This is a genomic window from Actinomycetospora rhizophila (assembly GCF_042657905.1).
Taxonomy (GTDB): Bacteria; Actinomycetota; Actinomycetes; order Mycobacteriales; family Pseudonocardiaceae; genus Actinomycetospora; species Actinomycetospora rhizophila.
This window is the reverse complement of record NZ_JBHSKG010000022.1, coordinates 57,672-111,703: the sequence shown is the minus strand read 5'-3', so window position 1 is coordinate 111,703 and position 54,032 is coordinate 57,672. Positions and strand designations below refer to the sequence as shown.

Annotated in this window: 53 protein-coding genes (1 of these 53 only partly in view); 34 read left to right on the top strand and 19 right to left on the bottom strand. The window is 75.0% G+C overall.

Going from position 1 to position 54,032, the window contains the following annotated elements:
* Window positions 1-122: 122 nt before the first annotated feature.
* The 3 genes from ACFPK1_RS29115 to ACFPK1_RS29105 all read right to left on the bottom strand — a co-directional run bounded on the left by ACFPK1_RS29115 (window position 123) and on the right by ACFPK1_RS29105 (window position 3,397).
* Window positions 123-1,259: an Mrp/NBP35 family ATP-binding protein gene (locus ACFPK1_RS29115; RefSeq protein ID WP_378024437.1), complete on the bottom strand. Its 1,137-nt coding sequence runs from the start codon at window positions 1,257-1,259 to the stop codon at window positions 123-125.
* 208 nt (window positions 1,260-1,467) lie between these two features.
* Complete coding sequence (locus ACFPK1_RS29110) at window positions 1,468-2,109, bottom strand: DUF1003 domain-containing protein (protein WP_378024436.1); 642 nt, start codon at window positions 2,107-2,109, stop codon at window positions 1,468-1,470.
* A complete protein-coding gene (locus ACFPK1_RS29105) occupies window positions 2,102-3,397 on the bottom strand; it encodes a magnesium transporter MgtE N-terminal domain-containing protein (RefSeq protein WP_378024445.1) in 1,296 nt (431 codons plus the stop codon). The genes ACFPK1_RS29110 and ACFPK1_RS29105 overlap by 8 nt, the downstream gene beginning before the upstream one ends.
* A gap of 147 nt (window positions 3,398-3,544) precedes the next feature.
* On the opposite strand from ACFPK1_RS29105, the gene ACFPK1_RS29100 reads away from it, so the two are divergent.
* The 3 genes from ACFPK1_RS29100 (at window position 3,545) to ACFPK1_RS29090 (ending at window position 6,384) form a co-directional block, all read left to right on the top strand.
* Entirely contained in the window at window positions 3,545-4,504 is a 960-nt protein-coding gene (locus tag ACFPK1_RS29100) for an HpcH/HpaI aldolase/citrate lyase family protein (protein ID WP_274279873.1), read from the top strand.
* A 43-nt stretch (window positions 4,505-4,547) separates the two neighbouring features.
* The gene (locus ACFPK1_RS29095; protein WP_378024435.1) at window positions 4,548-5,741 is read left to right on the top strand and encodes an acyl-CoA dehydrogenase family protein; all 1,194 of its coding nucleotides are present in this window, start codon (window positions 4,548-4,550) and stop codon (window positions 5,739-5,741) included.
* A 112-nt stretch (window positions 5,742-5,853) separates the two neighbouring features.
* Window positions 5,854-6,384 carry a YflT domain-containing protein gene (locus tag ACFPK1_RS29090; RefSeq protein ID WP_378024444.1) on the top strand — a complete coding sequence of 177 codons (531 nt, stop codon included), beginning with the start codon at window positions 5,854-5,856 and terminating at the stop codon, window positions 6,382-6,384.
* A 90-nt stretch (window positions 6,385-6,474) separates the two neighbouring features.
* Here the strand turns inward: ACFPK1_RS29090 and corA are convergent, their stop codons facing one another.
* Window positions 6,475-7,569, bottom strand: a complete 1,095-nt coding sequence (gene corA / locus ACFPK1_RS29085) for a magnesium/cobalt transporter CorA (protein WP_378024434.1) — start codon at window positions 7,567-7,569, stop codon at window positions 6,475-6,477.
* Between the two features lie 298 nt (window positions 7,570-7,867).
* On the opposite strand from corA, the gene ACFPK1_RS29080 reads away from it, so the two are divergent.
* Window positions 7,868-8,383, top strand: coding sequence for a MaoC family dehydratase (locus tag ACFPK1_RS29080; protein WP_378024433.1), 516 nt, complete (start codon window positions 7,868-7,870; stop codon window positions 8,381-8,383).
* On the opposite strand, the gene ACFPK1_RS29075 is transcribed toward ACFPK1_RS29080, so the two are convergent.
* On the bottom strand, window positions 8,371-8,847 hold the full coding sequence (locus ACFPK1_RS29075) for an NUDIX domain-containing protein (protein WP_378024432.1): 477 nt from the start codon (window positions 8,845-8,847) through the stop codon (window positions 8,371-8,373). The genes ACFPK1_RS29080 and ACFPK1_RS29075 overlap by 13 nt on opposite strands.
* Window positions 8,848-8,954: 107 nt before the next feature.
* Between ACFPK1_RS29075 and ACFPK1_RS29070 the strand changes: the two genes are divergently transcribed.
* From ACFPK1_RS29070 to ACFPK1_RS29050, 5 genes are read left to right on the top strand one after another with little or no spacing between them, the layout of a single operon-like run.
* Window positions 8,955-9,113 (top strand): hypothetical protein, encoded by a 159-nt coding sequence (locus tag ACFPK1_RS29070; protein ID WP_378024431.1) that lies wholly within the window; start codon window positions 8,955-8,957, stop codon window positions 9,111-9,113.
* A 15-nt stretch (window positions 9,114-9,128) separates the two neighbouring features.
* Window positions 9,129-9,680 carry a PH domain-containing protein gene (locus tag ACFPK1_RS29065; protein ID WP_378024430.1) on the top strand — a complete coding sequence of 184 codons (552 nt, stop codon included), beginning with the start codon at window positions 9,129-9,131 and terminating at the stop codon, window positions 9,678-9,680.
* A 10-nt stretch (window positions 9,681-9,690) separates the two neighbouring features.
* The gene (locus ACFPK1_RS29060; RefSeq protein ID WP_378024429.1) at window positions 9,691-10,551 is read left to right on the top strand and encodes a PHP domain-containing protein; all 861 of its coding nucleotides are present in this window, start codon (window positions 9,691-9,693) and stop codon (window positions 10,549-10,551) included.
* Window positions 10,552-10,579: 28 nt separating this feature from the next.
* Window positions 10,580-11,434, top strand: a complete 855-nt coding sequence (locus tag ACFPK1_RS29055) for a RecB family exonuclease (protein WP_378024428.1) — start codon at window positions 10,580-10,582, stop codon at window positions 11,432-11,434.
* The gene (locus ACFPK1_RS29050; protein ID WP_378024427.1) at window positions 11,431-11,967 is read left to right on the top strand and encodes a hypothetical protein; all 537 of its coding nucleotides are present in this window, start codon (window positions 11,431-11,433) and stop codon (window positions 11,965-11,967) included. The genes ACFPK1_RS29055 and ACFPK1_RS29050 overlap by 4 nt, the downstream gene beginning before the upstream one ends.
* Before the next feature lie 70 nt (window positions 11,968-12,037).
* Here ACFPK1_RS29050 and ACFPK1_RS29045 read toward each other — a convergent pair whose 3' ends face one another.
* From ACFPK1_RS29045 to ACFPK1_RS29030, 4 genes are read right to left on the bottom strand one after another with little or no spacing between them, the layout of a single operon-like run.
* A complete protein-coding gene (locus tag ACFPK1_RS29045) occupies window positions 12,038-12,868 on the bottom strand; it encodes an oxygenase MpaB family protein (protein WP_378024426.1) in 831 nt (276 codons plus the stop codon).
* Window positions 12,869-13,876, bottom strand: a complete 1,008-nt coding sequence (locus ACFPK1_RS29040) for an alpha/beta fold hydrolase (protein WP_378024425.1) — start codon at window positions 13,874-13,876, stop codon at window positions 12,869-12,871.
* A 25-nt stretch (window positions 13,877-13,901) separates the two neighbouring features.
* Entirely contained in the window at window positions 13,902-15,239 is a 1,338-nt protein-coding gene (locus ACFPK1_RS29035) for an Rv3212 family protein (RefSeq protein ID WP_378024424.1), read from the bottom strand.
* Window positions 15,240-15,250: 11 nt separating this feature from the next.
* On the bottom strand, window positions 15,251-16,957 hold the full coding sequence (locus ACFPK1_RS29030) for a DEAD/DEAH box helicase (protein ID WP_378024443.1): 1,707 nt from the start codon (window positions 16,955-16,957) through the stop codon (window positions 15,251-15,253).
* Between the two features lie 287 nt (window positions 16,958-17,244).
* Here ACFPK1_RS29030 and ACFPK1_RS29025 point away from each other — a divergent pair, with 287 nt between their 5' ends.
* Together ACFPK1_RS29025 and ACFPK1_RS29020 are read left to right on the top strand one after the other, a co-directional pair.
* Entirely contained in the window at window positions 17,245-17,961 is a 717-nt protein-coding gene (locus ACFPK1_RS29025; RefSeq protein ID WP_378024423.1) for a ferritin-like fold-containing protein, read from the top strand.
* A gap of 69 nt (window positions 17,962-18,030) precedes the next feature.
* On the top strand, window positions 18,031-18,261 hold the full coding sequence (locus ACFPK1_RS29020; protein ID WP_378024422.1) for a DUF3107 domain-containing protein: 231 nt from the start codon (window positions 18,031-18,033) through the stop codon (window positions 18,259-18,261).
* Between the two features lie 57 nt (window positions 18,262-18,318).
* Here the strand turns inward: ACFPK1_RS29020 and ACFPK1_RS29015 are convergent, their stop codons facing one another.
* Window positions 18,319-18,903, bottom strand: a complete 585-nt coding sequence (locus ACFPK1_RS29015) for a TetR/AcrR family transcriptional regulator (RefSeq protein ID WP_378024421.1) — start codon at window positions 18,901-18,903, stop codon at window positions 18,319-18,321.
* A gap of 248 nt (window positions 18,904-19,151) precedes the next feature.
* On the opposite strand from ACFPK1_RS29015, the gene ACFPK1_RS29010 reads away from it, so the two are divergent.
* The 3 genes from ACFPK1_RS29010 (at window position 19,152) to moeZ (ending at window position 22,665) form a co-directional block, all read left to right on the top strand.
* A complete protein-coding gene (locus tag ACFPK1_RS29010; RefSeq protein ID WP_378024420.1) occupies window positions 19,152-20,315 on the top strand; it encodes an alpha/beta fold hydrolase in 1,164 nt (387 codons plus the stop codon).
* Window positions 20,312-21,394 carry a DUF3152 domain-containing protein gene (locus tag ACFPK1_RS29005; protein WP_378024419.1) on the top strand — a complete coding sequence of 361 codons (1,083 nt, stop codon included), beginning with the start codon at window positions 20,312-20,314 and terminating at the stop codon, window positions 21,392-21,394. The genes ACFPK1_RS29010 and ACFPK1_RS29005 overlap by 4 nt, the downstream gene beginning before the upstream one ends.
* A 95-nt stretch (window positions 21,395-21,489) precedes the next feature.
* Window positions 21,490-22,665, top strand: a complete 1,176-nt coding sequence (moeZ, locus tag ACFPK1_RS29000) for an adenylyltransferase/sulfurtransferase MoeZ (protein WP_378024418.1) — start codon at window positions 21,490-21,492, stop codon at window positions 22,663-22,665.
* 151 nt (window positions 22,666-22,816) lie between these two features.
* Here the strand turns inward: moeZ and ACFPK1_RS28995 are convergent, their stop codons facing one another.
* Complete coding sequence (locus ACFPK1_RS28995; RefSeq protein WP_378024417.1) at window positions 22,817-24,253, bottom strand: cation:dicarboxylate symporter family transporter; 1,437 nt, start codon at window positions 24,251-24,253, stop codon at window positions 22,817-22,819.
* A 124-nt stretch (window positions 24,254-24,377) separates the two neighbouring features.
* Between ACFPK1_RS28995 and ACFPK1_RS28990 the strand changes: the two genes are divergently transcribed.
* Window positions 24,378-25,076: a response regulator transcription factor gene (locus ACFPK1_RS28990; protein ID WP_378024416.1), complete on the top strand. Its 699-nt coding sequence runs from the start codon at window positions 24,378-24,380 to the stop codon at window positions 25,074-25,076.
* On the opposite strand, the gene ACFPK1_RS28985 is transcribed toward ACFPK1_RS28990, so the two are convergent.
* Entirely contained in the window at window positions 25,049-26,779 is a 1,731-nt protein-coding gene (locus ACFPK1_RS28985) for a sensor histidine kinase (protein ID WP_378024415.1), read from the bottom strand. The two genes, ACFPK1_RS28990 and ACFPK1_RS28985, sit on opposite strands and share 28 nt — an antisense overlap.
* A gap of 495 nt (window positions 26,780-27,274) precedes the next feature.
* On the opposite strand from ACFPK1_RS28985, the gene ACFPK1_RS28980 reads away from it, so the two are divergent.
* On the top strand, window positions 27,275-31,078 hold the full coding sequence (locus ACFPK1_RS28980) for a glycosyltransferase (RefSeq protein WP_378024414.1): 3,804 nt from the start codon (window positions 27,275-27,277) through the stop codon (window positions 31,076-31,078).
* Between the two features lie 3 nt (window positions 31,079-31,081).
* Here ACFPK1_RS28980 and ACFPK1_RS28975 read toward each other — a convergent pair whose 3' ends face one another.
* From ACFPK1_RS28975 to ACFPK1_RS28965, 3 genes are read right to left on the bottom strand one after another with little or no spacing between them, the layout of a single operon-like run.
* Window positions 31,082-31,435 (bottom strand): iron chaperone, encoded by a 354-nt coding sequence (locus ACFPK1_RS28975; RefSeq protein WP_378024413.1) that lies wholly within the window; start codon window positions 31,433-31,435, stop codon window positions 31,082-31,084.
* Window positions 31,436-31,453: 18 nt separating this feature from the next.
* Window positions 31,454-31,654, bottom strand: coding sequence for a hypothetical protein (locus ACFPK1_RS28970; protein WP_378024412.1), 201 nt, complete (start codon window positions 31,652-31,654; stop codon window positions 31,454-31,456).
* Window positions 31,655-31,678: 24 nt separating this feature from the next.
* Complete coding sequence (locus ACFPK1_RS28965) at window positions 31,679-32,590, bottom strand: 1,4-dihydroxy-2-naphthoyl-CoA synthase (protein ID WP_378024411.1); 912 nt, start codon at window positions 32,588-32,590, stop codon at window positions 31,679-31,681.
* A 277-nt stretch (window positions 32,591-32,867) separates the two neighbouring features.
* On the opposite strand from ACFPK1_RS28965, the gene ACFPK1_RS28960 reads away from it, so the two are divergent.
* Window positions 32,868-33,197 (top strand): TfoX/Sxy family protein, encoded by a 330-nt coding sequence (locus tag ACFPK1_RS28960; RefSeq protein WP_378024410.1) that lies wholly within the window; start codon window positions 32,868-32,870, stop codon window positions 33,195-33,197.
* 16 nt (window positions 33,198-33,213) lie between these two features.
* Here ACFPK1_RS28960 and ACFPK1_RS28955 read toward each other — a convergent pair whose 3' ends face one another.
* Window positions 33,214-34,371 (bottom strand): FAD-dependent monooxygenase, encoded by a 1,158-nt coding sequence (locus ACFPK1_RS28955; RefSeq protein WP_378024409.1) that lies wholly within the window; start codon window positions 34,369-34,371, stop codon window positions 33,214-33,216.
* 80 nt (window positions 34,372-34,451) lie between these two features.
* Window positions 34,452-35,552, bottom strand: a complete 1,101-nt coding sequence (gene menE, locus ACFPK1_RS28950) for an o-succinylbenzoate--CoA ligase (protein WP_378024442.1) — start codon at window positions 35,550-35,552, stop codon at window positions 34,452-34,454.
* A gap of 28 nt (window positions 35,553-35,580) precedes the next feature.
* On the opposite strand from menE, the gene ACFPK1_RS28945 reads away from it, so the two are divergent.
* The 10 genes from ACFPK1_RS28945 to ACFPK1_RS28900 all read left to right on the top strand — a co-directional run bounded on the left by ACFPK1_RS28945 (window position 35,581) and on the right by ACFPK1_RS28900 (window position 44,497).
* Window positions 35,581-36,522: an o-succinylbenzoate synthase gene (locus tag ACFPK1_RS28945; protein ID WP_378024408.1), complete on the top strand. Its 942-nt coding sequence runs from the start codon at window positions 35,581-35,583 to the stop codon at window positions 36,520-36,522.
* The gene (gene cynS / locus ACFPK1_RS28940) at window positions 36,519-36,971 is read left to right on the top strand and encodes a cyanase (protein ID WP_274279902.1); all 453 of its coding nucleotides are present in this window, start codon (window positions 36,519-36,521) and stop codon (window positions 36,969-36,971) included. Before ACFPK1_RS28945 ends, cynS begins: the two co-directional genes overlap by 4 nt.
* Before the next feature lie 160 nt (window positions 36,972-37,131).
* Window positions 37,132-37,953 (top strand): TIGR02569 family protein, encoded by an 822-nt coding sequence (locus ACFPK1_RS28935; RefSeq protein ID WP_378024441.1) that lies wholly within the window; start codon window positions 37,132-37,134, stop codon window positions 37,951-37,953.
* Between the two features lie 88 nt (window positions 37,954-38,041).
* Window positions 38,042-39,394, top strand: coding sequence for a nitrate/nitrite transporter (locus tag ACFPK1_RS28930; RefSeq protein ID WP_378024407.1), 1,353 nt, complete (start codon window positions 38,042-38,044; stop codon window positions 39,392-39,394).
* 3 nt (window positions 39,395-39,397) lie between these two features.
* Window positions 39,398-41,980 carry a nitrite reductase large subunit NirB gene (gene nirB / locus ACFPK1_RS28925; protein WP_378024406.1) on the top strand — a complete coding sequence of 861 codons (2,583 nt, stop codon included), beginning with the start codon at window positions 39,398-39,400 and terminating at the stop codon, window positions 41,978-41,980.
* Window positions 41,977-42,318 carry a nitrite reductase small subunit NirD gene (nirD, locus tag ACFPK1_RS28920; protein ID WP_378024405.1) on the top strand — a complete coding sequence of 114 codons (342 nt, stop codon included), beginning with the start codon at window positions 41,977-41,979 and terminating at the stop codon, window positions 42,316-42,318. The genes nirB and nirD overlap by 4 nt, the downstream gene beginning before the upstream one ends.
* Window positions 42,315-43,142, top strand: coding sequence for a uroporphyrinogen-III synthase (locus ACFPK1_RS28915; protein WP_378024404.1), 828 nt, complete (start codon window positions 42,315-42,317; stop codon window positions 43,140-43,142). The genes nirD and ACFPK1_RS28915 overlap by 4 nt, the downstream gene beginning before the upstream one ends.
* A complete protein-coding gene (locus tag ACFPK1_RS28910; RefSeq protein WP_378024403.1) occupies window positions 43,139-43,813 on the top strand; it encodes a sirohydrochlorin chelatase in 675 nt (224 codons plus the stop codon). The genes ACFPK1_RS28915 and ACFPK1_RS28910 overlap by 4 nt, the downstream gene beginning before the upstream one ends.
* The gene (locus ACFPK1_RS28905) at window positions 43,810-44,184 is read left to right on the top strand and encodes a hypothetical protein (protein ID WP_378024402.1); all 375 of its coding nucleotides are present in this window, start codon (window positions 43,810-43,812) and stop codon (window positions 44,182-44,184) included. Before ACFPK1_RS28910 ends, ACFPK1_RS28905 begins: the two co-directional genes overlap by 4 nt.
* 49 nt (window positions 44,185-44,233) lie before the next feature.
* Window positions 44,234-44,497 (top strand): hypothetical protein, encoded by a 264-nt coding sequence (locus ACFPK1_RS28900; protein ID WP_378024401.1) that lies wholly within the window; start codon window positions 44,234-44,236, stop codon window positions 44,495-44,497.
* Window positions 44,498-44,573: 76 nt separating this feature from the next.
* Here ACFPK1_RS28900 and ACFPK1_RS28895 read toward each other — a convergent pair whose 3' ends face one another.
* Window positions 44,574-45,545, bottom strand: a complete 972-nt coding sequence (locus ACFPK1_RS28895) for a hypothetical protein (protein WP_378024400.1) — start codon at window positions 45,543-45,545, stop codon at window positions 44,574-44,576.
* Window positions 45,546-45,891: 346 nt separating this feature from the next.
* Here ACFPK1_RS28895 and ACFPK1_RS28890 point away from each other — a divergent pair, with 346 nt between their 5' ends.
* From ACFPK1_RS28890 to ACFPK1_RS28865, 6 genes are all read left to right on the top strand, one after another.
* Window positions 45,892-46,410, top strand: coding sequence for an MSMEG_0572/Sll0783 family nitrogen starvation response protein (locus tag ACFPK1_RS28890; RefSeq protein ID WP_133827362.1), 519 nt, complete (start codon window positions 45,892-45,894; stop codon window positions 46,408-46,410).
* A gap of 73 nt (window positions 46,411-46,483) precedes the next feature.
* On the top strand, window positions 46,484-47,581 hold the full coding sequence (locus ACFPK1_RS28885; protein WP_378024399.1) for an MSMEG_0568 family radical SAM protein: 1,098 nt from the start codon (window positions 46,484-46,486) through the stop codon (window positions 47,579-47,581).
* Window positions 47,551-49,065 (top strand): MSMEG_0567/sll0787 family protein, encoded by a 1,515-nt coding sequence (locus ACFPK1_RS28880; RefSeq protein WP_378024398.1) that lies wholly within the window; start codon window positions 47,551-47,553, stop codon window positions 49,063-49,065. The genes ACFPK1_RS28885 and ACFPK1_RS28880 overlap by 31 nt, the downstream gene beginning before the upstream one ends.
* Complete coding sequence (locus ACFPK1_RS28875) at window positions 49,062-49,946, top strand: carbon-nitrogen hydrolase family protein (RefSeq protein WP_378024397.1); 885 nt, start codon at window positions 49,062-49,064, stop codon at window positions 49,944-49,946. The genes ACFPK1_RS28880 and ACFPK1_RS28875 overlap by 4 nt, the downstream gene beginning before the upstream one ends.
* Before the next feature lie 9 nt (window positions 49,947-49,955).
* On the top strand, window positions 49,956-50,834 hold the full coding sequence (locus ACFPK1_RS28870) for a carbon-nitrogen hydrolase family protein (RefSeq protein WP_378024396.1): 879 nt from the start codon (window positions 49,956-49,958) through the stop codon (window positions 50,832-50,834).
* Window position 50,835: 1 nt separating this feature from the next.
* Complete coding sequence (locus ACFPK1_RS28865; RefSeq protein WP_378024395.1) at window positions 50,836-51,951, top strand: MSMEG_0565 family glycosyltransferase; 1,116 nt, start codon at window positions 50,836-50,838, stop codon at window positions 51,949-51,951.
* A 31-nt stretch (window positions 51,952-51,982) separates the two neighbouring features.
* On the opposite strand, the gene ACFPK1_RS28860 is transcribed toward ACFPK1_RS28865, so the two are convergent.
* A complete protein-coding gene (locus ACFPK1_RS28860) occupies window positions 51,983-52,282 on the bottom strand; it encodes an MGMT family protein (RefSeq protein ID WP_378024394.1) in 300 nt (99 codons plus the stop codon).
* Between the two features lie 184 nt (window positions 52,283-52,466).
* Here ACFPK1_RS28860 and ACFPK1_RS28855 point away from each other — a divergent pair, with 184 nt between their 5' ends.
* On the top strand, window positions 52,467-54,032 hold the 5' end (the start) of the coding sequence (locus ACFPK1_RS28855) for an ATP-dependent helicase (protein WP_378024393.1). It continues 1,689 nt past the right edge of the window; 1,566 of the gene's 3,255 nt are visible here — the first part of the coding sequence; the start codon lies at window positions 52,467-52,469; its stop codon lies off the right edge, out of view.

Sequence of the window (54,032 nt, the reverse complement as noted above, 5' to 3'; positions counted from 1 at the left end):
GCCGCCGCGCCCAGGACTCCAACTGCTCCCGTTCGTCCTCGGAGAGCACGATCGCCACCGGCGCAGGTCCACGAGCCATACCTCGAACCTAACAACCGCTGCCGAACTTCCGACTCAGGACACTAGCGCCCGGCCGGCGAGATGTTCAGCGACATGCCCGCGAGGCCGCGGGAGCGCACCGAGAGCTTCTCGGCGACCGCGCGCAGGGCCGCGCCCGCCGAGGACTCGGGCTCGCTGAGCACCAGCGGCATCCCGGCGTCGCCGCCCTCGCGCAGGCGGGTGTCGATCGGGATCTGCCCCAGCAGCGGGACGTTGCCGCCGACGGACTTGGCCAGCGAGTCGGCGACGATCTGCCCGCCCCCGGAGCCGAAGAGGTCCATGCGGGAGCCGTCGGGCATGTCCATCCAGGACATGTTCTCGATGACCCCGGCCAGGCGCTGGCGGGTCTGCAGGGAGATCGCGCCGGCGCGCTCGGCGACCTCGGAGGCGGCCTGCTGGGGGGTGGTGACCACGAGCAGCTCGGCGTTCGGGATCAGCTGCGCCACCGAGATGGCGATGTCGCCGGTGCCCGGGGGCAGGTCGAGCAGCAGGATGTCGAGGTCGCCCCAGAACACGTCGGCGAGGAACTGCTGGAGGGCGCGGTGCAGCATCGGGCCGCGCCAGACCACGGGGGTGTTGCCCGGGGTGAACATGCCGATCGAGATCAGCTTCACGCCGTGGCTCTGCGGCGGCATGATCATGTCGTCGACCTTGGTCGGCTTCTCGTCGGTGCCGAGCATCCGCGGCACCGAGTGGCCGTAGATGTCGGCGTCGACCACGCCGACCGACAGGCCCTTGTCGGCCATCGCGGCGGCGAGGTTGACCGTCACCGACGACTTGCCGACCCCGCCCTTGCCGGACGCGACCGCGTAGACGCGGGTCATCGAGCCGGGCTGGGCGAACGGGATGACGGGCTCGTCGGAGTCGCCGCGGACCGTCTTGCGCAGCTCGCGGCGCTGCTCGTCGTTCATGACGTCGAGCTCGACCGACACGGCCGTGACGCCGGAGACCGCGGACACCGCGGTGGTCACCCGCTGGGTGATGGTGTCCTTCATCGGGCAGCCGGCGACGGTGAGGTAGACGGCCACCTCGACCTTGCCGTGGTCGAGGACGTTGATGTCCTTGACCATCCCCAGCTCGGTGATGGGCTTGTGGATCTCGGGATCCTCGACGCCGGCCAGGGCGGACCGGATCGCGTCGACGGATGGTGCTGCGGCCATCGGACCCTTCTCGGACTCGGCGTAGGTCGGTCCCGGGGAGTGTGGTGCCCCCGCGCCGGGACCGGGGACGGGTGCCTCCCACGGATCGTGGGTCCCGTCGACTGACACCCATGCTACGTGCCGCCTCCGGCGCTGCGCCGGGCACGCGGAGCGTCCCCCGTCACCCCCTGGTCACACGCCCTTCACGCGGCGTGCGCGGCCCGCCGGCTCAGTGCCCGTTGCGGTGCCGGTCGCCGTCGGTCGCGGCGTTGTGTCCCGCCTGGTCGAGCGCCCGGGCCAGGGCCTGCTCGAGGTTGCGGGCCACGGCCCGGTCGACGGCCCGGTCGACGGCCCGCGCGACGGCCTTCTCCAGGGCCTTGTCGGTGCGGCCCTCGGCGTCCCGGGTGCCGTCGCGCACCCCGCGGACCTGGTCGAGCTCGCCGCGCAGGTAGTCGCGGGTGACGACCTCGCCGAGCTGCAGGCGCATCGACGCCAGCTCCCGGGCGAGGTACTCGGTCTCGGCGGAGAGCCGGCCCGCGCGGGAGCGGTCCTCCTCGAGGGACACGCGGTCGCGGTCGTCCTGGCGGTTCTGCGCGAGCAGGATCAGCGGCGCCGCGTAGGCGGCCTGGGTGGAGAAGGCCAGGTTGAGCAGGATGAACGGGTACGGGTCCCACTGCAGGCTGAGCGCGAAGACGTTGAGCGTGATCCAGGTGACGACGATCACCGACTGCCACAGCAGGAACGTGCCCGTGCCGAGGAAGCGCGCGAGGCTCTCGGCGACGCGCGCGAACCACTCGGTGTCGACCGTCAGACGCAGGCGGCGGGTGCCGGCGGGCTGGTCGAGGCGCCGCCGCGCGCTGGCCTCAGGCACGGCCCGCCCCCGGGAGGGACGCGGGCGGGGCGGGCCGTTCGGGCCGGGGCGCGGGTTCGGGGTCCGGCTGCGAGCGCCAGTCCTCGGGCAGCAGGTGGTCGAGGACGTCGTCGACGGTGACCGCCCCGACCAGGTGCCCGCCGTCGTCGATCACCGGGCCGCAGACGAGGTTGTAGGTCGCGAAGTAGCGCGTGACCTCGGCGAGCGTCGCGTCCGGCCCCATGCGGGTGAGCTCGGAGTCCAGGACGCCCGCGACGAGGTCCGAGGGAGCCTCGCGCAGCAGCCGCTGGGAGTGCACGCAGCCCAGGTAGCGCCCGGTCGGGGTGGCCGTCGGCGGCCGGCACACGAACACCATCGAGGCCAGGGCCGGGGTGATGTCGGGGTTGCGGACGTGGGCGAGCGCCTCGGCGATCGTCGCGCCGGGCTGGAGCACGATCGGCTCGGGCGTCATGAGCCCGCCCGCGGTGTTCGACGAGTACGACAGCAGGCGCCGGACCGGCTCGGACTCCTCGGGCTCCATGAGGCCGAGGAGCTCCTCGGACTCGGCCCCGGGGAGGTCGGCGAGCAGGTCGGCGGCGTCGTCGGGGTCCATCTCCTCGAGCACGTCGGCGGCGCGCTCGGTGGTGAGGTGGCGCAGAAGGTCCTGCTGCTCCGAGGACGGGAGCTCCTCGAGCACGTCGGCCAGGCGGTCGTCGCCCAGCCCGTCGGCGACGTCGTGGCGGCGGCGCTGGGGAAGGTCCATCAGCGCGTGCGCGATGTCGGCGGGGCGCATGTCCTCGAAGGTGGACAGCAGCTGCTCGGTGCCCTGCCCGGTCTCGTCGAGCGAGAGCCCGGAGATCGCCGCCCACGGCAGCACCTGGATCGGGCCCCGCCGGCCGAGGCGCCCGACGAGCTCGCGCACCGCCAGGCGCGTCACCAGCCAGTCGCGGCTGCGCTGGTGCTCCATGAGCACGTCGACCACCTGGGCATCGGTGTCGTGGTCGACGACGCGGACCCGTGCGTCGAGCATCTCGCCGACGACGAGCACCTCGTTGGGGCGCTGGGCGAACGCCCGCAGGTTGACCTGCCCGGTCGCGAGCGTCACCGCGGCGGCGTCGATCGCCGTGACCCGCAGCATCGGCACGAAGATGCGCCGCCGCGAGCCCACGGTCACGACCAGGCCGAGGACGCGGGGCGGCCGCGGGCCGACCGACACCGCGCACACCGCGTCGCGCACGCGCCCGATCCGCTCGCCGTCCGGCCCGAGGACGGGCAGCCCGACCATGCGGGCCACGAACACCCTGGCCATGGCGGTAGTCACGCCAGCAGGCTAGCTCCCGTCGCCGGTCGAGCTGGATCGAGTCACCTCTGAGAGGGTCGCCACCTCGGCCGATGAGGCGCGGAGACCCGTGCCAGCATCGGCCGCCGGTCACGTGCAAATGGAGGTCAGCTACTCGTGAGTGTGGAGAACCGCCCCCGCCGGTCGTGTCTGGCGGTGCCCGGGTCGAGCCAGAAGTTCATCGACAAGGCCCGGACCCTGCCCGCCGACCAGATCTTCCTGGACCTCGAGGACGCCTGCGCACCGCTGGTGAAGCCCGAGGCCCGCAAGACGATCGTGGCGGCCCTCAACGAGGGCGGCTGGGAGGGCAAGACGCGCGTCGTGCGCGTCAACGACTGGACCACCGAGTGGACCTACCGCGACGTCACCGAGGTCGTCGAGGGCGCCGGGGCCAACCTCGACGCGATCATGCTGCCCAAGGTGCAGACGCCCGAGCAGGTCCACGCCCTGGACTTCCTGCTCACGCAGATCGAGAAGACGATGGGGCTCGAGGTCGGGCGCATCGGCATCGAGGCGCAGATCGAGAACGCGCGCGGGCTCAACAACGTCGTCGCGATCGCCGAGTCGAGCCCGCGTCTGGAGACCATCGTCTTCGGCCCCGCCGACTTCATGGCCTCGATCAACATGAAGTCGCTGGTCGTCGGCGAGCAGCCCCCCGGCTACACCGAGGGCGACGCCTACCACTACATCCTCATGCAGATCCTCATGGCCGCGCGGGCCAACGACCTGCAGGCCATCGACGGCCCCTACCTGCAGATCCGCGACGTCGACGGCTTCCGCCGCGTGGCGAACCGGGCGGCGGCGCTGGGCTACGACGGCAAGTGGGTGCTGCACCCCGGCCAGATCGACGCCGCGAACGAGACGTTCTCGCCGTCGCAGGAGGACTACGACCACGCCGAGAACATCCTCGACGCCTACGAGTGGTTCACCTCGGAGGCCGGCGGCGCCAAGGGCTCCGCGATGCTCGGCGACGAGATGATCGACGAGGCCTCGCGCAAGATGGCGCTGGTCATCGCCGGCAAGGGCCGCGCGGCGGGCATGAGCCGCGGCGAGCGCTGGACGCCGCCGGAGAGCTGACCCGATACTCGTCGGTAACTTCTAGACAGCAGGAGCACCACGCATGGCACGCCTCGCCCAGACCGCCGGCCTGACCGATGTGCAGCAGGAGATCCTGTCCACGGTCCGCGACTTCGTGGACAAGGAGATCATCCCGCACGCGCAGCAGCTCGAGCACGACGACGTCTACCCGCAGGACATCGTCGACGGGATGAAGGAGATGGGCCTGTTCGGGCTCATGATCCCCGAGGAGTTCGACGGTCTGGGCGAGTCGCTGCTGACCTACGCGCTGGTCGTCGAGCAGATCGCCCGGGGGTGGATGAGCGTCTCGGGCGTCATCAACACCCACTTCATCGTCGCCTACATGCTGCGCCAGCACGGCACCCCGGAGCAGAAGGCGCACTACCTGCCGAAGATGGCGACCGGCGAGATCACCGGGTCGTTCTCGATGTCCGAGCCCGACCTCGGCTCCGACGTCGCCGCCATCAAGACCAGCGCCAAGGCCGACGGCGACGACTACGTCGTCAACGGCGCCAAGATGTGGCTGACCAACGGCGGGTCGTCGAACCTGTCGGCGGTGCTGGTCAAGACCGACGAGGGCGCCGAGAAGCCCTACCAGAACCTGACGACGATCCTGGTCGACAAGGAGCGGGGCTTCGGCAAGGTCGCCGACGGCCTCAGCATCCCCGGCAAGATCGACAAGATGGGCTACAAGGGCGTCGACACCACCGAGATGGTGTTCGACGGCTTCCGCATCCCGCAGTCGCAGGTCCTCGGCCACGCGCCCGGCAAGGGCTTCGCGCAGATGATGGACGGCGTCGAGGTCGGCCGCGTCAACGTCGCCGCCCGCGCCTGCGGCATCGCGATCCGCGCCTTCGAGCTCGGCATCGAGTACGCCCAGCAGCGCTCCACGTTCGGCAAGCCGATCGCGCAGCACCAGGCGATCTCGTTCAAGCTCGCCGAGATGGCCACGAAGGTCGAGGCGGCGCACCACATGATGGTCAACGCGGCCCGTCTCAAGGACCGCGGCGAGCGCAACGACGTCGAGGCCGGCATGGCCAAGATGATCGCCTCCGAGTACTGCAAGGAGGTCACCGAGGAGTCGTTCCGCATCCACGGCGGCTACGGCTACTCGAAGGAGTACGAGATCGAGCGCCTCATGCGCGAGGCCCCGTTCCTGCTCATCGGCGAGGGCACCTCGGAGATCCAGAAGACGATCATCAGCCGCGGGCTGCTGAAGGACTACAAGCTGCGCTGATCAGCGGTACCGTCCTCCGTCACACTGCTCCGTCACACCGGCACCCCGCCCGGGCACTCCCGGGCGGGGTTCGCCGTTGGACAGGACGAGATCGTCGAGAGGACAGCGAGGGATCGTCGTGACTGCGCCGTTCACCGGGAACCGCCCGGGCGCCCAGCCGGGGCTGCCGAACCTCCCCGAGCCGCCGTCGGGCTGGCCGGTGGGCTCCTACGCCAAGTACGAGGAGGCCCAGCGCGCCGTCGACCACCTCGCCGACAACGAGTTCCCCGTCGCCGACGTCACCATCGTCGGCGTCGACCTCATGCTCGTCGAGCGGGTCATCGGCCGCCTGACCTGGGGCCGCGTCCTGGCCACCGGCGCCGCGTCCGGCGCCTGGCTGGGCCTGTTCGTGGGCCTCGTGCTCTCGCTGCTCTCGCCCGCGGGCGGCATCGGCGGGCTCGGCGCGATCCTCACCGGCCTCGTCATCGGCATCGTGTTCGGCGTCGTCTCCGGAGCGATCACGTACGGGGCCTCGCGCGGCCGCCGCGACTTCACCTCGCAGAGCCAGCTCGTGGCCGGGCGCTACGACGTCCTGTGCCAGCCCCGCAACGCCGAGAAGGCCCGCGACATGCTCGGCAAGCTCGCGATGGGCACCGACGGCTGATCCCGGTGCGAGCGATGCGGCGTTGCTGGCGTGTGACGCCAGGATCGCCGCATCCTCGCCGGCGCGACACGCCGGCGAGGGCGATCACGCTCAGAGCCAGCGGTTCTTACGGAACGTCCGCCAGAGCACCGTGCAGATCGTCAGGATCACGAGGATCACCGCCGGGTAGCCGAACTCCCAGTGCAGCTCGGGCATGAAGTCGAAGTTCATGCCGTAGATGCCGGCGAGCATGGTCGGCACGGCGAGCAGGGCCGCGTACGCGGTGATCTTGCGCATGTCGTTGTTCTGGCGCAGCGTGATCTTGGCCAGCACCGCGTCGACGAGCGTCGTGAGCAGCTCGTCGAACGAGGCGACGCGCTCGGCCACCGTCGCGAGGTGGTCGTCGACGTCGCGGAAGTAGCTGCGGACCTCCGAGGGCACGAGCGGCGAGTAGCCCTCGGTCAGCCGTCGTATGGGCTGGACCAGCGGGGTGATCGCGCGGCGGAGCTCGAGGACCTCGCGCTTCATCAGGTAGATCTGCTCGGCGCCGACCTCGCTGTAGGGCGCGAAGACCTCGGTCTCCATCGTGTCGATGTCGCCCTCCACGCCCTGGGAGACGTCGAGGTAGGCGTCGACGATGTGGTCGGCGACGGCGTGCAGCACGACCGCCGGGCCCTGCGCGAGGTGCTCGGGGTCGGCCTCGAGCATGTGGCGCACGCGGCGCAGGCCCGAGTGCTGGCCGTGGCGCACGGTCACCACGAAGTCCTCGCCGAGGAACACCATCAGCTCGCCGGACTCGACGATCTCGTTAGCGGTGGTCGGCGACGCGTGCGCGACGTACCGCATGGTCTTGAACACCGAGAAGAGCATGTCGTCGTAGCGCTCGATCTTCGGGCGCTGGTGGGCGTGCACGGCGTCCTCGACCGCCAGCGGGTGCAGCCCGAACACCTCGGCGATGTCCTGGATCTGCTCGGCGTCGGGCTCGTGCAGCCCGATCCACACGAAGCCCTCCTCGCGCCGGCGTACCTCGGCGATGGCCTCGCGGTGGGTCCAGCGGCCGTCGAGGCGCTTGCCGTCCACGTAGACGGCGCAGTCGACGACGAACGCGGCCAGCGGGACGTGGGGGACCCGCGGGTCCGGCGTGCGCGGGCGCCCGGGGCGGATCACGCGGGCTCCGGCGTTGCGCAGCGTGGGCAGGGCAGGCATGGGGACCTCCGGGGACCGGACGGAGTGACGGGGGCGGGCACTGCGGCCACCGCGTCCCTCCCGGACCACCCCGCGGCGCTCAGCGCCCGGGCGTCACCGGGGAGGGGACGCGGCCCGTACTCGGGGGCAGGGCAGCGGCCCTGCGATAGGAGTCGTCCACGTCTCACCTCCCTCACCTCGCGCGACACGACCTTCGCCGATCGGCCATCCTAGCGACCTTCGCCGGAGCTGTCGGTCCCGGGCACGACGTCACCTGGATCGGCACCCGCACGACCACAGACGTTCAGGAGGCGGATCCGTGCAGTTCGGTCGGTACTTCGAGGAGTTCGAGGTCGGCGCGACGTACAAGCACTGGCCGGGCAAGACGGTCACCGAGTACGACGACCACCTCTTCTGCCTGATCACGATGAACCATCACCCGCTGCACCTCGACTCCCACTACGCCGAGGGCACGCAGCAGGGCCGCAACGTCGTCGTCGGCAACTACGTGTACTCGCTGCTGCTCGGGATGTCGGTCGCCGACGTGTCGGGCAAGGCGATCGCGAACCTCGAGGTCGAGTCGCTGCGTCACGTCAAGCCGGTGTTCCACGGCGACACGATCTACGGCGAGTCGACGGTGCTCGACAAGAAGGAGTCGTCGTCGAAGAACGACCGCGGCGTCGTGCAGGTCGAGACGATCGGCTACAACCAGGACGGCGTCGTCGTCTGCATCTACCGCCGCAAGGTGATGGTGCCCAAGCGCCCGGCGTCCGAGGGCACCGACGAGGCCATCGCCGCCGAGCAGCCCCGTCGCCCCGTGCCTCAGCGCGACTGACCGGGCAGACAGTCCCAGCCGCGGAGGGCGGCGGTCAGGCCGCTGACCAGCGCGCCCTCCGCGTCGAGCGCGGCGTAGGCGGCGCCGTCGACCCACCGGGCGTCGGCGGCGTCGTCACCGGCCCGCAGGACCGTGTCGGGGTCGCACCCGTCGGGCAGCCGGCAGCGGAAGTCGTGGATCGCGAACGTGCGCCCGTCCGGCGCGGGCCGGCGCACGTGCCCGACCTCCTCGCCGACGACGACGGCGAGCCCGGTCTCCTCGGCGACCTCGCGGGCCGTCGCGTCGCGGGCGGACTCGCCCGGCTCGACCCGGCCGCCGGGCAGCGACCAGCGGCCGGCCTCGGGGTCGTGCGCGCGGCGGATCAGCAGCAGGCGGCCCCGCGGATCGGTGACGATCCCCCCGACGCAGGGGATGTCCCCGGACGTGTCGGGCGACGCGCCGCCACGCGCACCGGGGTCACCCATCGTCACACGAGATCACACTAGTATCACCCGGGTCGCCCGCTGCCCGTCGCGGCCCGGACGACCCATACTGATCACGACACGGCGACGACCACCGCGAGGGACACCTGGTGAACGCGAAGAAGATCGGCATCATCGCGGGCGTCGCGTTCGCGCTCTTCTTCGTCATCTCGCAACCCCAGGCTTCGGCCGATCTGGTGCTGAGCATCCTCACGATCCTGGGCGATGCGGCAGCATCGGTGGTGGAATTCATCCGCGCGCTGTTCTAGGTCCGGAGGCCCGACGTGCTGGCACCCCGCGAGGTCGACGAGTACGTCCTGCCCACCGAGCGGCGGGTGATCCGCTTCCGGCGCCACTGGGCGGTCATCGTCAGCGAGGTGCTGCAGGCCGTCATCCTGTTCGTGCTGCTCGCGCTCGGGGCGGCCTACCTGCCGCAGAACGTCGTGCTGGACAACCTGTTCTGGTACGGCGCGCTGCTCGTGCTGCTCAAGACCAGCTACAAGGTCAGCGAGTGGTGGGTCGAGAAGGTCGTCGTCACCGACAAGCGCGTGATGCTGACCAAGGGGATCTTCACCCACCAGGTCGGCATGATGCCGTTGACGAAGGTCACCGACCTGACGTTCGAGCGCACCCTCAACGGCCGCATGCTCGGCTACGGGACGATGGTCATCGAGTCGGCGGGCCAGATCCAGGCTCTCAACCGCATCGACTTCCTCCCCGACCCCGAAGAGGTCTACGAGGCCATCTCCGAGCTGGTGTTCGGCGACAAGCGCCAGACCCGCTCCTACACGCTGCCGGGGTCGGGCTTCGGCGGCGCGCGGGCCCGCCGTCGGTGACGATCCACCGGTGACGATCGACCTCCACACCCACTCGTCGGTCTCCGACGGCACCGAGACCCCCGGCGAGCTCGTGGCGACGGCGGCGGCCGCCGGCGTCACCGTGCTCGCGCTGACCGACCACGACACGACCGCCGGGTGGGACGCCGCGGCCGGCGCACTGCCGACCGGCATGCGGCTCGTGCGCGGGGCGGAGTTCTCGACCGAGAGCGACGACGGGCACGGCCGCACGGTCACCGCGCACCTGCTGGGCTACCTCTTCGACCCCGCCCATCCGGCGATCGTCGCCGAGCAGGAGCGGGTGCGGGGCGCGCGCCGCCGGCGGGTGCAGGACATGGGCGACCGCATGACCGCCGACTTCCCGGACATCACCGGCGACTCCCTGCTCGCCCGCCTCGCCCCCGACTCGCCGGCCGGCCGGCCGCACATTGGGCGGGCGCTCGTGGAGCTCGGTGCCGTGGGTTCGGTGTCGGAGGCGTTCGAGCACATCCTGCGCAAGGACGGCCCGTACTACGTCGAGAAGGACAACACCCCGATCGCGAGGGCCATCGCGATGATCCACGACGCCGGCGGGGTGGCGGTGTTCGCGCACGCCTTCGCGCGGCGGCGGGGCCCGTGCGTCGACGCGTCGGTGATCCGCGAGCTCGCCGCGGCCGGGCTCGACGGCGTCGAGGTCGACCACCCCGACCACGCCCCCGAGGACCGCGCGGCGCTGCGCGCGCTGGCCGCGGAGACCGGCCTGCTGGTCACCGGCTCGAGCGACTACCACGGGGCGAACAAGGCGACGGGCATCGCGGTGGAACGGACCGCGGCGGCGGAGCTCGACAAGATCGTGGAGCGGGCGACGGGCGTCGAGGTGCTCGCGGGCTGAGACCCCCGCGCCACCTAGGCTGGGGGTGATGAGCATGCAGCTGGGTCTGGACGGCATGCCCGCCCGCCTGGTCCGCGTGACCCCGTCGCGTCTCGCCACCTGGCAGGACTGCCGGCGCCGGTACCGCCTGACCTACCTCGAGCGGCCGGCGCTGCCGCGGGGCGGTCCGCGGGCGGCGAGCACGCTCGGCGCGGTGGTGCACAACGCGCTGCACGCCGTGTACGGCGAGCCCCCCGCCCGGCGCAGCGCCGCGCGCGCCGCCGCCGAGGTCGACCGCCACTGGTCGTCGGAGGGGTTCCGCGACGATGCCCAGGTCGCGGAGTACCGGGAGCGCGCCCGGACCTGGGTCGCCGACTACGTCGAGCGCCACGGCGTGGACGGGGCGCCGGAGCCGATGGGCGAGGTCGTGGGCCTGGAGCGGTGGCTGTCCGCGCCGGTCGGCGCCATGGTCGCCGAGGGCCGCGCCGACCGGCTCGACCAGCGCGACGGCGAGGTGGTCGTCGTCGACTACAAGACCGGGCGCCACGTCCCCGACGCCGACGACGCGCGCCGCTCGCCCGCGCTCGCGCTCTACGTGCTCGCGGCCCGGCGCACCCTGCGGCGCCCGTGCCACCGGGTCGAGCTGCACCACCTGCCCAGCGCCACGGTCGCCGCCGCCGACCACGACGACGCGGGCCTGGCCGGGCACCGCGAGCGTGCCGAGGCCGGTGCCGTCGCCCTCGGCGCGGCCGCCGACGCGCTGGAGGAGGACCCGCGGCGCGCCGAGGACCTCTTCCCGCCCGCTCCCGGACCCCGCTGCGGCGCCTGCGACGTGCGGCGCCACTGCCCCGAGGGCCGCGCCGCCGCGCCGGCCGACCCGGCCTGGGCGGGGCTCGCGCCGTGACCGCGCGGCCCGACCCCGATCACCACGACGCCGGCGGCCCGACCCCGCCGCGGTCCTGGGCGCCCCACGACGCGCCGACCCCGCCCCGCGGCGACGTGCCGGGCGTGACGTCGACCGGCTCGTGGGTCTCGCCCGAGCGCTGGACCTCGCCCGCCGGGGTGCCCCGCGCCGCGACGCGCCGGCAGCGTTCACGCGGCGCCGGACGCCCGACCCCGCCCGGCGGGTTCGCGGTGGCCTCGCCGCGCCCGCCCGGGCGCCTCGCCGGCACCCGGCGCCGCCTCGTCGCCCTGGCCCGGGTGCTCGCGGGCGGGCTCGTGGTGCTCGCGGTGGTCGTGATCGTGGCGCCGTGGTTCCTCGGCGGGCCGGGACCGGGCCTGGACACCGTCGCCGGGCACCTGGTCGGCGCCGCCGCGGCGGTCGCCGCCACCGCGGTCGCCGCCCACCGCCGCACGTCGCCCGTGCTGGCCGTCGCCGCCGCGGCGTCGGTGCCGGTGATCCTGTTCCTCGTGCTCGCGACCGTCTGGTGGGCGTGACCGTCGCGCGAACGGGGACTTCGCGCGCCTAGAAGCAGCGAACGCCACGTTCGCTGCAACAGATCGGGGCTCAGGACGCCCCGGTGCGCTCGCGGGCGAGGGCCTCGCGGGCGATCGGGCCGTGGCGCCAGTGCTCGGGCAGGGCGAGGACGGCCGTGCGCAGGGCGCGCAGGGTCAGGGTGGCGCCGAGGTCGGTGGTCGGCAGGGCCGGGACGCCGTGCATCCGGCGCGCCCACCGCGGCTGCAGCGCGAAGCCCAGCGCGGCGACCGCCGTCCACGCCGGGCGGGCCGGGGTGGTCAGGGTGGTGCGCAGCGACATCGGGGGCACGAGCAGGCGCACCACGGCGGCGCGGCTGACCGGTGAGGCGCGCAGGTCGCGGCGCACGTCGGCGACGTAGTCGGCGACCTCCGCGCGGCTGGCCGGGACGTCGCCGGCGCCGAGCAGCCGGGCCGCGACGACCTGCTCGCGGTAGAAGTCGTCGGCCTCGGCGTCGCTGATCGGCGCCCCGGCGCGGCGCACCGCCCCGAGGAACGAGCTGACCTCGGTGACGTGCACCCAGCGCAGGAGCTCCTCGTCGCCCGCGGCGTACCGGCGCCCGGTGACGGGGTCGGTGCCCCGAACGAACTCGTGGGCCCGGCGCACGCGCGCGGCGGCGGCGTCGACGCGCCCGCGGTCGGCGTAGGTCACCGTCATGACGTACTCGGCGGTGCGCTGCAGGCGCGGCCAGAAGGCGGTGTCGAAGTCCGAGTGCTCCGAGACCCCCGCCATCGCGAGCGGGTGCAGGGCCTGCAGGAACAGCGCCGACACCCCGCCGACACCGGCGGCCGGGTCGGCGAGCACGCGCCAGGTCGTGCTGCCCGGACCGAAGTACCCGTCAGCGGGGTCGGGAGGGAGGCTCACTCACCCGAGGATGTCGTCGCGCAGCCACGTGCGCCACGTCGGGACGAGGACGTCGAGCAGCGCCGAGGGGTTCTCGACGTTCGGGGCGTGCGCGGCGTGGGGCACCGCGGCGAACTCGGCCTCGAGCCGGTCGGCCATCGTGCGCTGCATGCTCACCGGCCAGGCGTCGTCGTCGGTGCCGCACACGACCAGGCACGGCACCCGCCGCGCCCGCACCGCGGCGACGAGCTCGGCGGTGCGGTCGTCCTCGGAGCGCAGCGCGTCGCCCATCCCGAGCAGGCCCGCCACGGCGGAGCGCCGCAACCGGTCGCGCAGCAGGTCGACGACATGCGGGTGGGTCGACGACCACTGGCCCGACGCGTCGCGCAGGGCGATGACCTCGTCGATGCCGCGGCGGCGCAGCACGGGCTCGACCACGTCGAGGTCGCTGCGGCGCCGGCCCATCGGCAGCTCGCCGGGCCCCGAGTCCATCAGCGTCAGCCCCCGCACGGGCGCCCCGGCCAGCACGGCCGCCCGGGCGACGAGACCGCCGTACGAGTGCCCGAGCAGCAGCACCCGCCGCCCGGCCGCCGCCTCGTCGGCGACCACCCCGGCGATCACCGGGCCGAGCGCCGACGGGCGGTACTCGTGCTCGGCGTCGGGCCCCGGCGACTCGTACTGGCCCGGCAGGTCGATCGCCAGCACCCCGATGCCCGCGGCCGCGATCGGGTCGATCAGCGGCGCGAAGTCCTCCTTCGAGCCGGAGTAGCCGGGCAGCAGGAGCGCCGTGGCGGGCGGCCCGCCCACCGAGGCCGACTCGTCGGGGTCGGCGCGCAGGCCCGCGAGCGGCCCGAGGGACGACGCGACGACGACGGGGCGGGCGGCGTGGGGGTGGCGCTGGGCCTCGCCGGGGCCGACCGTCAGGGCGGCCGGGGTGGCGTCGGGGGGCCGCAGGTCGGCGCCGTCGGCCGACCCGCTGCCGGGTGCGGCGGCGGGTCCGGCGGTGCCGGGGGTCTCGGGGCGGCCCACCTCGGTCAGTCTGCCGTATCCGGGGTCAGCCCGGCGGCCGGAGCGCGACCACCGTCGCGCCGCGCAGCTCCACGAGCGTCGTGCCCGTCGCGGCGACGGCCACCGGGCTGCCCGGGGCGAGGTCGCGGCGCACGGGGACGGTCGGGCCGCGGGGGGTGCCGGTGGCCGCGTCGAGCACGGCGAGGCCGTCGGGCACCGGCACGAGGGCGACGGCGGCCGGGGCGCTCCCGGGCCACGCGGCACCGGCGCCGAGCGTGCCCGGCAGCGTCCAGCGCGGCCGCAGGTCGCCGGCGTCGAGCCCGACGGTGGCCGTGCCGGTCCACCACAGCAGCACCGGCCCGACGGGGCGGACCGTGGCCGCGAGGTCGGGCGGGTCGGTGGTGGGGCCGGCCGCGGGGCCGAGCGGGAACACCGTCTCGGGCACGAGCGTCTCGGCGTCGGCCGAGGTGCCGACGACGTGCAGCGTCCCGTCCGGCGCGGCCCAGGCGGCGCGCTGGTCGGTCAGGGCGACGAGCCGGGCGCCGCGCACGCCGAGCAGTGTGCTCGAGCGCTCCTCGGGCTTCTCCGAGCTCTGCGGGTCGGCGTCGAGGACGGTGAGGCGGTCGGAGTCGTCGCCCGGGCAGCGCTGGATCATGCCGATCGTGCCGCCGCCGACGGCGATCGACCCGTTGGTGCACTCCGCGCGCGGCTGGGCGTCGGGCGGCTGCACGGGCGTCGGGACGCGGCCGACCTCGGTGGTGAGCACGAGGTCCGAGCGCCACGTCTCGACGTGGTCGGCGCCGGTGCCCGTGACGTGGTCGCGGTCGGCGAGCAGGCGCGTGCCCTCGCGCAGGTCGGCGTTGCGCGACGGGCCGCGCGCGCCGGTGTCGGGCTCGAGGGCGGCGACGTCGGAGCACCAGGTGCCCAGCGGGCCCTGCGTGCGGTACACGGCGAGCACGTCGCCGAAGCCGGTGCCGACGGTGCACGGGGCCTCGGGGCGCGCGTAGCGCCAGGCCTCCCGGCCGGTCACCGGGTCGTGGCCGACGACCCCGTCCGGCCCGGCGGTGACCACGGCCGGCCCGACCGCCAGCGGCGCCGGGGTGGACGGGCTCTCGGCCCGCCAGGCCTCGGTGAGCGCCGTGGGCACCGGCCCGTCGGGGCCCGGCTGCAGCGGCGGGCCGTCGGACTGCAGCTCGGTGTCCTGCGCGTCCCCGGAGGCGAGGACGAGCAGGGTGCCGACCACCGCGGCCACCGCGAGCATGGCGATGGCCACGAGGTCGCCGCGGCTGCGGCGCTCGGGGCGCGGCAGGCGGCGCCGGGGCGGCCCGCCGTCCCCCGGATCCGCGGACCCGGGGGACGGTCGTGCCGAGGTCGGTGAGCTCACCGGCGGCGGTGCTACTCGGCGGGCGCCGTCGTGGCCTGCGCGAGGTCGGCGGTCGGCGTCTCGGCACCGTCCGACCCGCGCGACGCGCCGGACCCGCGGCCCCCGCGGCGGCGACGGCGGCGCCGGCCGCCCTCGCCCTCGGTGCCCTCAGTGCCCTCGCCGGACGCCTCCTCGTGGCGCTCGGCGCTCTCGGCGCCCTCGGCGGTGCTCTCCTCGGTCTCGGCCCCGGACTCCGGCCCGGACACGACCTCGCCGCCCCGGCGGCGGGTCCGCGAGCGCGAGCTGCGCTTGCGCCGGGGGCTCTCGCCCTCGTCCGCGGCCGTCTCGTCGGGGGAGTCGGCGGCGTCGGCGCCGCGGCCGTTGCGGGAGCGGCCGCCGCGCGAGCGGCCCCGGTCGGCCGTCTCGCGCTTCGGGCCGTCCTCGGCCTCCTCCTCGGCCGGCCGGCGCCGGCGGGCGACGCGGCCGGTGGCGCCCTCGGGGATGCCGAGGTCGGCGAAGAGGTGCGGCGAGCTGGAGTAGGTCTCCGGCGGCTCCGGCGCACCGAGCCCCAGGTCGTCGGAGATCATCTTCCACTTCGGGAGGTCGTCCCAGTCGACGAGCGTCACCGCGATGCCGGTGAGGCCCGCGCGGCCGGTGCGGCCGATGCGGTGGATGTAGGTCTTGGCGTCGTCCGGGCACTGGTAGTTGACGACGTGGGTGACGCCGGTGACGTCGATGCCGCGGGCGGCCACGTCGGTGCAGACCAGCACGTCGATGCGGCCCTCGCGGAACGCCCGCAGCGCGTGCTCGCGGGCGCCCTGGCCGAGGTCGCCGTGGACGGCGCCGACGGCGAAGCCGCGCTCGGCGAGCTCCTCGGAGACCTTGCTCGCGGTGCGCTTGGTGCGGGTGAACACCATCGTCGGGCCGCGGTCGGTGGCCTGCAGGGTGCGGGCCAGCAGCTCGACCTTGTCGAGCGCGTGGGCCCGGTAGACGAACTGGGCGGTCTTCTCGCCGATCGCGCTGGCGTCGACCTGCTCGGCGCGGATGTGCGTCGGCTGCGTGAGGAACGTGCGGGCCAGCGTGATGATCGGCCCCGGCATCGTGGCCGAGAACAGCATCGTCTGGCGGCGCTCGGGCAGCATGCCGAGGATGCGCTCGACGTCGGGCAGGAAGCCCAGGTCGAGCATCTCGTCGGCCTCGTCGAGCACGAGACCGCCGACCTTGGCGAGCACGAGGTGGCCCTGCTGGGCCAGGTCGAGCAGCCGGCCGGGCGTGCCGACCACGAAGTCGACGCCGCGCTGCAGCGCCGCGATCTGGCCCTCGTAGGGGCGGCCGCCGTAGATCGAGACGACGCGGGTGCCGAGGTTGGCGGACGCGCCCTCGATGTCCTTGGCGACCTGCACGCACAGCTCGCGGGTCGGGACGACGACGAGCGCCTTGGGCATGCCGTCGCTCGGCGTGCCCAGCCGCTGCAGGAGCGGGACGCCGAAGCCCAGGGTCTTGCCGGTGCCCGTGCGGGCCTGGCCGATGACGTCCTCGCCGGCGAGCGCCAGCGGCAGCGTCAGCTCCTGGATCGCGAAGGTGCGCTCGATGCCGGCCTTCGCCAGCGCGCTGACGATCGCGGGGTCGACGCCGAGCTCGGCGAAGGTGGGGGAGTCCTCGGTGACGGGAGCACCGGCCTTGAGCGGCTCGGCGACCGGTTCCTCGTCGGTGGGGTTGTCGGGAGTGATGGTGGTCAGGGGTCTGCCTCTCTCGCGTCTCGCGCGCGAGGCTTGCTGGCTTGCTCGACCACGTCCGGGGTATCGGCGACGGTGCCCGCTCCCTCGTCGGAGCCGGGCCCCACGTCACCGGACGCGGGAGAGCCGGCAGAGGCGCCCGCACGCTCGGGTGCGTCTCGCGGCGCACGACGGCGACCGGGACGGTCGGCGACGGTGCATGCCACCGCGGGACGTCGCCATGGTACCGGTCGGCCCGGGACCGCCGCGTCACCGCCGGGTCCCCCCGGCGGGCCCTAGGGTGATGGCCCGTGACCGAGCACGATCACGGCCGCCCCGCCGCCACCCCCTCGACGGCCGCTCCGGACCCCGCCCCCGACCCCGCGCGGGACCCCGGTCCGGGGGCCGTCGACCTGCTCGGAGCCGTGGCCTACGGCGCCCTGACCGCCTTCACCAGGCTCGCCGCCGACGCCGCGCTCGCCCCCGACCTCACCGGCCGCGCGGAGATGGCCGCGCTCGCCGCGGTCGAGATGGCCCACGTCGAGCGCATCCGGGCGCACCTCGAGACCCACGGTGTGGACCTCGTCACGTCGATGGCGCCGTTCGCGCCCGTGCTCGACTCCTTCGCGGCCCGCACGGCGTCGCGGGACTGGGGCGAGGCGCTCGTCGGCGCCTACGTCGGGCGCACCCTGGCGGTCGATCTGGTGGCCGCGACGGGCGCCACCACCGACGGGCCCGGCGCCGACCTGCTGCGCGGCCCGGACGCGGGCCGGGAGGCGAGCGGGGAGAGCGGGTTCGACGCGTTCGCCGAGCGCGCCGTGCGCGAGGTCGCGGCCGACGAGCAGACCCGCGGGCGCCTCGCGATGTGGGGCCGGCGGCTGCTGGGCGAGACCCTGGCCGCGGCCGCCGAGGTGCTCGACGCCCACCCGCAGGCCGCGTCCGCGCTGCTCGGCGGCACGTCGCGCTCGACGGTGTTCAAGGCCCTGAAGTCGCGGCACACCAAGCGGCTGGCCGCACTCGGGCTGTGAGCCCGACCCTGCGCCGCCCGGTGGACTAGCCTCGCGCGGGCACAGGCACCGGGCCGAGCGGAGGAACGCGTGGAGGTCAAGATCGGCGTGGCGGAGAGCCCACGCGAGCTGGTGGTCGCGAGCGACCAGTCGCCGGACGAGGTGCAGGGGCTCGTCGACGAGGCGCTGGCCTCGAGCGGCGGCACGCTCGTGCTCTCCGACGACAAGGGCCGCCGGTACGTCATCCCCGCCGCCCGCATCGCCTACGTGGAGATCGCGCCCCAGGAGGGCCGCCGCGTGGGCTTCGGGGTCGGGAGCTAGGGAGAGATCGGGCGCCGGGGCGGGATCGCCCGCTCCGGCGCCCACCCCTCCCGGCGGCTATCCCTCCTGGCGAGGGAACCCGCCGATGCCGCGCCACGCGAGCTGGGACATCAGCGTGATCGCGTCCTCGCGCGGGGGCTGCAGGCCGGCGTCGAGCCAGTAGCGCGCGGCCGTCGTGGACAGGCCCACCAGGCCCACCGCGAGCAGCCGGGCCCGCTCGGGCTCGAGCCCCGCGTCGGTGGTGACCGCCTCGGTGACGGCGTCGATGCAGTCCGAGGTGGCGCGGTCGACGAGCCCGGCGATCTCCGGCGTCGCGCGCGTGTCGGTCTCGAACACGAGGCGCATGGCGCCGTCGCGGGACGACACGACGTCGAAGTAGGCCTGGATGGTGGCCTGCACGCGCGCCTTGTTGTCGGTGGTCGAGCGGATCGCCGCGCGCACCGTGCGCACCATGTCGTCCGCGGCGCCCTGCACGAGCGCGCGGTAGAGGTCGAGCTTGCCGGGGAAGTGCTGGTAGAGCACCGGCTTGCTGACGCCCGCCCGCTCGGCGATCTCGTCCATGGCGGCGGCGTGGTAGCCGCGCGACCCGAACACCTCGCGCGCGGCCTCGAGCAGCTGCGCCCGGCGCGCCGAGCGGGTCATGCGCGGCCGACCCGCGGCCACTCCGGGGCGGTCCGGAAGCCGCGCCTGCCCGTTCATCCCCGCGGCCCCCAAAGTCCTGCTCGCCCGGGCGGCACCGGTCTCGACCGCCCCGAACGCCCGACCCTACCCATCGGGTGACGTCCGCGCGGGTCGCGCCACGCCCGACCTGCCCGGTGGACGGGGCCGCGACGCGTGTTCAGGCGCAGGTCACCGTGACGTCACCCGCCCGACATCGCATGATGGTCGGCATGATCGTCCGCCGCCCCGCGCCGTCCACCGGCCCGTCGCGGTCCGGACGCCGCGGCGCCACCTCCCCGGCGGGCACCCCCGAGCCCCCGCTGGCCCCCGTCACGGCTCTGGGGCCGACGGGCACCGCCGCCGACCCGACGCCGTACTGGCCGGGCCGCGAGGTGACGGTCGGCGACACGACCCTGCACGTGCGCGAGACGCCGGGGCCCGCGGGCGAGACGGCCGTCTACGTCCACGGCCTGGGCGGCTCGTCGAACAACTGGACCGAGCTCGCCGGCGCGCTCTCCGGGCGCTGCCGCGGGCTCGCGGTGGACCTGCCCGGCTTCGGGCGCACACCGCCGCCGGCCTCGGGCGACTACCGGCCCGCGGCCCACGCCGCGACGCTCACCGCCTACCTCGACGACCTCGCGCGCGGCGGTACCGGCCCGGTGCACCTGCTCGGCAACTCGCTGGGCGGGGCGGTGTCGCTGCTCGCGGCGGCGGCGCGCCCGGACCTGGTGCGCACGCTCACCCTCGTCAGCCCCGCCATGCCCGACCTGCGCCCGCTGCCCTCGCGCCTGGGTGGCCGGCGGGCGGCGCTGGCCCTGCTGCCCTGGCTCGGGGCCGGCGCCCGGGCCGAGCAGGCCGCCTGCACGCCGCGCGAGCGCCTCGCGCGCACGATGGCGCTCTGCCACGCCGACCCGCGCCGCGTCGGCGAACGCGCCTTCGCCATGGCCGCGCAGGAGGCCGAGGAGCGCGCCGGGCTCGCCTGGGCGCCCGAGGCGCTGCACCACTCGTTCCTCGGGCTGGTGGGCACCTGGCTCACGCCGTCTCCGCGCTCGCTGTGGGCGGCCGCCGCGCGCATCACCGCCCCGACGCTGGTCGTGTGGGGCGAGGTCGACCGCCTCGTCGGCGTGTACCGCGCGGCCCGCACCGCGGCCGCCCTGCCCGCCGGGCGGCTGCTGCGCCTGCCGGACGTCGGGCACGTCGCGCAGATCGAGCGCCCGCAGACCGTCGCGCGCGCCGTGCTGGGTCTCCTCGACGCCGCGGCCGACGGGTCGTGGCCGGCCGCGGGGGAGCCGGTGCGCCCGTCCGCGACGGACGAGGTGGCCCGGCGGCAGCGGCGGCCCCGCCTGCCGCTGGGCGTCGCCCGAACGGGCGCGTGTGGGACAGTTCCCGTGTGACCCGGCCGGCCAGGCGCGCCGATGGGGAGGAGGCCCCGGCCGACTCCTCGACCGACGCCTCCCCGGCGGGCGGCGAGGGCCGGGCGAATCGTCCCGGACGTCCCGGTTCGTCGACGGCGGTGCGCGACCGGCCCCGGTCGTCGGGCCGGGCCCGCGGGCGTGACCAGCGGGGACGCGGCGCGCCCGGACCGGGGTGGGGCCGCCCGTCCGACGGCGGGCGCGGCGGCGGCTCGTCGGTGCTGCGCTCCTGGCGCACGTGGGTGATCCCCGCGCTCGTGGTGCTCACGGTGCTGGCCGTCGTCGAGGCGGTGTCGCCCGACGGTGACGCGGGGTCGGCGTCGCCGCTGCTCGCGCCCCCGACCGCGGCGAGTCCCACGCCGGTGGTCACCGAGGCGCCGCGCGGCGCCGGGCAGAACGTCGACATCCCGTCCGCGGAACTGCCCGCGGGCGGCGCGTTCCCGGTGACCGGCAACGGCACCTGGCACGTCGTCCCGGGCACGACGCCGCAGGCCGGCACCGGCCGCGTCTACACCTACACGGTCGAGGTCGAGGACGGCATCGTCGTCCCCGAGGGCGAGCAGGCCTACGCCACCGCCGTCGACGCGACCCTGACCGACCCGCGCAGCTGGGTCGGGTCGGGGCAGATCGCGGTGCGGCGCATCGACGCCGGCGTGCCCGACTTCCGCGTCAGCCTGTCGGCCCAGATGACCATCCGCGGGCTGTGCGGCTACTCGCTGCGCTACGAGGCGTCGTGCTGGAAGTCCGACATCGGCCGCGTGCTCATCAACGGGTCGCGCTGGGTGCGCGGCGCCGCGGCGTTCGAGGGCCAGCTCGGCCTGTACCGCCAGTACGCCATCAACCACGAGGTCGGGCACGTCTTCGACAACCCGCACGTGCCCTGCCCCGAGACCGGCGGGCTGGCGCCGATCATGATGCAGCAGAGCTTCGGGACCGCGAACGACTACCTCGCGCAGCTCACCGAGGAGAACCCGCAGGGCACCCAGATCCCGCGCGACGGGAAGGTCTGCCGCCCCAACGCGTGGCCGTACCCACAGGGCGCCGTCACGCCCGCGGGCTGACGCCTCGCCGATCGGCGGGGAACATGGCGGGGCGCGCGGCGGTTGACCGTCGTGAGGACCCGACGAATGCAACCGATAGGGAGTTGAGTGCCGTCATGGCATCCCTGCCGCCCCTGGTGGAGCCGGCCGCGGAGCTGACCAAGGACGAGGTCGCCCGCTACAGCCGCCACCTGATCATCCCCGACGTCGGTGTCGACGGGCAGAAGCGTCTGAAGAACGCGAAGGTGCTCGTCGTCGGCGCGGGTGGCCTCGGCAGCCCGGCGCTGCTCTACCTGGCCGCCGCCGGCGTCGGCACCCTCGGCATCGTCGACTTCGACGTCGTCGACGAGTCGAACCTGCAGCGCCAGGTCATCCACGGCCAGTCCGACATCGGGAAGTCGAAGGCGCAGTCGGCCAAGGAGTCGGTCGCCGAGATCAACCCGTTCGTCACGGTCAACCTGCACGAGACGCCGCTGGACTCGTCGAACGCGCTGGACATCTTCCGCGACTACGACCTCATCCTCGACGGCACCGACAACTTCGCCACGCGCTACCTCGTCAACGACGCGGCCGTGCTGCTGGGCAAGCCCTACGTGTGGGGCTCGATCTTCCGGTTCGAGGGCCAGGTCTCGGTGTTCTGGGAGGACGCCCCGAACGGCCAGGGCCTGAACTACCGGCACCTCTACCCCGAGCCCCCGCCGCCGGGCATGGTCCCGTCGTGCGCCGAGGGCGGCGTGCTGGGCGTGCTGTGCGCCTCGATCGGCTCGATCATGGTCACCGAGGCCATCAAGCTGATCTGCGGCATCGGCGACCCGCTGCTGGGCCGGCTCAAGGTCTACGACGCCCTCGACATGGAGTACCGCGAGGTCAAGATCCGTCGCGACCCGAACGCCACCGAGGTCACCGAGCTCATCGACTACGAGGCCTTCTGCGGCACCGTCTCCGACGAGGCCCAGTCGGCCGCGGCCGGGCACACCATCACCGCGGTGGAGCTCAAGGAGAAGATCGACGCGGGCGACAAGTTCGAGCTGATCGACGTCCGCGAGCCGCACGAGTGGGAGATCGTCCGCATCCCGGGTGCCAAGCTCATCCCGAAGGACAAGATCCTCTCGGGCGAGGCGTTCTCGGAGATCCCGCAGGACCGCCAGACGATCCTCTACTGCAAGTCGGGCGTGCGCTCCGCCGAGGCGCTCTCGGCGCTGCACGGCGCCGGGTTCTCGAACGCGGTCCACGTCGGTGGCGGCGTCACCGGCTGGGCGCAGCAGGTCGACACCTCGCTGCCCACGTACTGAGCCGCGCGCCGGTTCCGAGCGAGGGGCCCCCTCGCGCAACAGAGCCGGCGAGGGGTGCCCCTCGCCGGCTCGTCGGTGCCGGTCCCCGAGTGAACGAAGGGCCCCTTCGGTCGACTGGATCGACCGGAGGGGCCCTTCGCTCAGTACGGGGTCAGTGCGCGCCGGCGGTGGCCGGGGTGCGGTCGGTCGAGGTGTCCTCGTCCTCGTCGTCGCCGCGGTGGGTCTCCTGCTCGATCGCGTCGCGGACCAGCGACGGGTCGTCCAGCACCGCCTGGAAGCGCTCGTCGTCACGCTCGCCGCACCAGCCCGCGACGACCATCGTGGCGACGGTGTTGCCGATGACGTTGGTCAGCGCGCGGCCCTCGCTCATGATGCGGTCGATGCCGGCGATGATCGCGATACCGATCGCGATCGACTCGGTGGTGTAGAACTCGCCGCCGAACGCCTGCAGGGACGCGGCGAGGGTGACGAGCCCGGCGCCGGAGACGCCCGCGGCGCCCTTCGAGGTGAGCAGCATCAGCGCCACGAGGCCGAGCTGCACGCCCCACGGGAGGTCCTGCCCGCCGGCCTGGGCGATGAACAGCGCCGCCATGGTCAGGTAGATGCAGGTCCCGTCGAGGTTGAACGAGTACCCGGTGGGCAGCACCATGCTGACCGTGGAGCGGGACGCGCCCGCCGACTCGAGCTTGGCCAGCAGCCGCGGCAGGACGGTCTCCGACGAGGACGTGCCCACGATGATGAGGATCTCGTCCTTGATCATCCGGATCAGCTTGAAGACGTTGAACCCGGAGATCGCGCTGACGGCGCCGAGCACGACGACCACGAAGATCAGGCAGGTGCCCCAGAACGTCACCATCAGCGCGAGCAGGTTGCCGAGGCTCTCGCCGCCGAGGGCGCCGACCGTGTACGCGATGCCGCCGAACGCCGCCACCGGCGCGAGGAACATGATCAGGCGGATCATGCCGAAGATGACCTTGGCGATGAGCTCGATGCCGCCGACGACGCGCTTGCGCAGGGCCGGGGCCAGCATCGACGTCGCCGCCGCCACGAGGATCGCCAGCACGAGCACGCGCAGGATCTCGTTCTCGACGAACGGGCCGAAGAAGCTGTCGGGCAGCAGGGTGTTCTCGATGAACTCGAGCGCGCCGCCGCCCTCGGAGCCGCTGGCCACGTCCGCCTGCGCCTCGGCGAGCGTCTCCGGGTCGGGCGGGATGGGTGGGAAGCCCGCGCCCGGCTTGACGATGTTGACCACGATCAGGCCCAGCCCGAGCGCGACCAGCGTCATCAGCAGGAAGTACGCCAGCGCGCGGACCGCGATGCCGCCCGCCGTCGCGAGGCTCCCGATCGACGCGATGCCGACGATCACCGTGCAGAAGATGACCGGCGCGGTGATCATCTTGATGAGCTGGATGAAGATGTCGGGCAGGAACTTCAGGTCCGAGGCGAAGTCGGGGGTCACGAGGCCGACGACGACGCCGGCGGCGATCCCGATCACCACCCAGAACCACAGCTGTGTCCAGACCGCACTGCGCCGCGGCGCGGCACCGCCACCCCCGGGTGGGGGAGCGGTCGCTTCCTGGGTCGACATCGTTGTCTCCTTCCGCGGCGAGGTGGCGTGGGTCTCACCTGGCGGCTGAGGTTAAGTGCGCGTCACCCTCCGTGCGAGATCAGTGGCGCGGAGTTGGGGATGAGTTGAGGAAAGGGCCCGCAGCGTGAAGGTGGTGCTGGTCGAGGACAGCGACGCCGTGCGCGGCGCGCTGGGCACGGCGCTGCGCGCGGCCGGCTACCGCGTCGTGCCCGTCGGCACGGGGGCCGAGGCCCTCGAGGCGGTGACGGGTCCCGACGCGGACGCCGACCCGCCCGACATCGTGCTGCTCGACCTCGGGCTGCCCGACCTCGACGGCGTCGAGGTGTGCCGGCGGCTGCGGGCCCGCTCGACGGTGCCGATCATCGCGGTCACCGCGCGGGGCCACCAGCAGGCCCGGGTGCTGGGCCTGCGCAGCGGCGCGGACGACTACGTCGTCAAGCCCTTCGCGATCGACGAGCTGACCGCGCGCATCGAGGCGGTCCTGCGCCGCAGCGCCGGGCACGTCGTCGCCCCGGTGGTGGAGGTGGGCCCGCTGCGCATCGACCTGTCCCGGCGGGTCGTCGAGGTGTCCGGGCGCGAGGTGAGCCTGCGGCGCAAGGAGTTCGACCTGCTCGCGGCCCTGGCCCGCCGCGACGGCGCCGTCGTGTCGCGCGCCGACCTGCTCGACGACGTCTGGGGGCTCGCCCCCGACGACCCCGGGCTCGAGGCCGGCCTGCACTCGCTCGAGGTCCACGTCGCCGCCCTGCGCAGCAAGCTCGACGCCCCCGGCGCGGTGGTCACCGTGCGCGGGGTCGGCTACCGGTTGGCGGCCGGGGAGCGCTGAGACGGCTCGCCGGAATCCGCCGGTCGCGGCACCAGCGGGAGCGTCACCGTGAACACGGTCCCGCGGCCCTCCTCGCCGGGCACGACCTCGACGCGCCCGCCGCGCCGGTCGACGACCCGGCGCACCAGCGCCAGCCCCAGCCCCCGCTCGCCCGACCCGCGCGCCTTCGTCGACCAGCCCGCCGCGAACGCCGCGTCGGGGTCGGCGAGCCCGGGGCCGTCGTCGGCGACCCGGATGACCTCGGAGCCCCCGACGGCCCGCACGTCGAGCTCGACCACCCCGCCCGTCCCCGCGTGCGCGCTCTCCAGGGCGGCGTCGAGGGCGTTGTCGACGAGGTTGCCGACGACCGTGACCCGGTCGGTCGAGGCCTGGTCGTCGCCGGCCTCGGCCGCCGAGAGCGTCGTCTGCTCGCCGACGCGCAGCTCGAGGCCCCGGTCGCGCGCGTCGGCGGCCTTGTCGAGCACGAGGGCGGCGAGCGCGGGATCGGCGAGCCGGTCGCGGAGCTCGTCGTCGCTGCTCGCGAGCAGGTCGCGGCTCCAGCGCTGGGCCAGCTCGCGGGCGTCGTCCTGGGCGCCGAGCTCGATGAGCGTGGACACCGCCTGCAGGTGGTTGGCGTGCTCGTGGGCGGCGAAGCGCAGCGCGCGGGTCACCGAGCGGGCGTCGTCGAGCTCGCGCGTCATCGCCTCGAGCTCGGTGCGGTCGCGCAGGGTCAGGACGATGTCGGGCGCCATGTCGTCGGGTCGAGCTCCCCTATCGGCGTGCTGTCTTGATCGCTCCGTCTCCCGCCCGGCCAGCTCCGTCCTGTTCAGCAGCAGCAGGCGCTCGCCGACGAGCATCGTCTCGTCGGTGACGGGGGAGCGGTCGGCGAGGCGCTCGCGCAGGGCCGGGTCGACGCCGAGCTCGTCGAGCGTGGGACCGGCGGCGCGGGAGGGCTCCAGGGCGGTCGGCAGGCCGAGCAGGCGCGCCGCCTCGGCGTTGAGCACGACGACCCGCCCGGTGTCGGCGTCGAGCACGAGCAGTCCCTCGCGCATCGCGGCCATCACGGCCTCGTGGTGGCGGTGCAGCGCGGTGATCTCGCGCGGCTCGAGGCCCAGGGTGTCCCGCTTGACGCGGTTGGCGGCGACCATCGCGAGCCCCACCCCGAGCGCGATCGCCACGGCGGCGGCGAGCGCGAGGATGCCCAGCTCGCGGGCGATGCGGTCGGCCACCTGCACGCGCAGCTGCCCGACGGCCACCATCCCGACCACGCCGCCGTCGGCGCCCCGCACCGGCACGATCGCCCGCACCGAGAGGCCCAGCGTGCCCGGGAACGTCTCGACCAGCGTCTCGCCGGCGGACGCGGGCAGGAAGGTGCCCTGGTAGGTCTCGCCGATCCGCGCCGGCTCGGGGTGGCTCAGCCGGGTGCCCGACGGGTCCATCACGGTCACGAACGAGACGCCGGTGCCCGCGCGCGTGGTCTCGGCGGCCGGCTGGACGCGGGCGACGTCGCGGGCGGCCACCGCGTCCGCCAGCCCCGGTGACGACGCGAGCGCCACGGCCACCGCGACCATCTTGTCGGCGGCGTCGCGCTCGATGGTCTCCCGCGTGCTCCAGGCGCTGACCCCGCCCGCGATCACCGCCGCGAGCACGACCGTCGCGATCTCCAGCGCGAGCAGGCGGCGCACCAACGACGAGCCGCGGCGGCCGCCCCGAGGAGAGCTCACCCGCGCACCGTCGCGTCCCGGCCCCCGCGGCGCAAGCGGGTCCCCGCTCCCCGTCGCGGAGAGCGACGACCGTGGACCGGGCCGGGACGATCACGCTCCGCCACCGCCGGACGACCGCCGCGCGGACCGACCACGGGTCTCCGACGGCCCCGCGACGGCGTGTCGCGGGGCGGTGGGCGGAGCGCCCGGCGGCCCCGTCCGGGGTCGCGTCCGTGATCCTGGACGCCCTGCTCGGGGCCGGTGCGCGGCCCGCGGCACCGAGAGCGCCGGGACGAATAGGACGCCCGGGGACGAGGGGGTACGGACCCGGCGCAACGGGGGGTCGGTGAGTACCCACGCCGCGTGACCGGGCGAGCCCCGGAGATATCGTCTGACACACGACGAGGTGACGACCAGGACACGGTCGCGCCGCCGTGGGTGGGGAGGGGGCAACGCACGGTGACGACGAGGGGCACGCGGACGCGCCGGTCGACGCGACGCTGGGGCATCTGGACGATGACCGCCGTCCTCGCCGTCATGGTGCTGACGGTGCTCACGGTGTCGGGTCTGGTGAACGCCGGCATCGGCAACGACGCGCACGCCCGCGCCCCCGAGGGCCACGACGCGGTGCCGGCCGGCGTCAGTACCGGCGGCCCGATCATCGACGCCCGCGCCGACCCGGTGCGCTCGGCGCGGCTCCCGGAGCGCACGGTCGCGCTGACGTTCGACGACGGCCCCGACCCGGTGTGGACGCCCGCGATCCTCGAGGTGCTCGCGCGCCACCGCGTGCCCGGCACGTTCTTCGTCGTCGGCTCGATGGTCGCCCGCCACCCGGACATGGCGCAGCGGGTGGTCGCGGCGGGCTCCGAGATCGGCGTCCACACGTTCACCCACCCCGACCTCGCCGGCGTCACCGACTGGCGCCGCGACCGCGAGATCGCCGACACCGAGCTGGCCATCGCCGGCGCGACCGGCGTCTCCACCCACCTCGTGCGCCCGCCGTTCTCGTCCACCTCCGACGCCCTCGACGACCCGGGCTACGGCACCGTCGTCGCCGCCGGGCGCGCCGGGTACGTCACGGTGCTCACCGACGTCGACGGCGAGGACTGGCAGCGCCCGGGCGTCGACGCGATCGTGCGCAACGCGACGCCGCAGAACGGGGCCGGCGCGACGGTCCTGCTGCACGACGCGGGCGGCGACCGCGCCCAGACCGTCGCCGCGCTCGACAAGCTGATCCCGGTGCTGCAGGCGCAGGGCTACCGGTTCACGACGGTCAGCGACGCCGCGGGTCTCGGCCCCCACGGGCAGCCCGCGCCGCCGCGCGACCGGCTCGTCGGCCAGGCGCTGCTCGCGACCGTCGGCGTCGCCCAGGGCCTCGTGACCCTCATGCAGGTCGCGCTGATCGGCGTCGGCGGGCTGGTGATCCTGCGGCTGGTCGTCATGGTGGTCGTTGCCCGGCGGCACGCCCGCCGCCGGCAGGACCCGGGGTTCTCGTGGGGCGCGCCGGTCACCGACCCGGTGTCGGTGGTGGTCCCCGCCTACAACGAGGCCGAGAACATCGAGGCGACCGTCCGGTCGATCCTCGCGAACGACCACCCGCTCGAGGTGGTCGTCGTCGACGACGGGTCGACCGACGGCACCGCCGACCTGCTCGAGGACCTCGCCCTGCCGCGCGCGCGGGTGGTGCGGCAGGCCAACGCCGGCAAGTCCGCGGCGCTCAACCGCGGCGTCGCGGCCGCGAAGCACGACCTCATCGTCATGATCGACGGCGACACGATCTTCCAGCCGGACACCGTGGCGCAGCTGGTCGCGCCCTTCGCCGACCCGGCCACCGGCGCCGTCGCCGGCAACGTCAAGATCGCGAACCGCGACCGGCTGATCCCGCGGATGCAGCACCTGGAGTACGTGGTCGGCTTCAACGTCGACCGGCGCGTGCAGGACTCGTGGGGCTCGATCTCGACGATCCCGGGCGCGGCGGGCGCGTTCCGGCGCGAGGCGGTGCAGGAGGTCGGCGGGCTCTCGTCGGACACCCTCGCCGAGGACACCGACCTCACGATCGCCCTGGGCCGCGCGGGCTGGCGCGTCGTCTACAACGAGCACGCCCTGGCGTGGACCGAGGCGCCGGTGTCGGCCGGGCAGCTGTGGCGCCAGCGCTTCCGGTGGAGCTACGGCACGATGCAGGCGCTCTGGAAGCACCGCCGCGCCCTGCGCGAGCGCGGCGCGTCCGGGCGCATGGGCCGCCTCGGGCTCGCCCACATCGGCGTCTTCCACGTGGCCCTGCCGCTCGCCGCGCCGCTGGTGGACCTGCTGTTCGTCTACGGCCTGCTCTTCGGCGACCCCGCGGTGGCGCTGATGCTGTGGGGCTCGATGCTGCTGCTCCAGCTGATCGCGGGCGTGCTCGCGTTCCGGATGGACGGCGAGCCGCTCGGCCCCCTGTGGGCGCTGCCGGTGCAGCAGCTGATGTACCGCCAGCTCATGTACGTCGTGCTCGTCCAGGCCGTGACCAGCGCGCTGACCGGCGCCGGCGTGCGCTGGCAGAAGCTGCAGCGCGTCGGGGCGGTGGCCGAGCACCTCGACGCCCCGCAGGCCGCCGACGGGCGCTCGCGTCCCGCGGCCGACCGGCTGCCGGCGCCGGCGGTGACGCGCGGGCCGGCGCCGGACGACGCCCCCTCGTCCGAGGTGCCCGTCGCGACGGCCGCCGACAAGCCGAAGGGCGGCGGCCGCGAGCGCTGGCTCGACCTGCTGCGGGCGGTGGCGCTGCTGCGGGTCGTCACCTACCACGCGTTCGGCGGCGGCTGGATGAGCATGGTCTTCCCGTCGATGGGCGTGATGTTCGCGCTCGGCGGGTCGCTCATGGTCCAGTCGCTGCGCCGCGGCGAGGCCCTCGACGTCATCGGACACCGGCTGCGCCGCCTGCTGCCCCCGTTGTGGTTCTTCGGGCTGCTCGCCGTGCCGGTGATGCTCTGGCACGGGTGGGCGGCGCAGGACGCCGACGGCACGGTCGAGTCGCCGCTGGTGTGGTCGAACCTCCTGTACTGGCTCTTCCCGCTGATCGACCCGCCGGGCAGCGACTGGGGCGCCGACGCCGTCGTCGGCCTCTGGTACATCCGCGCCTACCTGTGGTTCGTGCTGCTCACCCCGCTGATGCTGTGGGCGTTCCGCCGCCGGCCGGCGGTGGCGCTGGCCGTCCCGCTGCTCGTCGTCGGCCTCGACGCCGTCCTCGGGTCCCCGCTGGGCGAGTGGGGCGCGATCGGCCCCGTGCTCGTCGACGGCGCGACGTTCGCGGCGTGCTGGATGCTCGGCTTCGCCCACCGCGACGGCACGCTGCGCCGCATCCCGGTGCTCGCGGCGTGGGGCGCGGCGGCCGTGCTCGTCGCGGGCGGCCTGCTCTGGGCGTTCAGCCATCCCGCCGGCGACGACGGCGTCGACCTCAACGACATCCCGTTCGCCCAGGCGCTGGTGTCGTTCGGCGCCGTGCTGCTGGTGCTGCGGCTGAACCCGCAGGTCGCGTGGCTCGAGCGGGTGCCGCTGCTCGGGCGGCTCGTGACCGTGGTCAACGCGCGGGCGATCACGATCTACCTCTGGCACAACGTGGCGATCGCGTTCGCCCCCTCGATCGGCGACGTGTTCGGCTGGGACTCCGAGGGCCAGCACTTCCTCATCGCCGTCTGGCTGATCATCGTGGCGGTGCTCGCGTTCGGCTGGGTCGAGGACCTCGCCGCGGGCCGCGCGCTCTCCCTGCTGCCCGACGGGCGCGGCAAGGCGCGGCCGGCGAAGCGGGCGGTCGAGGGACCCCGCCCGCCGGTGATCCCCACCGACGTCGAGAACGGCGAGACCTCGGCGCTGTCGCAGGGCTCGCTGCGTGCGCGCTTCGCCCGGCTGACCGGGGCGGCGCCGGTGCCCGGGCCGCACGCCGACCGCGTCGCGGCCGTGGTCCCGCCGCGGCCGCGACCGGGTGGGCCGCCGGCCGGGCGGCGTCCGGTGCCCAGCTCGCCCCCCACCGGGGTCCCGGTGCCCGGCACGGGCCGCTACACGCGCGTCCCCGTCGGCGCGGCGCCGGGACGTCCGGGCGGGCCCGTGACGGGGACGTGGGCCGGCGGGCCCGTCCCGGCCCCCGTGCCCGGGCCGGCGCCCATCCCGGCGCCGCCGCCCCCGCTGCCTTCGCCCGCGCCTGCGCGATCGGCACCCCGTCCCGGGAACGGGCGGCCGGTGCCCGCGGGGCCGACCGGGCACGTGCCCCGACGGGCGTCCGACGAGCCGGCGCCGTCCTCCGGCGACGGCCGCCCGCGTCCGCCCGGCCGCCACCACCGGGCCGACTGAGGATCACCCGCCGCGGGGCGCCGCGGTCTCCGTCAGCATCGTGCGCACGAGCTCGTGGTCGATCTGGTCGACGCGCCGGTACCGGATGCACGACCGGCCCACGTCCAGGTGCGCGAGCTCGTCGCGGTGCCGTTCGAGCACGTCGGGACGCTGGACGTAGAGCGAGAGGTACTGCTTCTGGCTCGCGAAGGACAGCTCCGGCTCCCCGTCGCGCACGTAGGTGGGCATGCCGTGGCGGATCTCCTCGGTGAACCCGGGCAGGAGGTCGAGGCAGTCCCGGCGGATCGTCCGCAGGGCCTCCTGACGGCCCGGGGCCGCGGCGGCGATGTAGGCGTCGACGTCCTCGTGCGCGGTCATGGGTGACGTCTCCTCCGGTCAGGCCGAGATGAGGGGCTTGTAGCCGAGCACCGAGGCCGCGCCGTCGAGGTAGGCGCGCCGGTGGTCCCGGGGCACCCAGTCCTCGACCGGGTGCACGGTCAGCATCCCGGCGCCGGCGATCCGCCAGTGGTACTCCTCGGCGCGCGCGAGCGACGCGTCCTGCTCGCCCTGCACGCGGGCCTGCTCCTCCTCGGTCATGCCCGGCACGGTGCCCGAAGGGGCTCAGTAGTACCAGGGGAAGGGGCTCCAGTCAGGGGCCCGCTTCTGCAGGAACGCGTCCTTGCCCTCGACGGCCTCGTCGGTCATGTACGCCAGCCGCGTCGTCTCGCCCGCGAACAGCTGCTGGCCGACCAGTCCGTCGTCGGGGAGGTTGAACGCGTACTTGAGCATCCGCTGCGCCTGCGGCGACTTCCCGAGAATCTCGCGCGCCCACTGGATCGCCGTCGTCTCCAGCTCGGCGTGGGGGACGGCCTCGTTCACCGCGCCCCTGTGGTGCATCTGCTCGGCGGTGTAGGTGCGGCCGAGGAAGAAGATCTCGCGGGCGAACTTCTGGCCGACCGCCCGCGCGAGGTACGCCGACCCGAACGCGGCGTCGAAGCTGCCGACGTCGGCGTCGGTCTGCTTGAAGCGGGCGTGCTCGGCGCTCGCCAGCGTCAGGTCGGCCACCGCGTGCAGCGAGTGCCCGCCGCCGGCCGCCCAGCCGTTGACCACGGCGATGACCACCTTCGGCATGAACCGGATCAGCCGCTGGCACTCGAGGATGTGCAGCCGCCCCGCGCGGCCCAACTCGGCGGCCGACACCTCGGTCTCCGACTCGGCGTACTGGTAGCCCGTGCGCCCGCGGATGCGCTGGTCGCCACCGGAGCAGAACGCGTGCCCGCCGTCCTTCGCCGACGGGCCGTTGCCGGTGAGGAGCACGACGCCGACGTCGGCGCTCGTGCGGGCGTGCTCGAGGGCGGAGGCGAGCTCGTCGACCGTGTGCGGCCGGAACGCGTTGCGGACCTCCGGGCGGTCGAACGCGATCCGCACGCAGCCGAGCTCGACGTGACGGTGGTAGGTGATGTCGGTGAAGTCGTGACCGGGCACCTCCTGCCACTGGGCCGGATCGAACAGCGGGGCGTCGGTGTCGACCATGGCCGCGAGCCTAGGAGCAGCGAGGTCGTGGGCGCGCTCACGTGGTGGTGGGCGGCCGCCTTCCTGGGCTCCCGGTTTCGAGCGAGGGCCACCTTCGATCGGATAGAGGGGCGAGGGGCGCCCCTCGCCGGAACAACGGTGTCGGCGAGTGGCACGTTCGGCATGATCATCAGGTTGATCGAGCTGCCGAAGGTGCCTCTCGCCCCGGGGGCCGGGTCCCGGCACCCGACGCGTTCGTGTCGCGGAGAACGTGCCCTCCCGCGCCATACTGCGTCGCGTGGCCTACGACGAGCAGCTGGCGGAGCGCCTGCGCGCGACCCTCGACGGCCAGGACGGCGTCAGCGAGAAGCGGATGTTCGGCGGGCTCGCGTTCCTGCTGCACGGCAACATGGCCGTCTGCGCCGGCAGCGGCGGTGCGCTGATGGTCCGCATCGACCCTGCGCGGGCCGAGACCCTGCTCGCGCACGAGGGCGTCGCGCCCATGGTCATGAAGGGTCGCCCCCTGAAGGGCTGGCTGCTCGTCGACCGCACCGTCCTCGACGACGCGAGCCTGCCGCGCTGGGTCGAGGAGGGCCTGTCCTACGCGGAGTCGCTCCCGGTCAAGTAGGAGCCGCCGGCCCCGGTCAGGACGGGCGGAGCCCCGCCGCCGCGGCCCGACCGGCCGCGGGGGCGTCGTAGCCGTAGACCCAGGACAGGTCCCCGTCCGCACCGCTGTCGCCCGCGGAGGTCAGGTCGCGGGCGCCGGAGAAGCGCTCGCCGTTGCGCCGCGACTGTCCCTGGATGCGGTCGGTGCGGGGGCGGCGGGTGGCCTCGTAGGTGGCGAGGCGCTCGGGCACGTCGCCGTCGGCCTCGCCGAGCAGGGCCGCGAGGACCGCGGCGTCCTCGATCGCCTGGTTGGCGCCCTGTCCCATGTGGGGCAGCATCGGGTGCGCGGCGTCGCCGAGCAGGACGACGCGGCCCCGCGACCAGGGCGCGAACGGGTCCCGGTCGGCGAGGTCGTAGCGGTACACCTCGCCGGCCCGCGCGAGGACGGCGGCGGCCTCGGGGTCCCAGCCCGCGTAGGCGACGCGCACCGTGTCCGGGTCGACGCGGAAGGACCACTCGTCGGCGCTCCCATCCGGCCGGGGCACGAACGCGGCGAAGTTCAGCGTCCCGTGGCGGTCGACGGGGTAGCTGAGCAGGTGGCGGTCGGCGCCCAGCCAGGCGTTCTGCCCGGTGGCCAGGCGCTCGGGCAGGCCGTGCCCGTCGACGAAGCCGCGCAGCGCCGAGATCCCCGAGGGACGCAGCGCCGGCGGGGTCACGACGGCCGCGGCCGACCGGGACCGGAGGCCGTCGGCGACGACGACCACGTCGGCCGTCGCGGTGGACCCGTCGGCGAAGCGGACGACGGGCCGGTCGCCGTCCCCGTCGACGTCCACGCCGACGCACTCCCGACCGTGGTGCACGACGCCCGGCCCGAGGCCGTCGAGGACGATGCGGACCAGGTCCGCCCGGCGCATCCCGAGCAGCCGGCCGGTGTCGTAGTGCGCGAGCTCGGCGCCGTCCGCGGCGAGCATCCGCATCGTGGGGATCGGCGCGCCGGTCCGGTCGAGGGCGGGCCCGAGTCCGAGCCCGGCCAGGACGCGGTGCCCGTTGGCGGCGAGCCCGAGGCCGGAGCCCACCGGCGGGACGCCGTCCCGCCGCTCGTACACGGCGACCTCGACGCCGCGCCGCACGAGCGCCAGGGCGACGGTGGCGCCCCCGATCCCGCCGCCGACCACGGCCACGCGCAGCCCCGTCACGGCGGGGTCGGGCCGTCGGTCGGCATCGCCAGGGGCCTCCGGGTCGGAGCGGGTTCCTCCGGACAGTAGCGAGCGATCGGTCAGGCGAGGAGGGCGCGCAGCGCCGCCCGGTCGGGCTTGCCGATCCCGCGCAGCGGCAGCGCGTCGAGCACCGCGACCTCCCGCGGCGCGGCGCGCCCGAGGCCGGGCGCGACCGCCGCCCGCAGCGCCGCCGCGTCGAGACCGTCACCGACCACCGCCGCGACCACCCGCGCGCCCCACTCGGGGTCGGGCACGCCGACCACGCAGGCCTCCCGGACGCCGGACTGGGCCAGCAGCGCCCGCTCGACGGTCGCCGGTGCGACCTTCTCGCCGCCGGTGACGATGACGTCGTCGGCCCGGCCGAGCACCTCGAGGCGTCCGTCGGCGCGCCAGGCGCCGAGGTCGTTGGTGCGGAACTCGCCCCCCTCGAAGGCGGTGTCCGCGACGGCCCCGCGGTAGCCGGCCGCCACCGTCGCCCCGCCGAGCCGGATGCGCCCGTCGTCCTCGAGCGTCACCGTGACCCCGTCGAGCGGGCGGCCGTCGTAGACGCAGCCGCCGCAGGTCTCGCTCATGCCGTAGGTGGTCACGATCGGCACCCACGCCGCGGTCGCCCGCTCGAGCAGCGCCGGCTCCGCCGCCGCGCCGCCGAGCAGCACCGCGGTGAACCCGCGCAGGGCGTCGAGCGCCGCGCCGCCGGCGTCGAGCAGGCGCCGCAGCTGGGTGGGGACGAGCGAGGTGTAGGCGCAGCCCTCGGCGGCCGCTGCGAAGGCGGCCGCGCGGAACCCCTCGCGCAGGTCCATCACCACCGCGGGCGATCCGGCGCGCGCCGAGCGCAGCAGCACCTGGAGCCCCGCGACGTGGTGCGCGGGCAGCGCGAGCAGCCAGCGTCCCGGCGGCCCGATCCGGGTCTGTGTCGCGTCGGCGGAGGCGGTCAGCGCCGCGGCCGGCAGCAGCACCGCCTTCGGGTCGCCGGTCGAGCCGGTGGTCGTGACCACCGCGGCGATGCCGTCGTCGACGGGCGCGAGGAGGCCGGGGGCCGGCGCGGGGTCGCCCGGTCCGGTCGGGAGGACGGCGGGCCCGCGCCCCTCGAGCGCGGCGAGGGCCGCGACGCCCAGCGCCGTCGCCGCCACGGGGCTCCCGTCGGTCGGGACCGGCTGCACGGTGCGCACCCGATCTAGGCTAGGTGCGATGAACGTGGTCGCGCTCCCGCTGCGCACCCGCTTCCGGGGCATCACCGTGCGCGAGCTCGCGCTCGTCGAGGGCCCCGCGGGCTGGGGTGAGTTCTGCCCGTTCCCCGAGTACGACGACGCCGAGTCGCTCGCGTGGTGGCGCTGCGCCCGCGAGGCCGCGCACGACGGGTGGCCCGCCCCGGTGCGCGACCGCGTCGAGGTCAACGTCACCGTCCCCGCCGTCGACCCGGTGCACGCGCACCGCATCGTCACCGACTCCGCCGCGCGGACCGCGAAGGTCAAGGTCGCCGAGAAGGGCCGGGACCCGCGCGAGGACCTCGCGCGCCTCGAGGCCGTCCGCGACGCCCTGGGGCCGACCGGGCGGGTGCGCGTCGACGCCAACGGCGGGTGGGACGTCGACGGCGCCGTCGCGACGATCGGCGCGCTCGAGCGGGCCGCCGGCGGGCTGGAGTACGTCGAGCAGCCGTGCGCCTCGGTCGAGGAGCTCGCCGCCGTCCGGCGCCGCGTCGACGTGCCGGTGGCCGCCGACGAGTCGATCCGCCGCGCCGACGACCCGCTGCGCGTCGTGCGCGCCGAGGCGGCCGACGTCGCGGTGCTCAAGGTGGCGCCGCTGGGCGGGGTCCGCGCGGCGCTGCGCATCGCCGAGGCGATCGGGCTGCCGTGCGTGGTGTCGTCGGCGGTCGAGAGCTCGGTCGGCCTGGCCGCGGGCCTCGCGCTCGCCGCGGCGCTGCCGGAGCTGCCGTTCGCCTGCGGGCTCGGCACCGCGGACCTGCTCGCCGCCGACGTCGTCGCCGCGCCGCTGCACCCCGTGGCCGGTCACCTCGACGTCCCGCGACACGCGCCGCGGCCCGACCCCGCGTTGCTCGCGCGTTACGGGGCGGACAACGCCACCCGCGACTGGTGGGCCGCCCGCCTCGCCCGGGTACAGGAGCTGGCATGAGCGACAAGGACGACCGCCTCGAGGCCGGCCGCGAGATCGTGCGCGCCAAGGAGGCGCACGGCGTGAGCTGGGCCGAGCTCGCGAAGGCCCTCGACCGGTCCCTGGTGTGGACCACGTCGGCCCTGCTCGGCCAGCAGCCGCTCGACGCCGAGCAGGCCGGGACCGTCGGCGCCCTGCTCGACCTCGACGAGGAGACCGTCGAGGCGCTGACGTTCCCGCCGGTGCGCGGTGACGCCGCCCTCGACCCCACCGAGCCGGTGACCTACCGCCTCCAGGAGGCCCTGCAGGTCTACGGGTCGAGCCTCCACGAGCTCATCCGCGAGGAGTTCGGCGACGGCATCATGAGCGCCATCGACTTCACGCTGGACTTCGAGCGCGTCGAGGACCCGAAGGGCGACCGCGTGAAGCTGACCTTCAACGGCAAGTTCCTGCCCTACAAGGTGTGGTGACACCTCGAGACACGCCGGTCGCGGGTGAGGGGGTCGCTCCCTGCGCGCGAGTAGCGTGCGCAGCGTGACCGCCGCGCCCGAGCAGAAGACGGCGCCCTCGCCCGATCCGTCGGCCGAGGACGCCGTGGCCGGCGCGGATCCGGCCGGTCCGGACCCCCGCCTGGAGCACGGTCCGCCCGAGCACGTCCGCACGGCGTTCGGCGTCCGCGAGTCGGTGCCGCGCCCGCGCCCCGACCTCCCCGGCCCCGCCTGGCGGTGCGACGGGCTCGTCCTGCGCCCGGTCGCGGACACCGTGCTCGCCGCGTGGTCGGCCGGCGCGATCGAGGAGCTCGCGACCATCGGCGTCGACGGCCTGCGCCTGGCACGGCCGGTGCGCGCCAGCGACGGACGCCGCGTGGTGGCGGGCTGGGCCGCGAGCCACGACGTCCCCGGCCGGGTCGAGCCGCGCCACGACGACGTCGTCGCCGCCTCGCTGCGGCTGCACCGTGCCACCGCCCGCCTCGAGCGTCCGCGCCTCGTCGACGACCGCGACGACCTGCTCGCCCGCGCCGACCGCGCCGCGTTCGGCGAGCGCGCCGTCGCGCTGGACCCCGAGACCGGCGGCACCCTGTTCACCGAGCTCGCGCGCCGTCGCCGGCCGCTGGAGCGCCCGTCGCAGCTCGTGCACGGCGACCTGTTCGGCACCGTGCTGTTCGACCCGTCCGACCCCGGCGCCCCGCCCGCGGTGCTCGACCTCGTGCCGTTCTGGCGCCCCGTCGAGTGGGCGGCCGCGGTCGTGGTGATCGACGCGCTGGCCTGGGGCGGGGCCGATCCCGGCATCCTCACGCGCTGGGCGCACCTCGCGGGGTGGCCGCAGATGCTGCTGCACGCGCTGCTCTTCCGCCTCGCCGTGCACGCGCAGCACCCGTCGTGCACCCGCGAGTCGCTCCAGGGCCTCGAGCACGCCTCCCGGCTCGTCGGCAGCCTGCTGCCCGCGTACTGACGCGGGGTGACGCGGCCCGCACCCGGGCTTCGCGTCGCCGCAACACAGGGTCATCGTGGCGTAACACGCGGTTCCTACCGTCCGCCGCGTGCGCGGACACTGGATCGACGACTGGCGGCCCGAGGACGAAGCGTTCTGGCAGAGCACCGGGAAGAGGATCGCGAACCGCAACCTGTGGTTCTCGGTCTTCTCCGAGCACATCGGGTTCTCGATCTGGACGCTGTTCTCGGTCCTCGTGCTGTTCATGGGGCCCGACTACGGCATCGACCCCGCCGGGAAGTTCCTGCTCGTCTCGGTGGCCACGTTCGTCGGCGCCGCGCTGCGCCTGCCCTACAGCCTCGCGGTCGCCGTGTTCGGCGGGCGGAACTGGACGCTGATCAGCGCCGCCCTGCTGCTGGTACCGACCGTCCTGCTCGCCGTCCTCATGGAGCCGGGGACGTCGTTCACGACGTTCGTCGTCCTCTCCGCGCTCGTCGGCGTCGGCGGCGGCAACTTCGCGTCGTCGATGACGAACATCAACGCCTTCTTCCCGGACCGGTCCAAGGGCGCCGCGCTCGGCATCAACGCCGGCGGCGGCAACCTGGGCGTGGCGGTCATCCAGCTCGTCGGCCTGCTGATCATCGCGACGGCGGGCCCGGACTCGCCCCGCCTCCTGCTCGCGGTCTACATCCCGCTGATCGTGCTGTCCCTGGTGGGCGCCGCCCTGTTCATGGACAACATCTCCTCGGTGCGCAACGACGCCGGCGCCCTCAAGGAGGCGGCGCGCGACGCCCAGACGTGGGTGATGTCGTTCCTCTACATCGGGACGTTCGGGTCGTTCATCGGCTACAGCTTCGCGTTCGGGCTCGTACTGCAGAACCAGTTCGGCCGCACGCCGCTGCAGGCCGCCGCGGTGACCTTCATCGGTCCGCTGCTCGGCTCGCTGATCCGCCCCGTCGGCGGGTGGCTCTCCGACCGCGTGGGCGGCGTCAAGGTCACGTTCTGGAACTTCGCGGCGATGGCCGTGGCCACCCTGATCTGCCTCGGTGCCTCGGGCATCGACTCGCTGGGCCTGTTCACCGTCGGTTTCGTCCTGCTGTTCATCACCTCGGGCATCGGCAACGGGTCGACCTACAAGATGATCCCGTCGATCTTCCGGACCAAGGCGCTGGCCGCGGGCGAGGAGCGCGGGTGGGGTCAGGACGAGGCGCTGCTGTGGGCCCGCCGCATCTCGGGGGCCGCGATCGGCATCACTGCGGCGATCGGCGCGTTCGGCGGCCTGCTCATCAACCTGGCGTTCCGGTCGTCGTTCCAGGCCACGCAGTCCGGGGCGCCGGCGTTCTGGGCGTTCCTCGCGTTCTACGCCGCGTGCATGGCGGTGACCTTCGTCGTCTACCTGCGGGGCGGCCGGGCCGCGACCGACCCCCGGACCGGCACCCGGCTGTCCTACGCGGAGGTGTGAGCCGTGCGCACCGTCGTCGTCGTCGGGCACGGGATGGTCGGCCACCGGTTCGTCGAGAGCCTGCGCCGCCGCGACCCCGACGGCCTCTTCCGGGTCGTGCTGCTGGCCGAGGAGTCGCGGCCCGCCTACGACCGGGTGGCGCTGTCGTCGTACCTCGCGTCGGCGTCGGAGGCCGACCTGGCCCTGGCCGACGAGGGGTTCCTCACCGACGACCTCGTCGACCTGCACCTCGACGACCGCGCCGTCACCGTCGACCGCACCGCGCGCGTCGTGACCACCGCGGGCGGGCGGCGGGTGCCCTACGACGAGCTCGTGCTGGCCACCGGGTCGGTGCCGTTCGTGCCGCCGGTGCCCGGGCGCGATCTCGATGACGTCTTCGTCTACCGGACCCTCGACGACCTCGACGCCCTGCGCGAGGCCGCCGGGCGGGCGACCGCCCGCGCGGGGGCCGGGCGGCGCGCCGGGGTGGTCGTCGGCGGCGGGCTGCTGGGGCTGGAGGCGGCCGACGCGCTGCGGAACCTCGGGCTCGTCCCGCACGTGGTCGAGATGGCGCCGCGGCTGATGCCCGCGCAGGTCGACGAGGGCGGGGGAGCGCTGCTGCGCCGGCTCGTCGGGGACCTCGGGCTGCGGGTGCACACCGGGGTGTCGACGTCGTCGATCAGCCGCGACCATCGCGGCGGGCTCACCGTCACGCTCTCCGACGGCACCGAGCTGGACGCCTCGGTCGTCGTGTTCTCGGCCGGGATCCGGCCCGCGGACCAGCTGGCGCGCGACATCGGGCTCCCCGTGGCCGAGCGGGGCGGGGTGCTGGTCGACGGCCGGTGCCGGACGCGGGACGAGCACGTGTGGGCGATCGGCGAGGTGGCCGCCGTCGAGGGGACGACCTACGGGCTGGTCGCGCCCGGGTACGCGATGGCCGAGGTCGTGGCCGACCGCCTGACCGGCGGGGACGCGCGGTTCACCGAGGCCGACCTGTCGACCAAGCTCAAGCTGCTCGGCGTCGACGTGGCGAGCTTCGGCGACGCGCACGGGTCGACGCCGGGAGCGCTCGAGGTGCGTCTCGACGACCCGGTCGCGGGCACCTACTCGAAGCTCGTCGTGACGGATGACGGCCGCACGCTGCTCGGCGGCGTCCTCGTCGGGGACGCGTCGGCCTACGAGACGCTGCGCGGATTCCTGGGCGAGACCCTGCCCGGCGACCCGATGGCGCTCATCGCGCCGACGTCCGAGGGCGTGGCCGGCGTCGGGATCGACGCCCTGCCCGACGGCGCACAGATCTGCTCGTGCAACGCGGTGACCAAGGGCGCGCTGGTCGAGGCGATCCGATCGGGTGAGGCGTCCACGGTGCCCGAGCTCAAGGCGTGCACGCGCGCCGGGACGACGTGCGGGTCGTGCGTGCCGACGCTGGGCAAGGTGCTCACGGCGTGCGGGGTCGAGGTCTCCACGGCGCTGTGCGAGCACTTCGAGCAGTCGCGTGCCGAGCTCTACGAGATCGTCATGGCGACGGGGCTGACGACGTTCTCCGCGATCGTCGAGTCCTTCGGGCGGGGCCGGGGCTGCGACGTCTGCAAGCCGGCGGTCGCGTCGATGCTGGCGACGCTGGCCGGCGGTCACGTCCTCGACGGCGAGCAGGCCACGCTGCAGGACACCAACGACCACTTCCTGGCGAACCTGCAGCGGAACGGCACCTACTCGGTGGTGCCACGGCTGCCCGGCGGCGAGGTCACCGGCGAGGGCCTCATCGTCATCGGGGAGATCGCCCGCGACTTCGGGCTGTACACGAAGATCACCGGCGGGCAGCGGATCGACATGTTCGGCGCGCGCGTCGAGCAGCTGCCCGCGATCTGGCGCCGGCTCGTCGACGCCGGGTTCGAGTCCGGGCACGCGTACGGCAAGTCCCTGCGCACGGTGAAGTCGTGCGTCGGGACCGACTGGTGCCGCTACGGCGTGCAGGACTCGGTGTCGCTCGCGGTGGCCCTCGAGCTGCGCTACCGGGGGCTGCGCTCGCCGCACAAGATCAAGAGCGGGGTGTCCGGCTGCGCGCGGGAGTGCGCGGAGGCGCGCTCGAAGGACTTCGGGGTGATCGCCACGGAGACCGGCTGGAACCTCTACGTCGGCGGCAACGGCGGCTTCACCCCGCGGCACGCGGAGCTGCTCGCCGCCGACCTCGACACCGCGACCCTGGTGCGCACGATCGACCGGTTCCTCATGTTCTACGTGCGCACCGCCGACCGGCTGCAGCGCACGGCGCCGTGGCTCGAGTCGCTCGAGGGCGGGCTCGACCACCTCCGCGCGGTGATCATGGAGGACTCGCTGGGCATCTGCGCCTCGCTCGACGAGCAGATGGCCCGGCACGTCGCCGACTACGCCGACGAGTGGGCGGCGGTGCTCGACGACCCGGAGAAGCTGGCGCGGTTCACGTCGTTCGTCAACGCGCCGGGCGCGCCCGACCCGAGCGTGGAGTTCGTCGACCACCGCGGCCACCGCGTCCCGGCCGGCATGAAGGGCGGCCAGCCGACGACGGTGACCGAGCTGGGCTTCGGGCCGCGGATCCCCGTCCGCGGCACGGCGGAGGTGGGCGTGTGACCGAGCTGGCCGACCGCACCTGGACCGCGGTGTGCCCGCTGGAGCGGATCCAGCGCGAGCGGCCCGTCGGCGCGCTGGTGGCGGGGGAGCCCGTCGCGATCGTGCGCACCCACGACGACCGGGTGTTCGCGCTGCACAACGTCGACCCGTTCTCGGGCGCGTCCGTGCTCGCGCGCGGGATCGTCGGCGACGTCGGGGGCCGGCCGGTGATCGCGTCGCCGGTGTTCAAGCAGCACTTCGCGCTCGAGGACGGCCGCTGTCTCGAGGACGCCGGGGTGGCCGTGGCGACCTATCCTGTGCGGGTGGTGGACGGCGTCGTACAGATCGGGCACTCGTGACCGCGCCCCTGACCGGGTGGCGGGTCGGGGTCACCGCCGACCGCCGCGCCGACGACCAGGTCGAGCTGCTGCGCCGCAAGGGCGCGCAGGTCGTGCACGGCCCGACGATGCGGATCGTGCCGCTGGAGGACGACGCGCAGCTCGCGGAGATCACGCGCGGGCTGCTCGCGGACCCGCCCGCCGTCGTCGTCGCCACCACCGGGCAGGGCTTCCGGGGGTGGCTCGAGGTGGCGGCGTCGTGGGGGCTGTCTTCTCGTCTGCACGAGGTCCTGGCCTCGGCGACGCTGCTCGCCCGCGGGCCCAAGGCACGCGGCGCGATCCGGGGCGCGGGGCTGCGCGAGGCGTGGTCGGCCGACGAGACCGAGTCGTCGCCGGAGGTGCTGGAGCATCTCCTGGCCGAGGGGGTCGACGGGGTGCGCGTCGCGGTGCAGCTGCACGGCGACCCGATGACCGAGTTCCTGGGGGCGCTGCGTGAGGCGGGCGCCGACGTCGTCACGGTGCCGGTGTACCGGTGGGAGCCGCCGCCGGACCTGCCCGCGGTCGACGCGCTGATCGACGCGATCGTGGCGCGCGAGGTCGACACCGTGACGTTCACCAGCGCGCCCTCGGTGGAGGGGCTGGTGCACCGGGCCTCCACGCGGGGGCTGCGCGAGGAGGTCCTGGCGGCGTTGCGCTCGGGCGAGGTCCTCGCGTGCTGCGTGGGGCCGGTGACCGCGGCGCCGCTCGAGCGCCTCGGCGTCGTCGGCATCGCGCCGGAGCGCTTCCGGCTGGGCGCGATGGTGAAGCGGCTGGAGGAGCACGCGCGCTCGCGGGCGGGGGCATGACGGCGCCGGCCCTCGTGCTGCTCGCGCACGGCACCGACGACGCGGCGGGGTGGGCGACGATCTCGCGTCTGCACGCCGCGGTGGGTCGCGCCCTGCCCGGGGTCGACGTGCGCCTGGGCTACGCCGGGGTCGTGGGGCCGTCGCTGGCCGACGTGCTCGCCGAGCTGCCGGGGCGCGTGGTGGTGGTGCCGGCGTTCCTGGCGTCGGGGTTCCACGTGCGCGTCGACGTCCCCGAGCAGCTCGCCGCGATCGGGCGCGACGACGTCGTCGTCGCCCAGCCCCTCGGACCCGACCCCGAACTGATCTCCGCGCTGCTCGACCGGCTCGCCGAGGCCGGGTCGCGGCCGGGCGACACGGTGGTGCTCGCCGCGGCGGGCTCGACCGACCCCACGGCGCAGGAGGACCTGCGGACCGCCGCCGCGCTGCTGACCGCGCGGGTGGGGCACGAGGTGCCGGTCGGCTACATCGCGGGCGGCGAGCCGCGGGTGGCGTCGGTGGTGGCGTCGACGGCCGCGCGCGGGCCCCGGGTCGTGCTCGCGACCTGGCTGCTGGCGCCGGGCGCGTTCCACCGCTGGCTCGCCGACGCCGGCGCGTCCGTCGTCGCCGAGCCGCTGGGTGACCACCCGGACGTCGTCGGCGTGGTCGTCGAGCGGTACCGGGCGGCGGCGTGAGCGTCCGGGTGAGCACGCGCGTCGGGCTCGCGGTGCACCTCTACGCCTCGGACGGGCGCTGGATCGCCTGGTACCGGCCGGGGCTGCCGTACCTGTGGAGCACGCGCGACCGCTGGATCGGCTGGTTCCCGTGGGCGGGGGAGCCGACCCCGGAGCCGCGCGACGACGTCCTCGACCCCGCGGACGTCTACCTCGGCACGGTCGTCGGTGACCGTCTGCTCGCGCGCGTCGTGCGGCGGCCGCGGTCGATCCCGGTGCGGGTCCCGGAACCCCAGCGTCCGGTCGGCCCGCCGGATGTGGTCCGGGGGCAGGCCGTGGCTCCCCCGATCGGATTTGTCGACATCGATGTAAGTCGACTGTTCGGCGACTGAGCGCCACCCCGGTGTTTACCCGGCGTCACGATGGGGTGATGCTGTCTCCATGCTCGCCCGCGTGATCGGCACGATCGTGATCATCCTTGTGCTGTTCGCGATCATCTCGAACCCCCAGCAGTCCGCCGCGACCACCCGCAACGGCGTGGAGACGCTCGGCGACGCGGGCTCCTCGATCACCGTGTTCCTGACGAACGTGGTCAACTCGATCGCGGTCAGCACGGGCTCGCGCCCGGCGGGGTCGACGTACACGACCACCACCCCCTACGGCGGTGTGGAAACGGGCGACGGCTCCACCCCGACCGTCCGCTGACCCACGGGGTGTGTCAGCGTGGCGGCCACGCTGACGTTGAACGTCAGGAAATCCCCCATCTCGGCACGGGGACGGCTCAGGTCGTCTGGGGAACGTCGTAGAGCACCCGCGGTTCGGGCAGCGCTGCGGCCACGGTGAGGCCGTCCAGCACGTCGCGGAGGACACCGTCCGGGTCGTCGCGTCGTTGCGACGGTCGGATGCTCACGAGGTGCAGGCCGACGGCCCGCAGCGCCCGCGCGCGCCGAGCCGTGGCCTCGACCTGCTCCGGTGTGGCGAAGTGGTGCTCGACCGAGTCGATCTCCAGGGCGAAGCCCACGTCCTCGACGAGGACGTCGACGACCCCCACGGAGGCGCCCGCCAGGTCGCGCACGCGGACGTTGAAGCGCGCCGGCGGCAGCTCGCGCTGGGCGAGCCACCACTCGCGAGCGTCGAACTCGGCCGCGGAGCGGACACCGTCCACCAGGGCCCGGAGCACCGCCCGCGGGGCCGCGCTGCCCTTGCGGCACCCGGCGTCGAGCTCCTCGAGGAGCTCCTCCGGCGTGACGAGACCCCGGCGCACGGGCTCGGCGAAGAGCTCGGCGATCGCGGTCGGGTCGGTCAGCAGCCGGGCCTCGTCGGTCAACGCGCGGGGCAACGGCGCCACGGCCAGTCCGTCGCGCTCGACGGGCCGGGGCATCCGCGACGTCCGCTCGATGTGGAAGCGTCCCCAGCTACGCACCTGGCGTGCGTGGGTGACGAGCAGGTGCACCGTGTCCGGCTCCGGACCGCTGCGCAGGCCGTGGAGGCGCAGTGCCGCGCGGCCGGTGATCATCGAGTGGTCGCCGGCGTGGAGCAGCCCGGCGATCATCGTCTGGCGCCGGGTCGGCTCGCCGTTGTGCAGCGCGATGATGCCCGGACCGAGGCGCTGCCACGGCTCGCCGTCGCGGCACCGGCGGTAGGCGGTCCCCTCGGGGACGCCGAGGAGCTCGAGCTCGCGCACGGCGATGACGCCCTCGCGACTGGCTGCCCACAACAGCTCGGGCGCGATCGCCCACTCACCCCTGCGCATGTCGCCACGGTGCGCGTTGTCGGCCCGGGAGCGTGAGCGGTCCCTGCCAACCCTGTGGACGCAGACGGGCGATGTGGACAACTCCTGCCGTCGTGAGCGGGGGGCTTTCCTGACGTTGAACGTCAGCGTGGCCGCCAGGCTGAGACAACCCCGTGCCTCGGTCACCGCGGCGAAACGTGGGGCGGAGGACGACCCGCCGTCGTAGTCACGAGGAAACAGTTCGGCAATCGGCGGTTGGTGTTCTGAGTCCCGGCACGAGGTCGGCGAGGACCCGCCGCCTCCGCTTCCCCCGGCCGTCGCGCCGGTCGCCGCGAACCCCCCAGCACACCACTCGAGGAGATCCAGCATGACGAGCACCGAGCTCTCCGACGTCGAGAAGAAGAGCCTCGAGGAGATCCCGCACCCCTCGCTGCCCGAGGGCTCGAGCATCTACGGCGGGACGAAGGTCTTCCCCGACCTGCAGGCCGAGAACGGCGAGTCCTACTTCACGCTCGTGCACGGCATCGCGCACGAGTCGTCGGTCAGCTTCGTCGCCGTCCTCCAGGCCACGCGCGCGCTGCGCAAGGGCTTCGAGTCGGCGATGTACTTCTACGGCCCCGGTTCGCTGAACTGCCTGGCCACGCGCGGATTCCCCACCACGGGCACGTCCGCCTTCCCCGGCGAGCACAACATCAACGACCAGCTCAAGACGTTCATGGGCGAGGGCGGCAAGGTCTACTGCTGCCGCTTCGGGCTGTCGCTGCACGGGGCGCGCGAGGAGGACCTCATCGAGGGTGTCATCCCGACCCACCCGCTCGACGTCCAGGACGCGCTCATCCACTACGCCCGCAAGGGCGCGATCATCAACTCGACCTACCAGCTCTGACGTGCCGCGGCCGGCGCGGGGCGACCCGCGCCGGGCCGTGTCCCTTCATGTCGAGAGCTCTGGAGGTCCGCACGTGTCGTCCGATCCCGGGCTGTCCGCCCGTTCCGAACTGGCCGTCCGCGGCGTCGCGGTCGACCTCGGCCCCTCCATCCCGCTGCGCCGTCCCGGTGGTGCCGGCCCGTCGGACGACGGCCACGTGCTCGTCGACGGCCTGAAGACCACCATCCCGATCAATCCGGCGAGCCCCTATCGGCTGCGTGACGGCCGGCTGGTCCGCACCGGTCCCGACGGCGGGGTCACCGACCTCGGCGTCGCCGTCGACACCGTCGCCCGCCCCGCGTTCTACGACCTCACCACCGCCGACGGCGTCCCGTACGAGAAGATCGCCCGCCTGCACGGCGACGACGTCCTCGCCACGACCGTCGTGCAGACCTGCGTCCGCTACGGCGAGCAGGACCGCTGCCGCTTCTGCGCCATCGAGCAGTCGGTGGACAGCGGCGCCACGACCGCGGTCAAGACCCCCGACCAGCTCGCCGAGGTCGCCGAGGCCGCCGTCCGGCTCGACGGCGTGCGGCAGATGGTGCTCACCACGGGCACCAGCAACGGCCGCGACCGCGGCGCCCGCCACCTCGCCCGCTGCGTCCGCGCGATCAAGGCCGCCGTGCCGGGCCTGCCGATCCAGGTGCAGTGCGAGCCGCCGGCCCCCGACGACCTGGCGGCGCTGCAAGAGCTGAAGGACGCCGGCGCCGACGCCGTCGGCATCCACGTCGAGTCCCTCGACGACGCCGTGCGCGCCCGCTGGATGCCGGGCAAGGCCACCGTCCCCCTGAGCCAGTACCGCTCGGCCTGGGACGAGAGCGTGCGCCTCTTCGGCCCGAACGCCGTGTCGACCTACCTCATCGTCGGCCTCGGCGAGGACCCCGACGAGCTCGTCGCCGGCGCCGCCGAGCTGGTCGACCGCGGCGTGTACCCCTTCGTCGTCCCCTACCGCCCGATCCCCGGCACGCTCGCCTTCGCCGACGGCGACCCCGCGCCCGATCCCGAGCTGCTCGCCGAGGTCACCGCGCGCGTCGCGAAGGTCCTGCAGGCCGCCGGCATGCGCGGCGCCGACCAGGCCGCCGGCTGCGCGGCGTGCGGCGCGTGCTCGGCGCTGTCGGCGGCGGGGGGCTGAGCGTCGTGTCGATCCTCGACGACTCTCTCGGGCTCGGTGCCGCCGACGAGATCCTCGGCGGCCGCGCACGCCGCCCCTCCCGCGACGTCACCATCGGCGAGGCGCCCGCCGCGGACGCGCGCCACCCCGACGTGATCGCCCACCGCACCCTGCGCCGCGCGGTGTTCGTCGACGAGCAGGGCCTGTTCCGGGACGACACCGCCGGTGACCTCGACGAGCACGACCACGACCCGCGCGCCGTCGTGCTCGTCGCCCGCGACGGTGCCGGCGAGGTGCTCGGCGGCGTCCGCCTCGCGCCCGTCGATCCGGACACCACGCGCCCTGATCTCGGCTGGTGGACGGGCAGCCGCCTCGTCGTCGCCGGGACCGCCCGCCGCCGCGCGGGCCTCCGGGTCGGCGCCGCCCTCGTGCGGGCGGCCTGCGCCCGCGCCGAGACCGCCGGCGTGCTGCGCTTCGAGGCCGACGTGCAGGCCGTCAACGAGACCCTGTTCCGCCGCCTCGGGTGGCGGCGCGTGCGGGACACCCCCGTCCGGGGCCGCCCGCACGTCCGCATGCGGTGGCCGGTCGGGCGCGTCGCCGACCTCGTCGCGGCGACCAAGGCCCCGCTCGGCGAGCTCGTCGCGGGGCTGGCCGGGTCGGGGGTGCACGTCGGCGACGACGGCGCGCCGGTGCCGGGCAGCGACCTCGTGGCCGCCTGCGACGCGATCCTGCCCGCGATGGTCGAGCGCGACCCGGAGTGGGCCGGGTGGTGCGGGGTGCTCGTCAACGTCAACGACCTCGCCGCCATGGGGGCCGCCCCGACCGCGCTGCTCGACGCCGTCGGCGCGCGCGACGCCTCGTTCGCCCACCGGGTGCTCACGGGCCTGCGCGCCGCCGCCGACGCCTACGGGGTGCCGGTGATCGGCGGCCACACCCAGCTCGAGGTGCCCGCCTCGCTCGCCGTCACGGCGCTGGGCCGCACGTCCATGCCGGTGCCCGCGAGCGGTGGGCGTCCCGGCATGGCCGTGCGCCTGACCGCCGACCTGCACGGCACCTGGCGCCCCGGCTACACGGGCCGGCAGTGGGACTCGACGTCCACGCGCACGCCCGCCGATCTGCGGGCGATGGTCGCGGCGATCGGCCCCGGCGCGGCACACCGGCCCGCGGCCGCCAAGGACGTCTCGATGGCCGGGGTCGTCGGCACGCTCGGGATGCTCGCCGAGGCGTCCGGCACCGGCGCGGTGCTCGACGTCGCCGCGGTGCCCCGGCCGGTCGGGGCCGCCGTCGCCGACTGGCTGACCTGCTTCCCCGGCTTCGCACTGCTCACCGCCGACGCGCCGGACGCCCCCGCCCCATCCGCGGGGCCGGCGACGAGCGCCGTCTGCGGCGAGCTCACCGCGACCGCCGGGGTGGCCCTGCGCTGGCCCGACGGTGAGCTGACCGAGGCCGTCGCCGGCGGCGTCACGGGACTGGGTGCGGCACCGACCGGAGGGACGAAGCCATGACCGTCAGGACGTTCGCGGCCGCTGCCGCGGGCTTCGGCCGCGACCTCGACGCGGGGTTCGCGACGATCGCGACGCTGCTCGGGCAGGCGCGGGCGGCGGGCGCCGACCTGCTCGCGCTGCCCGAGGCCGCACTCGGCGGGTACCTGTCGTCGCTGCACGACTCGGGTGGGGCGGGGGAACCGGGGGACGTGCCGCCGCAGCTCGAGGTCGACGGCCCCGAGGTCCGGCGGCTGGTCGAGCTGGCCGGCGACACCGTCGTCACCGCGGGCTTCTGCGAGCGCGGCGACGCCGCGTCGGGAGGGCGTCCGTACAACAGCTGCGTCGCGGTCACCGGTGACGGCGTGCTCGGGCACCACCGCAAGGTCCACCAGCCGCTCAACGAGGACGCCTCGTACGCCGCGGGCGATCGCTTCGCGGCGTTCGACACGCCGGTCGGCCGGCTCGGCATGATGATCTGCTACGACAAGGCGTTCCCCGAGGCGGCGCGGGCGCTGGCCGTCGACGGGGCGCGGGTGGTGGTGTGCATGTCGGCGTGGCCGGCGGCGCGCACCGACCCGGCGCCGGTGCTCGCGGACGACCGCTGGACGCGGCGCTTCGACCTCTTCGACCGCGCGCGGGCGCTGGAGAACCAGATCGTCTGGGTGTCGGCGAACCAGGCCGGGACGTTCGGCGACATGCGGCTGGTGGCCAGCGCGAAGATCGTCGACCCGGGCGGGGAGGTGCTCGACACCACGGGCACCGAGGCGGGGCTGGCCGTCGCGTCGGTCGACGTCGACGACGCCGTGGACGCCGCGCGGCGCTTCATGGGACATCTGCGGGACCGTCGCCCCGCGTCGTACTCGCTGCCGCGTCCCGTGCCCGCCGTGGCGCGGGCCGGCTAGGGGGCCGGGGTGGTCCGCCTCGCCGCTGCCGCGGCCCACTTCACCCGCGACGTCGGGTTCGACCTCGACCGCATCAAGATGATCGTCTCGCACGCGCGGGACGCCGGGGTGGCGCTGCTCGCGCTGCCCGACGGTGCGCTCGGCGGGTACCTGACCGACCTGCGCCACCCGGACGACGAGTGCCTCCCGCCGTTGCTGGAGCCCAACGGCGACGAGGTGCGGTCGGTGATCGACATCGCCGGGGAGATGGTGGTGTGCCTCGGGTACAGCGAGCTGGGCTCCGGGTCGCTGCGCCACGACGCGGCGGTGTGCCTGTCGGGCGACGGGATCCTCGGCCGGCACCGCAAGGTGCACATCCCGGCCGGGGTCGCGCCGCTGTTCGCACCGGGCGACGGGTTCGCCGCGTTCGACACCCCGCTCGGGCGGATGGGCCTGCTCATCGACCACGACAAGACGTTCCCGGAGGCGGCGCGGACGCTCGCCGTGGACGGCGCGGAGATCATCGCCTGCCTCTCCGCGTGGCCGACGTCGCTGACCCACCGCGCGCCGCGGATGGCGCAGGACCGCCAGGCGCGGCTGTTCGACCTCTACGACCAGGCGCGGGCGGCGGAGAACCAGGTGGTCTGGCTGTCGGCGAACCAGAGCGGGCGGCACGGGGCACTGCACTTCCTCGGCCGCGCCAAGATCGTCGGGCCGGGCGGGGAGATCCTCGCGCGGACGTGGTCGAAGGGCGGGCTGGCGGTGGCGGAGGTCGACCTGCCCGGGATCGTCGGCGCGGCGCGGTCGGTGCTGCACCACCTCACCGAGCGCCGGCCGGAGACGTACGGCCGACCTATGACGGAGTCATGGTGCCGAAGAGGGCGCATCAGCGCGACGAAGGAGCGCTGAGATGCCCTCTTCTTGGCGCAGAAGGATGCGGATCGCCCTGCTGACCTACTCGACGAAGCCGCGCGGGGGCGTGGTGCACACGCTCGCGCTGGCCGAGGCGTTCGCGCGGGCTGGGCACGCCGTGACGGTGTGGGCGCTCGCGCGCGGGGGCGACACGGGGTTCTCCCGGCCGGTCGACCCCGCTGTGGACGTGCGGCTCGTGGCGGTGCCCGAGATCGAGGGCGAGACGGTGGGGGAGCGGATCCTGCGGTCGATCGCGCTGCTCGGCGACGCCTTCTCGGGCGCGTTCGACGTCGTCCACGCGCAGGACTGCCTGACGGCGAACGCGGTGGGCCGGGCCCGGGGGTACGCGGGGCTGTGGCGGACCGTGCACCACCTGGACCGCTTCACCACGCCCGAGCTCGCGGCGTGCCACGAGCGGGCTCTGGTGGAGCCGGCCGCCCTGGTGTGCGTGTCGGAGGCGGTGGCGTCCGAGGTGCGCGCGGGGTGGGGACGGGAGCCGGCGGTGATCGCGAACGGGGTGGAGGCCGCGCGGTTCGCCGCGGCGGCCGACGCGGGTGCGGGGGCGGCGTGGCGCGCGCGGTACGGGCGCCACGTGCTCGCCGTCGGCGGGATCGAGCCGCGCAAGGGGACCCTCGACCTGGTGTCGGCGATGGCGCGGCTGCCGGGCGTGCCGCTGGTGATCGCGGGCGGGGACACCCTGTTCGACTACCGGCCCTACCGCGACGAGGTCTTCGCGCGCGCGGCGGAGCTGGGCGTGGAGCCGGTGGTGCTGGGGCCGGTGGCCCACGACGAGCTCCCCGGGCTCGTGGCCGGCGCGGCGGTGTTCGCGTTCCCGTCGACGCAGGAGGGCTTCGGGCTCGCGGCGATGGAGGCGCTCGCCGCCGGGGTCCCGCTGGTGACGCGGGACCTGCCGGTGCTGCGCGAGGTGTTCGCCGGCGCGGCGCGCTTCGCCGACGGGCCTCCGGGGTTCGCGCGCGAGATCGGGGAGGTGCTCGCGGGGTCGGACGTCGACCCGGCCCACGCCACGGTCGGCCGTGCCCTCGCCGCCGCCCACACCTGGGAGGCGGCGGCCGCCGCGCACCTGAACCTCTACCGGCGGCGGGTCACGGGGTGAGTCAGCGTGGGGGCCACGCTGACGTTGAACGTCAGGAAATCCACCCGCTCGCGACGCGGTGGTTCGCGAGCACGACGCGTCCGTCGCGGATCTCGACGCCCTCGGCGCGCAGGCGGGCGTGCTGCTCGTCGAGGATCTGCGGCGCGCTGGAGCCGTCGGCGCGCAGGACGCGGTGCCAGGGCAGGTCCGAGCCGTCCTCGCGCAGGACGCGACCGACCAGGCGCGCCGACGTCTCGCCCACCTCGGCCGCGACGTCGCCGTAGGTCGCCACCCGGCCCTCCGGGATCGCCGCCACCGCCGCGCGGATGCGCTCGTGCCGGGTCTCGTCCACGACACGGAGTCCAGCACGTGGCGTTGCCCGCGCGGGAGCCGGGACCGGCGTGATCGTGGGGGCTTTCCTCTCGATGAACGCCAGCGTGGCCGCCAGGCTGAGACACCCCGTGCCGCGACACCCACGCGGAGCGCGCCGACCCCCACCCAGGTCCACGGCGGTGTCGGGGGGACGTGGTGAAGTGATGGGCGTGAGCCTGCCGACGAGCGCCGACCGCGCCCCCGAGCTCCGCCGCGCCGCGGCGTGGGTGCCGGGCGAGCTGGTGCTCGACGACGCCGCGCGGCGGGTGATCGAGCACGACGCGGGCTTCCTGCGCGTGCTCGGCGGGCCCGGCACGGGCAAGACCACGCTGCTCGCCGAGCGGGTGGCCCGCCTGCTCCACGCCGAGCCCGACGCGCGCCCGCTCGTGCTGGTCGGCGACCGGCGGGCGGCGGCGGCCCTGCGCGAGCGCATCGCCGCCCGCCGGCGCGCCCTCGACGACGGCGAGCAGCGGGCGCGGGCCGTCGCCGAGCCCCTCGTGCGCAGCGTCCACTCCTACGCGTTCGCCGTCCTGCGCCGCCACGCCGAGCGCCGGGGCGAGGCGCCGCCGCGCCTGCTGCCCGGCGCCCAGCAGGACGCGATGGTGCGCGAGCTGCTCGCCGGCGAGGTCGCGGGCGCCGGGGTGCCGTCGGGCTGGCCGCTGCGCATGCGCCCCGCGCTCGAGGCGCCCGCCTTCGCCGGCGAGGTGCGCGATCTCCTGCTCCGAGCCGCCGAGCGCGGCCTCGGGCCCAAGGAGCTCGCCGACCTCGGCAAGCGCCACGGCGTGCCCGCCTGGATCGCGGCCGGGCGCTTCTACCGCACCTACGAGGAGGTCACGCTGCTGCGCGCGGCGGCGGGCTCGGCCAACCCGCTGGCCTCCGCGCCGCCGCTCGACGCCGCGGAGCTGGTCGCCGCCGTGCTCGACGCCTTCGTCACCGACCCCGATCTGCTCGAGGCCGAGCGGGCCGCGGTGCGCCACCTCGTGGTCGACGACGTCCAGGACATGGACCCCCAGCAGGTCGAGCTCGCGCGAGCGCTCGGCGCCGCCGCCGACGACTGGGTGCTGGCCGGCGACCCCGACTCCTCGGTGCTGGGTTTCCGCGGCGCCGACCCGGCCCTGCTGCGCGACGCCGACCCCGGCGGCCTCGCCACCGTCGTCCTGCCCGTCGACCACCGCAGCCGCCCCGCGCTGCGCGACGCCGTCGCCCGGGTCGTCGCCGCCCTGCCCGGCGCCGGCCCGGGGCGCACCCGCCGGGCGCCGACCGCAGGAGAAGGCGACGACCCCGGCCGCGTCACCGTCGACGTCTACGCCACGGCCGGGCGCCAGGCCGCCGCGGTCGCCGACCGCCTGCGCCGCGCCCACCTCACCGACGGCGTGCCGTGGTCGCGCATGGCCGTGCTCGTCCGCAGCGTGTCGCTGTCCCTCGCGCCGCTGCGCCGCGCCCTGCTCGCCGCCGGCGTGCCGCTCGCCGTCCCCGCCGACGACACCCCGCTCGCCGCCCTGCCCGCCGTCGCCCCGCTGCTCACCGTCCTGCGCTGCGCGGCCGACCCCCAGCGTCTCGACGCCGACACCGCGCTCACCCTGCTCTCCTCGCCACTGGGCGGGGCCGACCCCCTGGCCGTGCGCCGCCTGCGCCGCGGGCTGCTGCGCCGGCACGAGGCGGGCGGCGGCGCGGCCGACACCCCGAGCGACGCGCTCATCGTCGACGCCCTGCTCGACCACGTGCACCGG

Coding starts and splice junctions, on each gene's coding strand:
- ACFPK1_RS29115 (WP_378024437.1), bottom strand. CDS start 1,259: ATGGCCGCAGCACCATCCGTCGACGCGATCCGGTCCGCCCTGGCCGGC.
- ACFPK1_RS29105 (WP_378024445.1), bottom strand. CDS start 3,397: ATGGCCAGGGTGTTCGTGGCCCGCATGGTCGGGCTGCCCGTCCTCGGG.
- ACFPK1_RS29095 (WP_378024435.1), top strand. CDS start 4,548: ATGGCACGCCTCGCCCAGACCGCCGGCCTGACCGATGTGCAGCAGGAG.
- corA (WP_378024434.1), bottom strand. CDS start 7,569: ATGCCTGCCCTGCCCACGCTGCGCAACGCCGGAGCCCGCGTGATCCGC.
- ACFPK1_RS29075 (WP_378024432.1), bottom strand. CDS start 8,847: ATGGGTGACCCCGGTGCGCGTGGCGGCGCGTCGCCCGACACGTCCGGG.
- ACFPK1_RS29055 (WP_378024428.1), top strand. CDS start 10,580: ATGAGCATGCAGCTGGGTCTGGACGGCATGCCCGCCCGCCTGGTCCGC.
- ACFPK1_RS29015 (WP_378024421.1), bottom strand. CDS start 18,903: ATGACCCGCTCGGCGCGCCGGGCGCAGCTGCTCGAGGCCGCGCGCGAG.
- ACFPK1_RS29010 (WP_378024420.1), top strand. CDS start 19,152: ATGATCGTCCGCCGCCCCGCGCCGTCCACCGGCCCGTCGCGGTCCGGA.
- moeZ (WP_378024418.1), top strand. CDS start 21,490: ATGGCATCCCTGCCGCCCCTGGTGGAGCCGGCCGCGGAGCTGACCAAG.
- ACFPK1_RS28995 (WP_378024417.1), bottom strand. CDS start 24,253: ATGTCGACCCAGGAAGCGACCGCTCCCCCACCCGGGGGTGGCGGTGCC.
- ACFPK1_RS28980 (WP_378024414.1), top strand. CDS start 27,275: ATGACCGCCGTCCTCGCCGTCATGGTGCTGACGGTGCTCACGGTGTCG.
- ACFPK1_RS28975 (WP_378024413.1), bottom strand. CDS start 31,435: ATGACCGCGCACGAGGACGTCGACGCCTACATCGCCGCCGCGGCCCCG.
- ACFPK1_RS28970 (WP_378024412.1), bottom strand. CDS start 31,654: ATGACCGAGGAGGAGCAGGCCCGCGTGCAGGGCGAGCAGGACGCGTCG.
- ACFPK1_RS28965 (WP_378024411.1), bottom strand. CDS start 32,590: ATGGTCGACACCGACGCCCCGCTGTTCGATCCGGCCCAGTGGCAGGAG.
- ACFPK1_RS28945 (WP_378024408.1), top strand. CDS start 35,581: ATGAACGTGGTCGCGCTCCCGCTGCGCACCCGCTTCCGGGGCATCACC.
- cynS (WP_274279902.1), top strand. CDS start 36,519: ATGAGCGACAAGGACGACCGCCTCGAGGCCGGCCGCGAGATCGTGCGC.
- ACFPK1_RS28910 (WP_378024403.1), top strand. CDS start 43,139: ATGACGGCGCCGGCCCTCGTGCTGCTCGCGCACGGCACCGACGACGCG.
- ACFPK1_RS28900 (WP_378024401.1), top strand. CDS start 44,234: ATGCTCGCCCGCGTGATCGGCACGATCGTGATCATCCTTGTGCTGTTC.
- ACFPK1_RS28895 (WP_378024400.1), bottom strand. CDS start 45,545: ATGCGCAGGGGTGAGTGGGCGATCGCGCCCGAGCTGTTGTGGGCAGCC.
- ACFPK1_RS28890 (WP_133827362.1), top strand. CDS start 45,892: ATGACGAGCACCGAGCTCTCCGACGTCGAGAAGAAGAGCCTCGAGGAG.
- ACFPK1_RS28875 (WP_378024397.1), top strand. CDS start 49,062: ATGACCGTCAGGACGTTCGCGGCCGCTGCCGCGGGCTTCGGCCGCGAC.
- ACFPK1_RS28865 (WP_378024395.1), top strand. CDS start 50,836: ATGCCCTCTTCTTGGCGCAGAAGGATGCGGATCGCCCTGCTGACCTAC.